Consider the following 46,775-nt stretch of genomic DNA (forward strand, 5'->3'; position numbering starts at 1 on the left):
GCGACCTTCGCCTTGAACTCGGGCGCATGTTGTTTGCGTTTCGACATCTCTGATCTCCTTCTCGTCGAAGATCAGCAGACTGCAAATCGTAGCTTACGTCACTGTCCGAATTTCGGGGGGTAGCTCAAACCTCAGCGTCTATGGCGTTCGAAAGATCTGGCATCAAATGCGCCGGGAAGGCTTTGATGTCGCCCGCTGCACTGTCGCCCGACTGATGAAGGACATTGGGATTGAAGGCGTTATACGCGGCAAGAAACCCAAGACAACGATCCCCGATCAAGCGCGGCCATGTCCATTGGACAAGGTGAACCGCCAGTTCCATGCACCAGCGCCAAACGTGCTGTGGGTTAGCGACTTCACCTATGTCGCGACGTGGCAGGGGTTTGTATATGTGGCCTTCGTCATTGACGTCTTCGCCCGTCGTATCGTTGGCTGGCGTGTCAGTCGCACGGCCACTGCCGGATTTGTCCTCGATGCTTTGGAACAAGCCATTCATCAACGCAGACCAGTTCAGGGCCAACTGGTGCATCACTCAGATCGCGGGTCGCAATATCTGTCGATTAAGTACACCGAACGACTGGCCGAGGCGAAGATTGCCCCGTCTGTCGGCAGCGTTGGGGATTCCTACGACAATGCCCTGGCGGAAACGATCAACGGCCTGTTCAAAGCAGAGGTCATTCACCGGCGTGGCCCATGGCGCAGCTTCGACGCCGTCGAATACGCCACCTTGGAATGGGTCGATTGGTTCAACAACCGCCGACTGCTCGAACCCATTGGGAACATTCCGCCAGCCGAGGCCGAGGCAAACTTCTACGCTGCACTGGAAAGATCAGACATGGCCGCGTAACTAAGACAAATCAGCCTCCGGCAAACCCGGCGCGGTTCATTCTGCGGTCGCTGCAAAGGCAGACACAGCTGCAAGGCTTACAACCAACAAAAAGGATTTCAGTTTCATAGCACTCTCCAGGTTCAATCACTCGATCGCATGATGGGCGCGCGTATCAGCAAGGTTACAGTTTCATGAAAGCTCTGTTACGTATGCGGTCGAGGCTCCAAAAGCCTCAGCCAACTTTGTTGCCTTGGCTCCAGACGCCGCGGAGCAGAGGTGTTTGGTCGATTTTGCGCACACGCAGCACATCACCGCGTAATCCTGTTTCCAAAGCACCACGGTCATGCAACCGCACGGCCTTTGCGGGGTTACTGGTCACTGTGGCAATGGCGCGGGGCAGATCATTCCAGACATATGCAAGGTGGAAGGCGGACAGCAGCAGCGCCGAGGGTACGTAGTCTGATGAGACAATGTCGAGAAGATCGGCTTTCGCGAGCTTCTCCGCGGCGACATTGCCAGAGTGGGATCCGCCACGGATCAGGTTGGGTGCGCCCATCATCACGGCAATGCCGTGGGTGCGGCAGGCGTCTGCGGCCTCAACCGTTGTGGGAAACTCGGCAAAATCCACGCCGTTGCCCGAAGAGGTCGCGACATGATCGGCCGTGGTGTCGTCGTGGCTGGCCAGCACAGCGCCAAGGCGGTTTGCCTCGGCAACGGCGCCTGCCTCGTGCTTGGCCCCAAAGCGTTTTTGCAGACCCAACAAGGTCTCGACATGTTCGCCAAACTCCGCGTCGTTCATCCCGCGTTTCTTAGCGACATAGGTTTTCAATGCGGCCAGATCACGGAACTGGCGTTGCCCCGGGGTGTGATCCATCAGGCTGACGATGCCGACCCTGTCTGATGGTCCGAACGTCGCCAATTCTTCAAGCAGCGTCTCTGAACAGATCTCAGCCCTGAGGTGGAGGAAATGACTGATCTTGAAATACCCTTGTTCACGCGCTGCCAGGAGTTCATCCGCCAGCTTTCGGGCGTAGTCGATGTAGCGTCCCTTGCCGCTATGGATGGACCCCACCCGCATGGCGTCAAACACCGTCGTGACGCCCGTGGAGGCCAGCTCAGCATCGTGAGCGATCAGGGCGGGGAGATGTGGCCAGTCCACCTCCGGGCGCGGTTCTATATGGCGTTCGACATTGTCCGTATGCAGTTCGACAAGACCGGGAATGACAAGATCACCGGTGCAATCCAAGGCACCGGTTGGGACATGATCCCCCTCAGCAATGTCACAAATGACGCCCTGTTCGATTGTTACCGAACCAGTGAGCACCTGATCCGACAACACAAGCTGCGCATTGGCCAGGCACAGATCGCTTGACACGTTCTTGTCACAAGCCTTTGTCAAGGAGGACGTGGGAAAAGGGGAATTCATGTCATACTCTCGATTTGCGATTTACTATGTACCGCCGGTCGGGCCGTTGGCCGATTTCGGCGCGTCTTGGCTCGGGTGGGACGTTGTGCATGGCCGTGAGGCGCGTCAGCCTGATGTGCCCGGTTTGCGTGACATCACGATGACACCACGCAAGTATGGGTTCCATGGGACATTGAAGCCGCCGTTTCGCCTGAAGGGCACGCGGACGATCCAGGATTTGGACAAAGCCACATCGGACATTGCGGCATCGCTTTCCGCTGCGGTCTGCGCTTCTTTGGAGCTGGCAACCTTGGGCCGGTTTCTGGCGTTGACACCGCTGGGCGGTATAGAGGCTGTGCAGCGGGTTGCGCAGGCTTGTGTCAGCGAACTTGACGTATTTCGGGCTCCGGTCGAGGCACCGGAACTGGCGCGCCGTCGCGCGGCCGGGCTGAGCGCGCGGCAAGATGCATTGCTGGTTAAATGGGGCTATCCCTACGTCATGGAAGAATTTCGGTTTCACCTGACCCTGTCGGGGCGTCTGCCCGAGGCAGAGATCCCCGTGTGGGCCGATCAGGTACAACGCTATCTGCCCGACTTGCCCTCGCCCTTTGTTCTTGACCAGATCGCCTTGTGTGGCGAGCGTGAAGACAGACGGTTCGAGATGCTGCATCGCTACACGCTCGCCGGTTGAAGCAGCGCCGCCCCCCGGGCGACGGTCTGTGACAGCGGGCCATCGTTGGCGAGGTGGATCACCTTCAGCCCCTCCGGTAAAGGCGTTTCAGCCTGCGCAAGGCGTTTGGCGATCTCTTCGTCTGTCTCACGGGCCCGCGCGGCCAGACGCTGCGCAAGCGTTTCCGGTTTCGCAGTGATGTTGAGAACCATGAAGCGCGGGAAAATCTCGGCCGCTTGCGTCAGAGCCTTGCGGGAGAAATTGACAAGGCAATCGGTGCCCTTGCCAAGTTGGAATTTTACGGTGATCGGAATGCCGTAACGCAGCCCATGCGCGCGCCAATGAACCGCAAAAGCCCCATTATCAACCAAGGCTTCAAATTGCAGGACTGAAACCGCATCGTAGTCCTCACCGCCCAATTCGGGCGCACGCGTGATGACGCGGCGCACGAGATGCAGATCGGGCAGCGCGCCCTTAATGCCCGCCATCACGCTGTCTTTGCCCACACCCGATGGGCCGACAACCGCGATGAGGCGTCCCCCTGAATTTGAGGCAAGCGTCACGCTGCCAGTCCGTGGGTAAAGCGGCCGACATCAATTTCGCGATCACAGACACGGGTACGGGCCGCCTCATCATGGAAAATACCGATGATGGCCGCTCCGCGCGCTTTGGCGTCTTCGATCAAGGAGAGCACCACCTCGCGGTTCGCAGCGTCGAGGCTCGCGGTGGGTTCGTCAAGCAACATCGCAGGGTAGGTATGGGCAAAACCACGGGCAATGTTCACGCGCTGTTGCTCACCGCCCGAGAAGGTTGTGGGGGACAACGGCCACAGCCTTTCTGGGATGTTCAATTGGGTCAGAAGCGCCTTGGCACGGTCCTGTGCTTCGTCTGCCGGTACTCCCGAAGCGCGCAGAGGCTCTGCAACGACATCGAGCGTTGGAACTCGCGGCACCACACGCAGGAACTGGCTGACATAGCCCAGGACATCACGGCGCAACTTGATGACATCGCGCGGTTCGGCCTGCACGATGTCCAAATCGCCAATGCGAATTTCACCTGCCCGCGTCAGGTAATTGCCGTAGATCATCCGCATCAGCGTGGATTTCCCGGCACCAGACGCTCCGGTGAGCGCCACGCATTCGCCAGGGGCAACCGCGAAGGACACATCGCTGATTACCTCGATCACGGCACTTCCCTGATTGTGCAGGGTAAAGGTCTTCGAAACGTTACGGAGTTCTATCATGGCTCACACCTGCAAAACGGAACTGACAAGAAGCTGGCTATAGGCATGCTGTGGATCGTCCAGAACCTGATCTGTCAGGCCCGCCTCGACCACGCGGCCTGATTTCATCACCATAAGCCGATCCGCCAAAAGGCGAACCACAGCAAGGTCATGGGTTACGATGATCGCCGACAGCTCCATGTCGCGCACGAGACCGCGCAGCAGATCCAGCAGACGCGCCTGGACTGACACATCAAGACCGCCTGTAGGTTCATCCATGAACACCAGCCGCGGGCCCGTGACGAGGTTGCGCGCAATTTGCAGGCGTTGCTGCATGCCGCCGGAAAATGTTGTGGGGCGGTCATCGACGCGGGAGGCATCAATCTCTACGCGCCCGAGCCAGTCCGTGGCCTTGTCACGGATGTCGCCGTAGTGGCGCTCGCCGACAGCCATCAACCGCTCACCTACATTGCCACTGGCGCTGACGCCCATACGCAGCCCGTCGCGGGCGTGTTGGTGGACAAAGGCCCAATCGGTACGACCGAGCATCCGGCGCTCCGGCTCGGACATGGTAATTGTGTCGCGCGGGCCGTCGGTGCGGGTGTCGAACACCACCTGTCCTGCATCGGGGGCCAAATGTCCTGCCATGCAATTGAGCAAGGTGGATTTGCCTGACCCGCTTTCGCCAACGATCCCCATAACCTCACCGGGATAAAGGTCGAAGGAAACATCCGCGCAGCCGATATGTGCGCCATATCGCTTGGTGATGCCCTGAACGGAGAGCAAAGGTGTCATGCTGCGTCCTTTCCGCCATTGTCTTTACCCATGTGGCCCGCCGCCTGACGGGCCTCGCAATAATCGGTGTCAGAGCAGACAAACATCCGCCCGCCTGCGTCATCGATGATCACCTCATCAAGGTAGCTGTCGGTCGCGCCGCACATCCCACATGGGTGATCGGCCTTGGACGCCTCGAACGGGTGATCCTCAAAGTCGAGGCTGACCACTTTCGTGTAAGGCGGTAGGGCATAAATGCGCTGCTCGCGCCCCGCGCCAAAAAGCTGAATTGCCGCCATGTCTCCCAGTTTGGGGTTGTCGAATTTGGGGATCGGCGATGGGTCCATCACATAGCGCCCTTCGACCTTAACCGGGTAAGCGTAAGAGGTCGCGATATGACCGTGGCGGCTGATATCCTCGTAGAGCTTCACATGCATCAGCCCGTATTCTTCAAGGCTGTGCATCTTGCGGGTCTCGCTTTCGCGCGGCTCCAGAAAGCGCAGCGGTTCGGGGATTGGCACCTGATAAACAAGGATCTGGCCCTCGTGCAGCGGCTCTTCTGGGATGCGGTGCCGGGTCTGGATCACAGTCGCGTCGCTTGTCGAAGTGGTCGTCGCAACCCCTGCTGTGCGTTGAAAGAAGCTCCGAATTGAAACCGCATTCGTTGTGTCATCGGCGCCCTGGTCGATCACCTTGAACGTGTCTTCGGGCGTCAAAACGGCAGCCGAGACTTGCACGCCACCCGTGCCCCAACCATAGGGCATCGGCATCTCGCGCGAGGCGAAGGGCACCTGATAGCCGGGAATGGCAAGCCCCTTTAGGATTGCACGGCGGATCATGCGCTTGGTTTGTTCGTCCAGATAGGCGAAGTTATACTCGGTCATTCCGCAGCCTCCTGCACCTGTTGCGCACCCGCTTTGCGACGTAGCTTGCGCACCAGTTCCAATTCAGACTGAAAATCGACGTAATGGGGCAGTTTGATATGTTCGAGGAACCCCGTCGCCTGAATATTGTCGGCGTGATACAGAACGAATTCAGCGTCCTGTGCGGGTGCGCCAACGTTGTCCTCGCCCAATTCTTCCCAGCGTAGCGCGCGATCGACCAAGGCCATGGAGATCGCCTTGCGCTCGGTCTGGCCAAAGACCAGCCCATAACCGCGCGTGAACTGGGGTGGCTCGATCTTGGAGCCCTTGAACTGGTTAACCGTTTCGCATTCGGTTAGCGTGACCTCTCCGATTTCAACGGAAAACCCCAACTCGGGGATGTCCATTTCGACCGGAACCGAGCCAATCCGCAACTCGCCCACAAAGGCATGATTGCGTCCGTAGCCACGCTGCGTCGAATAGGCGAGGCCAAGGGTAAAACCTTCGTCCGCGCGGGTCAGGGCCTGCAGGCGCAGCGCGCGCTCGGCGGGTATTTCCAATGGTTCGCGGGTCAGATCAGGCGGCGGCGTGTCGTCATGGGGGGCCTCTTCGATCAGCCCTTCGCGGTTCAGGAAGTCAGTGACATGGGGGACATCGCCCGGCGCGGCCTCACGAGACGGAGCCTCAAGCGCCTCGCCATCCGCGGCCAGTTTGAAGTCCAGCAAGCGGTGCGTGTAGTCAAAGGTCGGCCCGAGAACCTGCCCTCCCGGCAAGTCCTTGAAGGTGGCCGAGATGCGTCTGTCACAGGCCATCGCGCCGGTGTCGACCGGCTCGGAGGCACCAAAGCGGGGGAGGGTGGTACGATAGGCGCGAATGAGAAAGATCGCCTCGATCAGATCGCCCCGCGCCTGTTTGATTGCAAGTGCCGCAAGGTCTGGATCATAAAGCGAGCCTTCGGCCATGACACGATTGACGGCGAGGCTCAGTTGCTCGCGGATTTGCGCTATGCTGAGTTCCGCGATGTCCGTGTCGCCCCGGCGCTCTTCGGCGATCCAGGCATGGGCATTCTCGATTGCCCGCTCTCCGCCTTTGACCGCTACATACATGTCAGGATGCTCCTTTATGCGCTGCCGCTTCGCTGCTTGAGCCCGAGACATCGGTTGAGCGGGGCAGTGCCGCGATGCGATCACCGCTGGTCAGGATGAAGTCCAGCCCGAGCGGGAACAGAGACCGGTTGGCTTGAAACGCGTCCACGTCTGGCAAGGAAAGCGTTGCTTTGTCCTTGATCCCGGGACCCGTCAGTGTTGCGCCTGAGGCGGCAAGCTCCGAACATTTCACGATGAGCGTTGCTGAGCGGTCTGGATACTCTGATGTTCCGATCGGATAGACCGTGAGCGGCGCGAGCGCATCCCATGCGCCAACCGCAAACATGCAATGCGCGGGGCCAACAAAAGGGGCGCCTGTGTGAAAGGACAGCCACTCCCGCACCGCTTTACAATCCAGATCGCCAGCCAGATATACAGGTGTTTCGGTATCGCAGAGCGTCAGCAGAACGGCGCCCATTGCGGGCGACAGAGGGGCAGGGGGTGCGGCCCCTTCGATGTTCTGAATGGTTCCTGGACGCGCCATGGCCTCCATTACACTGCGAAAAGCGTGAGCAGACCCGATGGCTGGATCGACGAAGCCGCCGGACAGGGTGTTTGCCTGCATCAGTCTTCTCCTCGGACCATGGTAAAGAAATCAACCTTTGTGGCTGCCGCCTTGGCCGCGCGGGCGGCTTTTGCGGTCGCCATCCCGGCTTCCAGGGGCTCAAGAACTGTCTCACGCAGTCTGCTCGCCATTGCGGTTTGCATAAGCGCATCGACGAGAGCGGAGACCTCAGCATCTGCTTTGCGACGCCCCTGAATATAGCTGTGCCCGACTTCACCAGTGTCCAACGTCAGCGCGCAGCGGGTTATCGTCATTTCACCAAGATTGAAGGGCGCACCGGTGGCACCGGCGCGGGCGCGCACCATCGTGCTGCCGATCTCGGGTGCGCGCAGCCACGAAAAAGCGGGGCGCGATATTTCAGCGTCCAGCAGTGCGGCCACACGGCCTTCGGGCGCTTTGGCCAACAGCCCCATCCACGCCTTGCGGGGATTATTTTCGCTCTCAGTGTCTTTCATCTTGACAACTCGTCTCTTTCCTATACAACTATACATATCTTACCAGATTCGATGTTTGGCGACAGAGGAGATTTGTGAAGTTTGCGTGACGGTCCTGACAAAACCCCCATCTGGAAGGCCATCGCCAATGCCTTGCGCAGCGACTTGGCCGAAGGGCGTTATCGCCCCGGTGACAAGCTGCCGACCGAAGCCGCGCTGGCAGAACGCTTTGGCGTTAATCGCCACACGGTGCGCCATGGGATTTCTGCGCTGGTCGACGAAGGGCTGGTCCGTACCCGTCGCGGGGCAGGGGCCTTTGTCGCGGCCACGCCAACCGACTATCCCATCGGAAATCGCGTTCGTTATCATGAAAATTTGATCGCAGCAGGCCGCAGGCCGGAAAAGCGTGTGCTCGCGTTGGACGAGCGCGCGGCGACTTTGGGCGAGGCTCAGGCGCTGCAAATTCAGGCGGGCGATGCGGTCTGTGCCTATCATGGGCTTTCATTGGCGGACGGCCAGCCAATTGCCGTATTTGAAAGCCTGTTTCCGATCCTTAGGCTTCCGGGTATTGCCGCTGCATTGAAGGGCGCAAGTAGCGTCACACAAGCTTTGGGTATTGCGGGCATCGACGACTATACGCGTGCCTCAACCCGCCTGACAGCAGTCCGCGCCACGGCAGCCCACGCGTTGCATTTGCAGGTGAGCGAAGGCGATCCGTTGCTGAGATCCTCAAGTGTCAATCAATGCGAGCGCGGGCAGCCTGTAGAATACGGTCGCACCTGGTTTGCGGGTGATCGCGTGACGCTGACGCTTGAATCGTGAGGCTTGCTGCCCCGTAACTGACGGCAACGCGTTACAAAAGCTTCACTTTGCCCAGCCGGATAATTCATATATTCGTGAATTATGGAAACATTGATACCCAATCGCCTGTCCACGCTCGGCCACCCACAAAGGTTGGCGCTGTTTCGGCTGCTGATGCGGCGCTATCCTGATCGTGTCCCGGCTACGGAATTGGCGCAGGCGCTTGGGCTCAAGCCGAACACGTTGTCGACCTATGTAAATGCGCTGATGCAGGCTGGTTTGATCCGCCAAGAGCGTGTTGGCACGTCACTGCGCTATGCCATCGACATGGGTGCCGCGCGCGAGACCTTAGATTACCTCCTGCACGACTGTTGCAGGGGGAGGCCTGAGATTTGCGCCCCCAATGTCTATTCCGCCCCTGTTGGAGACAGACCAATGACTGATCGAAAATATAACGTATTGTTCATATGCACTGGCAATTCTGCCCGCTCTATCTTTGCGGAGTCTATCCTGCGTGACCTCGCCGGTGATCGTTTTGTTACCTACTCGGCAGGCACCAGGCCGCGCTCGGAGTTGAATCCATTTGCGCTCGAGGTGCTGGAACAGAAGGGGCATGATGTATCGGTCCTTCGTTCCAAGAACATTTCTGAGTTCCAAGGGGCGGATGCCCCTAATTTCGATTTCGTCTTCACCGTCTGCAATCAGGCGGCCAATGAGGAATGCCCCTCCTGGCCCGGTCAGCCGATCAGCGCGCATTGGGGGCTGCCTGATCCGGTGAAGGTTGAGGGTTCTGACTCAGAAAAGAGTCTCGCCTTTCACCAGACCTACGGCGCGCTGAGGAATCGCATGATCGCTTTTTCGGCTTTGCCCCTTGCTTCGTTGGACCGGTTGTCCTTGCAGAAAGCTGTCGACGAGATCGGCCAATCCACCGATGAAGGATCATCGATATGACTGTTTTCGCCCTCAACGGCCTTGGCCGCATCGGGAAGCTTTCCCTGAAACCTTTGTTGGAACGCGGGGCGAAGATCGCCTGGATCAACGATGGGGTGGGGGATCCGGAGATGCACGCGCATCTGTTGGAGTTCGACACGGTCCATGGCCGCAGGAAGGCCGATTTCACCCATGATGCCGACAGCGTTACGATCGACGGCACGCGCCTTCCGTTCATCGGCACCCGCGACATCGCTGACCTGCCGCTGGACGGCGTAGACGTGGTGATCGACTGCACTGGGGTCTTCAAGACGGAGGCGAAGATCGCGCCCTATTTTGAGGCAGGCGTAAAGAAGGTGGTTGTATCTGCCCCGGTCAAGGACGGGGATGCCGCCAATATCGTCTACGGTGTCAACCACGACATCTATCAACAGGACCGGCACCGCATCGTGACCGCGGCCAGTTGCACCACCAATTGTCTGGCACCGGTCGTCAAGGTGATCCACGAAAACTTGCGGATCAAACATGGCTCCATCACGACGATCCATGACGTGACCAACACACAGACCATCGTGGACCGTCCGGCCAAGGATCTGCGCCGCGCGCGGTCGGCGTTGAATTCCCTCATCCCTACGACGACGGGAAGTGCGACCGCGATAACACTGATCTACCCCGAACTGACGGGCCGCCTGAACGGTCACGCGGTCCGTGTACCGCTGCTCAACGCGTCGCTGACCGATTGCGTGTTCGAGGTCGCGCGCGAAACCACAGCCGAAGAGGTCAATGCGCTTTTCAAGGCTGCCGCAGAAGGGCCCTTGCGGGGCATCCTGGGCTACGAGGAACGGCCGCTTGTCTCCGCCGACTACACCAATGACGAAAGATCGAGCATCGTCGATGCGCCCTCCACCATGGTGATCAATGGCACGCAGGTTAAGGTCTACGCGTGGTATGACAACGAGATGGGCTATGCGCACCGGCTGGTGGATGTGGCCTGCATGGTCGGGGACAGTCTGTGACCAAAAGCGCCACGCGCCCGGAAGGTCTGTCGGCCTATATTGCGGTCACGGTCGCCTACTGGGCGTTCATGCTGACCGACGGCGCCTTGCGCATGCTGGTTCTGCTACATTTCCACACGCTGGGGTTTTCTCCGATCCAGTTGGCCTATCTGTTTGTGCTGTATGAAATCGCGGGCGTCGTCACCAATCTTTGTGCAGGATGGATTGCCGCCCGGTTTGGCCTGACATCGACGCTCTATGCGGGGCTGGGGTTACAAGTGCTTGCGCTGCTGGCCCTGGCACAGCTCAATCCGTCCTGGGCGGTGGCTGCGTCGGTCGTCTTTGTCACGCTGGTGCAGGGGGCGAGCGGTGTCGCCAAGGATCTCGCCAAGATGTCGTCAAAGTCTGCGGTCAAGTTATTGGCACCGGCAGAGGATGGTGGACTCTTCCGTTGGGTGGCACTCCTGACCGGCTCAAAGAACGTGGTGAAGGGCGCGGGCTTTCTGCTTGGCACAGCACTGCTGGCCACGCTGGGGTTTGTCTGGGCGGTTCTGGGCATGGCCGCGATCCTTTCTGCAATCTTGTTGGCCGTGTTCATTGCCATGCCGCCGGGGTTGCCGAAGGGGCGCAAGGGCGCGAAATTTTCTGAGGTTTTCTCGAAGTCGGCCAATGTGAATTGGTTGAGCGCGGCACGGGTGTTCCTGTTTGGGGCGCGGGACGTCTGGTTTGTCGTCGGCATCCCGATTTATTTCTACGCCGTGCTGTCGGATGGCACGATTGAAGCCAACCGCGCCGCGTTCTTCCTGATTGGGACATTCATGGCCGGTTGGGTGATCCTTTATGGGTTCATTCAAGCGAACGCGCCCCGCATCCTGGGTGCGAAAACAAGGTCCGAGGCAGAGCTGATCACCGCAGCACGCGGATGGGCCTGGGCTCTTGCGGCGGTCCCTCTGGTCTTGACGGCGGCGTCCCTGTCCAGCGCCGGGCCGCAGAATTGGCTTACCGTGACATTGGTGGTCGGGTTGCTGGCCTTTGGCGTGATCTTTGCCGTGAACTCGTCCTTGCATTCCTACCTGATCCTGTCCTTCAGCAAAGCCGAGCGCGTCACCATGGACGTGGGTTTTTACTACATGGCCAATGCGGCCGGACGATTGGCGGGGACCCTGCTTTCAGGAATGACCTACCAAACCGGTGGGCTGGCCCTCATGCTCGGCACGGCGGCATTTATGGTGGCGCTGTCTGCTGTCGCGGTGGGGTATCTGAAACCTGACTGATGGCCGATGAGGGGCGCGGGGATCGTATGACGCTGGCGCGAGACAGTGGAACACCCCAAGCCGAAACCGGCCAGGGGCGTCCCTGTTTGAATGGCACAGCGGGGTCTATTCGAGACCCAGGCAGTTCGCGTAGTATGTCACGGTGGCAGGCCAGTCCGAGAAGATACCCACAACGCCGACATCCTGCGCGAGCGCATCGATGTATTCGTACATCACGCCATCGCTGTCGGTGACATCCGAAATCGACTGGTAATACCAGCCGCCGCCCGCGACGAGCGGACCGGAGCGTTCGATGGTCCAGGTGATGATGTCCAGCCCCGCAGCCTTGGCCTGCTTGGCAAGTTCGGATGGAACGATCTCGCCATCCGACAGCGTGACAAGCATCCACGTCGGCCGGGCGATGTAGTTCACGCCCATGGATTTGAGGTCTTCCATCGTGTTGGGCCATGTCGATGGATCCATTGGCGAATAGCCATCGATCTCGTCTTCATCCATCAGATAGACCGCCAGCGCGCCGAATTCCGGTTCCTCCTCGATCCAGTAGCGCACATCGTCCAGATTGAACGACTGCAACCAGACGTCAGTGGCCGGGATGCCCATTGTCTTGTATTCGTCATAGTCCTGCTGGCTGAAGCCATTGAACGGCATGTCGACCGACGGTGCTTTCAACTCCGGTGTGAATTTCGCGCCGAGCGACTTGAAGAGTTCGATGGACTCGGCATGTGTCATGAAGGTTGCAGGCTCAGCCGAATAGAGGTCGGTGCGCCAGCCAGCCGTGCCACCGAGATAGGCCTTAGCCGTTGTGGCAGACTCATCCGCCGCGTCCATCTTGGGTGTGAGCGTCCGGTAGTCTGCCAGCGTGATCTCGGACGTCCGGCACTCAGCGGAGGCCTTGGCATCGCCGCTGGCCGGGGTAAACGGCGTGATGCAGGTCGAGGCCAGCGATGTCGCGAGTATATCGGTGGTCGTATGCAGGTCGTTCTGAGCGTGGCGGCACACCAGTTCGAGATCTTTTGTAAAGGTGACGTCGCATTCCAGAATGCCCGCGCCCATCCGGGCTGCGGCCCGGTTGGATTCAACCGTATGTTCGGGGAACTGCATCGGTGCACCGCGGTGACCAATCGAGAAGAGCGACTGCGAAGCCTCTTGTCCTGCGCCTCGTCAGTGCCGTGCTGGTCGAGATCGACGACAAATGGGTCGCTGAAACCAAGGCCTACATCAAGTGGGAATGCCAGGATGCATGATCATGGCGTCAGTGAATTTCCAGACCGCAGGTTGCTCAATCGAAAGACTTTTATGACCTTGCTATGAATCGGGACAGTCATTCGTACTTTTTAAGGAAGGCTTCGGTGCCCAGCTTGCGAAAATCTTCGAGCGCCAGATGCAAACGCTCATGCGACCAATCCCACCACGCCAGCGCGATCAGGCGATTCGCAATCTCTCGTGGCTGGCGCCGGCGCAGTGGCTTGGCGGGTGTGCCGGCCACGATCATGTAGGGCTCCACGTCTTTGGTCACCACGGCCCCCGTTGCCACAACGGCACCGTGCCCCAGTGTCACCTCTGGCTTGATCATCGCCCCCGCGCCGATCCATGTGTCATGGCCGATGTCTGCGATACGGGATTTGCGATGTGCGAAGAAAGCTTCGTCTCGGGCGGTACCGTCCCAGTAGTCGGCGGAACGATACAGGAAGTGGTGACATGCAGCAGTGTGCAACGGGTGATCAGTTGCACCGATCCGGACAAAGGCTGCGATATTGGAAAATTTGCCAATCTGTGCGTTGGCGATATCGGCATATCTGTCGCAATAGCTGTAATCCCCAAATGAGGAATGCGCGACACGACTACCTTTGCCGATCTCGACATAAGCCCCGAAGGTGCTTTCGGTGATCTCACACTCGGGGTGGACAAAGGGGGTATCGGCGGATAGGCGCGGCATGTTCAAAATGCACGTTCTTTGCCGGTAAAGCGAAAGAACCTTCCGGTGTCTTGGATCGTCAGGCGCTCCGCGATGGCCAAGATGCCCTTCGCGACCGCACCCGGGTCTTCTTCGGCCTCGGCCCCGCCCATGTCCGTTCGCACCCAGCCGGGGTCGACCAGGGCCACCGGGATACCTTCGGGTTCCAATGCCGTCGCCAAGCCTTGCATGACCTTGCTCACCGCGGCCTTGGAGGCGCGATATGCGATCCTGTCTGCCTTGCGGTAGCCCATCAATGCCATCTGGGACGAAATTGTGAGGATCCTTGGCGCAGCACCTTCGCGCAGCCGGGGCAGGACGGCTTGGGCAACGGCCAAAGGGGCAATCGAGTTTACCGCCAAGCTGTGAGCGAAGCCTGCAAAATCCATATACAGCGGTAACTGACGCTGGGGCGTGATCACGCCCGCATTGTTCACGAGCATACCCAGAGGCCCAATTTCAGAAAGCTGTGCGGCTATGGTGTCTGGATCATCCAGGATCAGGGCGATTGTCTGGTCACGCCCGTCCCGGGTTGTTCCGATCGGTTCATGACCTGCGGACTTGGCAGCCCTAAGCAGCGCCGCTCCGATCCCGCGGTTGCTGCCGGTAACCAGGATCCGCGCCATCAGTCCTTGCGTCCGATCAGCTTGCCGCGCAGCCAGCCCGAGAACCAGTCCATGAACATCACCATGGCGATGATCAGAACAATATAATAGGCGACTTCTTCCCAGTCTTTCTGGGTCTGGATCGCTTGGGTCAGCATCAGGCCGATGCCGCCGCCTGTGATCGCACCGATGATGGTCGCGGATCGGGTATTGGATTCAAGGAAGTACAGGATTTGCGCCAGCAGAACCGGCACCACCTGCGGGATCACCCCAAAACGGTAGCGTTGCAGCGGTTTTGCTCCGGTGGACGACACGCCCTCGATCTGCCTTTGATCGACGTTTTCCAGCGCTTCGGAGAAAATCTTGCCGAATGTGCCCGTGTCGGTGATCAGGATCGCCAAGGCGCCCGTCAACGGGCCGGGGCCAAAAGCGCGGGCCAGAACAACCGTCCAGATGAGCGCATCCACCCCGCGGACAAAGTCGAACAGGCGGCGGGTCGCCGCGCGCAACAGCATAAGTGGCGAGAAACGTTTGGCCGCCAGAAAGGCGAGCGGCAACGCAATGATCGCAGCCCCCATCGTGCCTAGGAAGGCCATCAGGATCGTCTCGCCAATGGCCCAGGCAACATCCTTGTGGCGCCACATCGCGTTGTTCCACCAATCCGAGATCGCGCCCGAGATGTTCAACCGGCCGGGATCCAGACGCTCGCCGAACAACAACGCTCCAAGGCCCTGCCCGTGGTAGGGGCTGTCCAATGTGAACCAGAACAGTTCCCATCCGGGAAAATAGTTGAACACCTCGGTGCGCGCGCCGGTCAGCGTGATGCGCCCTTCGGGTGTGGTGATGCCGATGCGGCGACCCGAGGCGGAAATCCAGTCGGGCAGATCATCTGGCAAGTTCGCTGTCAGGCTGCGCCCCTCGGCCTGCACTTCGATCAACTGGAAGCCCGGAATTTCAATCTCGGTCCGGTTGTCTGAAAGGTAGCGCACGATGTGATCGCCTCCCAGATCAATGGTGATGGTCTCTTCCCCGCTGATCCAATCGGGCCGCATGCCATCGGGATAGGCACCCTTGCGTTCGCCCTCCACGGCATAGGTGATCTCGCCCGAACGGTTGTCGCGGGTGACATGGACCTTATGGGACCAACTGTCAGAGGCGAGTGTGACCGCGTTGTCCAGACTTGCGCGTCCCGCGAGGCCAGGCAGATCAAAGGCAAAGAAAATATAGACGAAATAGACAGCAATCACGGCGGGAACGGCAAAGCCGATCATGCGCTTGCGTTGAAAGAGCTTCTCAGCCTCAAACTTGGTCGCGTCCAGATCAACGGCTGTCATTGGCTTTGCCCCTCGGCCAAACGATTGCGGTAGCGGCTTGAGACTTGATCGAAGAACACGATCGTGCCGAACAGCAGGATGAAGATCGCGGCGGCCTCATCAAAGCGGCCCGGCCCCCAGGCCATTGAATTGCGCAGCTCGTAGCCAAGGCCCCCCGCACCGACGAAGCCAAGGATTGCCGAGGCGCGGATGTTGATCTCGAACCGCAGCAAGGTGTAGCTCACGTAATTCGGCGCGACCTGTGGCAGGACGCCCAATAGCATCCGCTGCGACCAGGTGGCGCCTGTGGAAGCCAGACCTTCGACAGGTTTGAGGTCCGCGTTTTCCGCCACTTCGGAGAACATTTTGCCAAGCGCGCCTGCCGTATGGATGGCGATGGCGATCATTGCAGGCACCGGGCCGCCACCAAGAACGAAGATCAGCACCAGCGCGATGACGATTTCCGGCACCGCGCGCATGATGTCCGAGATACGGCGGAAAAGCGGGATCAAGCGCGGCCAAAGGGCCAAGCCTCGTGTGCCGAGCAGAGACAGGAACAATCCGCCAATCGCACCGATCAAGGTGGACACGGCAGCAATGTTGACGGTTTCCACCAATGCCGGGAAATATTTGGCGATCAGGCCGGGCAGATCAGCGCGCTTTTCCCAGGCCTCGGATAGAACATCCGCCGGGTAGTCGCCAATCTGGTGCAGCCCGTCCCAGAACCCGCCCGCATTGCGGTCCTCTGCGACGTTGAAGCCCGACACCATCAGAACGACGAAAATCAGCAACGTCAGCCCGCCATAAAGCCTGCGGCGCTGCACCTGCGCCATATAGGCGGACTGTATGCTGACCACGCTTTGCGGCGCATCGCTGAGTGATATGTCTGCCATTCGGCCCCCCGGACAAAGAAATACCGGCAGCTCCGAGGGGCTGCCGGATACGTCATGAAAATTGCTTAGCCGCCGATCTTGGCTTTGCGGGCCTCGACGATGGAAATGTAGGTGTCGTGGGTTACCGGCTGGAAGCCGAGGGTGTCACCCGACGCCACACCGTAGGCGCAGTCCGGATCCGCTTCGTAAAGACCGTCCACCAGGGCGGTCATTTTCGCGCGGACATCAGCGGGCAGGGCCTTGCGCAGAACGATGGGGCCTTCGGGGATGATTTTGGATTTCCAGATTTGAACCATGTCGTTCATATCGACCAGACCAGCGTCAACAGCTTTGCGCAGCGCGCCGGAGTTGTAGCCGTCTTCCCAGTTGCCCTGAGCGTCAGCCCATGTCACGCCGCCGTCGATATCACCGTTATTGACTGCAACGATCGTCTGTTCGTGGCCGCCGGTGAATTTGACCTCACCGAAATATTCTCCGCTCTCCATGGTGACACCGTCTTTGTACTGCGGGATCTCGATGGATGGGATCAGGTAGCCGGATGTGGAGTTCGGGTCGCCAAAGCCAAAAACCTTGCCTTCCATGTCGTCAAGCGAGGTGATGCCGCTGTCCTTACGGGCGAAGCCGATTGAGTGATAGCCGACGGAGCCGTCCACATTCACCTTGATCAGAACAGGCTCAACCGCGTCGGGGTCTTGCAGGAAGGTTGCTGCGTAAGCCGACGCGCCCAGCCATGCCATATCGATGTTGCCGCCCAGCAGGCCCTGGATCACGCCATTATAGTCGGCAGGGGCGAAAAGCTTGGTTTCAACGCCAAGCGCTTCGGTCGTGTAGCCGGCAAGGCACTGGTAGGAGTTCATACGGTCCTGAGCGTTCTCGCCGCCCAGGATGCCGATGCGGAATTCGGTGATCTCTTGGGCAAATGCGCCGCTGCTGAGGGCTGTGGTGGCGATAAGCGCCACTGCGAGGGTCTTTTTCATCATGATCTCCGTTTGGTTTGATGAAGGTGGCCCGCGCAAATCACGCGGGTTCAAACTGGCTCAGACGTAGGCTTCCGCTTCGCGCACCTCGGGCATGTCCAGTGTTTCGATTTCGGTGGAGGTGGCAGCTTCGGAAAAATCTGCATTCGCCCCGTAAATATCGCGCGCAACCCCAGTGGTCAGCTGTTCGGGTGTTCCGTCAAAAACGATCCGCCCGTCGCGCATCCCGATCACCCGGTCGCAATAGCGACGCGCGGTGTCGAGCGTATGAAGATTGGCAATCACCATGCGCCCGTCTTCTTCGTGGATGGTCCGAAGGGACTGCATGACAACTTGCGCGTTCATCGGGTCGAGCGAGGCGATTGGTTCGTCCGCAAGAATGATCTTGGGGTTCTGCATCAACGCGCGGGCAATGGCGACGCGCTGTTGCTGACCGCCTGAAAGCGCTTCGGCGCGCTTGGGCACTTGTTCGGCAATCCCCAGCCGATCGAGGATCTCGATTGCCTTGTGAATGTCAGCCTGCGGATAAAGGTTGAACATCGTCGCAAAGGTCGGCCGCTTGTTCAGTGTTCCATGCAGCACGTTCGACACCACGTCCATGCGCGGCACCAGGTTGAACTGCTGAAAGATCATCGCACAACGCGATTGCCAGTTCCGCTTGGCAGCCCCGCGCAGCGCCGTGATTTCTTCGCCCTCAAAGGTAATGGTGCCCGTCGTGGCGTCACTCAGGCGATTGAGCATGCGCAACAGCGTGGATTTGCCCGCGCCTGAACGCCCGATGATCCCGATCATTGTCGGTTTGTCGATGACGATATTGGCCGCGTCCACGGCCGTTTTGTCTCCGAAGCGCTTTGTCAGCGTGTCTATCTGCAGCATGTTGCCCCCAATGTTAAGGGAGCGGGTAGAGACCCAAGGCTACAGCTTCGTGACGGTTTTGATTCAGTTTCTTTACAGCTGCGGATTTCAGAAATACCGGACAGATGGGTATTGTCAGATTAACTGGACTCGTTCGTTCTTCCCCGGTCCTGAGCTTTGAGACACTGGCATAATTTCCTTGCTTACTTGGTTGTCGCCAAGTAACGCCCAAACAAGCCAGCCCAAATCCGCACCGAAAACCCTACCACAGGGTTTTCTCTGACAAGGCCGTCAGCCGGCCTCAAGCGAAGTTGCTCTGACACCGCCCTCTGCCCGATTGTTGAGCCACCGGCCGGTTTCCTGCCGATTGACCGCCCCGATTTCCTTCAGTGCGGCCCCGTAGGAGCGTAGTTTGTCGGTCACGATCTTCTCGGGCCGCCCGTAGCGCCGCATCGCTTTCTTCAAGAATTTAAGGGCCGCACGCTTGTCTCGTGTCTTCGTCACGTAGCTTTCGATCACCTCACCCTCGTGATCGACTGCCCGCCAACGGTAATGTCGCTCGCCGTTGATCTTCACGAAAACCTCGTCCAAATGCCATTGCCATTGTGGCCATGCCCGCATCCGTTCAACGCTCTTCTTGCGGATTTCGGAGGCGAATTTCGGACCAAAGCGTTGCCACCAGAACCGCACGGACTCGTGGCTGACATCGATGCCGCGTTCGTGGAGCAAGTACTCCACGTTCCGCAGCGAGAGCGGAAACCGGATGTACAGCATCTCCGCCAGGCGGATGATTTCAGGGCTCGTTCTGAAACCTCGTTCTGAAACAACGAAATGGGCTGCACTTTGTCATGGCGACAAGCTACGCCCTCAATTCAACCGGCTCAAGCCGGTTTACTTGACACCGCCCTTGCATCCGCCGGAAGCCGGACATGGCGCGTTCTCGTCGTCGGAAGGGCAGGTGGGAATTCTCGGCGCGATTGTTCAGCCAGCGCCCGGTCTGCTGCCGATCGGCATTTCCGATCTCCTTCATGGCGGCGCCGTAGGAGCGCAGCCTGTCGGTGACAATCTGCTCTGGCCGACCGTAGCGTTTCATCAATTTTCTGAGGAATTTCAACGCTGCCCTGCGATCGCGGCGCTTGGTGACCAAGGCCTCGAGCACCTCACCCTCGTGGTCGACGTCCCGCCAGGTAATGCGTCTCGCCGTTGATCTTCACGAAGACCTCGTCGAGATGCCATTGCCAGTTCGAGTGGGCGCGCATCCGCTGGACCTTGGTCTTGGGGATCTCGGAGGCGAACAGGGGGCCGAACCGCATCCACCAAAACCGAACGGATTTATGGCTGACGTCGATACCGTGCTCGTGCCGCAGGTCCTCGAAGTTGCGCAACGAGAGCGGGAAACGAACGTACATCATGACCGCCAGGCGGATGACCTCGGGGCTGGTTCGGAAATAACGAAAAGGGTTGGGTTTGCTCATTCCGGCAGGGTAGGGTGCCGCCGTTGCAGGCGCAGGCCGCATCGTCTTGACACCTCCTGCGGGCGGGGTAGGGGGTGGATCAGTCAGGCTCAAGCTGAGTTCTTCTGACAAGACCCGTCAGGGCAATGTGTTCACATGGGTCAATTATCAGTGAAAATTTAGCAGCCTACCGGGTCACTTCTCAGCAGAAACCCACAGACCTGTGACCCTCCCGGCCCCGCCGCGACGGGGCCGGGAGGGTCAATACTCTTAGCTTCCAGTCCAGCGCGGGGCGCGCTTTTCGGCGAAGGCGGTCGCGCCCTCCTTGGCGTCGTCCGAGGCAAAGACCGGGTCGGTGTACTCGGCCTGCCGGGCGAAGCCCTCGGCCACCGGCCAGTCCTGCTGAAGCGTCACGACCTCCTTGACTGCCGCGACCGCCAGCGGCCCGTTTGCGGCGATCTGACCCGCCAGGCCGCGCGCCGCGTCGAGGGCGCCGCCCTCCGGCGCGACCCGATTGATCAGACCCAGGCGCAGGGCCTCTTCCGGCTCCAGGAACCGGCCAGTCATCATCAGCTCCATCGCGATGCGCTGCGGCATCTGACGCGGCAGGCGCAGCAGGCCACCGGCCCGCGCCACCAGCCCGCGCTTGACCTCGGGCAGGCCGAAGCGGGCGGTCCCGGCGGCGACGATCATGTCGCAGGCCAGGGCCAGCTCGAACCCGCCGCCCAAGGCATAGCCCTCGACCGCCGCGATGATCGGAGTCTTCGGCGGGGCTTCGGTCAGGCCGGCGAAACCCCGGCCCGGGATCTTCGGCAGTTCACCGCGCAGGAATCCCTTGAGGTCCATCCCGGCACAGAAATGGCCGCCCGCGCCGGTCAGGATTGCAACGCGGATCTCCGGATCCGCGTCGATCCGGTCGATCGCCTCAACCATCGCCTCGGACAGGGCCAGCGTCGCCGCGTTGCGCGCCTCCGGCAGGTTGATGGTGAGGACAGCGACATGGTCGGCGACCTCGACAATCAGCTCTGACATGGTCTCTCCCGCGCCTATCTCGGCTGCATCCGGATCGCGCCGTCGAGCCGGATCGTCTCGCCGTTCAGCATCTGGTTCTCGATGATATGCGCGGCGAGCGCGGCGAACTCGGGGGGCTGGCCCAGTCGGGCGGGATGCGGCGCCGAGGCGCCGAGCGAATCGCGGACCTCCTGCGGCAAACGCGCCAGGATCGGCGTGTCGAAGATGCCGGGCGCGATGGTGCAGACGCGGATCAGCCGCTTGGCCAAGTCACGCGCCGCGACGATGGTCATGCCGACGATGCCCGCCTTAGCGGAGGCATAGGGAATCTGGCCGATCTGACCTTCCCAGGCTGCGACTGAGGCGGTCAGGATGAACACCCCGCGTTCGTCCGCGATCGGCTCGTTGCGGTTGAACCGCTCTGCCGCCAGGCGCAGCACGTTGAACGACCCCACGAGGTTCAGCCGGATCAGCCCCTCGTAGTGATCCAGCGACCCGGCGTTGCCCTCGTGGTCGAGGATCCGCAGCGCCCCGCCCCGCCCTGCGCAGTGCACGCAGGCCCGCAGGTCGGCCATCTCCTCGGCCGCATTGAAGACGGCCTTCATTTGCTCGGTTTCGGTCACGTCGGCGGGAACGAAACGTGCGCGGTCTCCCAGGGACTTGGCCTGTTCATCACCGGCCGAGCTGGGCAGGTCCGCGATCACGACATGCGCACCCTGTGCAATCAGTTTCTGTGCGGTGGCAAAGCCCAGTCCTGAGGCGCCGCCGGTCACGACGGCGGATTTTCCATTTATATCCATTTTTTCTTTTCAATTCATTACTTCGAGAATGGTGGCATTGGCCATGCCACCGGCCTCGCACATCGTCTGCAGGCCGTAGCACGTCCCGGTCTGGCGCATGGCGTGGATCATCGTCGTCATGATCCGCGCGCCGGATGCACCCAGCGGATGACCCAGGGCGATCGCCCCGCCGCGCGGGTTCAACCGCTCGGGGTCGGCGGCCAGGGCGCGCTGCCAAGCCAAGGGAACCGGGGCGAAAGCCTCGTTAACCTCGTAATGCCCGATTTCATCAAGGGACAGACCTGATTTCTCCAGCACCCGCCGTGTCGAGGGGATTGGCGCGGTCAGCATCAACGTTGGATCGTCTCCGACCACATCGAAGCCCGCAAAGCGTGCAATCGGCTTCAGGTTCAGGGCCCTGGCGGTGTCTTCGCTCATCAGGAGCAACGCCGACGCCCCGTCGGTGATCTGCGAGGAGTTGCCGGCGGTGATTTTCCACTCGATACCCTCGAACCGGTCTTCGAGCGCCGTATCGGCAAACGGGGTCTTGAGCTCCGCAAGACCCTCGGGCGAGGACTTGGCCCGGATGGTTTCGTCCGCATCCACGATGCCGTCGGGTGTCACGATCGGCAGGATCTCGTCCTTGAAGCCGCCTGCCGCCTGCGCCTGCGCCGCGCGGTGGTGCGACGTGGCCGAATAGATATCCAGCTCCTCCCGGGTGAGGCTCCACTTCCGGGCGACCAATTCGGCGGCCACGCCCTGGCTGACCAGTCCCGGCGCATAGCGGGCGTTGGCACCGTCTCCGAAGGGATCCATGCCGATCCGGGCGCTGCCCATGGGCACGCGGCTCATGCTCTCGACCCCGCCCGCGATGACGATGTCATAGGCCCCGGCCGCGATGCCATGCGCCGCGAAGTGCACCGCCTGCTGGCCGGAGCCACACTTGCGGTCGATGGTGGTCGAGGGGACCGAGGCGGGAAAGCCTGCCGACAGAAGCGCCCAGCGTCCGGGCGTTGCCGACTGCTCGCCGACCTGGCTGACGCAGCCGACCAGAACATCGTCCACGCGGGCCGGGTCGATGCCGTTGCGCTCGACCAAGGCCTTCAGCACCTGGCCCAGAAGGTCCGAGGGGTGCACAGCGCTCAGGCTGCCCCCCTGCTTGCCGCGCCCCATCGGGGTGCGCAGGGCGTCGACGATAACGGGGTTTCTCATGGCGTTCTCCATTTCTGGCTTGGCCCGGACCGCGTGGGAGGTCTCCGGCCCCCGGGGCTCTAGGTATCAGACCGGCATCGCCGCAAGGCGCGGCGCGTCGGTCCGGGATGTTGGGTTCCGCTCCTGTACGGCGGCGTATGCGTCATGGACCGCATCGTCTTGACACTTCCGTCCTTTGAGACGGGATGGGACAGGATCGTCTCGCGGAGGTTCTCACTGGTCACGCCGTCAGCCCGTTATGAGCGCCCGCCAACATCGGAACATCCGAACCGACATTGTCACGCGCGGTCTTGACCGCGACCGAACCTGCAGTGTTCGCCATCACGATGATCGCGTCGATCCCCTTGCCGACAGCGGCGAAAATGTCCGTGGTCATGTCGGTCGGCTGCGGCGCGGTCCAGATAATGTCTATGAGTTCCACCTTGTCGGGGTTGTTGACCGCATAGGACTTAATCCCGTCGACCGTATCGACCCAAGCCGGCGCCGCCTCCGAGGCGACGACAACCACGCGCAAGGGCGTGTCTCGGTTCTCGGTCGCGTAGCGCCACTTGACATACATCGCGGCCTCGTGGACCAGCGTCGGGCGCACGTTGAAAAGCCAAGGATCGGGGGTCCAGGTGAAACCGTAGCCGCCCCCGCCCGAGACCATCGGCACCTTGTCCTCGGGCAGGCGCGGTCCCATTGCTGCCGAGTCGGACCCGCCCATGCCGAGTAGCGCCAGCGGTTTCTTTTCGCTCAGCACTCCTGGCTGCAATCTGCGCAGGGTCATAGCGCCCGTCCACGGCGGAATACTCGATCCTGACCCCGATTTCCTTGCCGCGGGTCGTGTTCCACCAGTTGATGACGCCGACCCGGCCACTGTCCCAGTCGGGCATCACGTCGGCATAAGGCCCCGAAAAATCGGCCCAGCCCACGACCGAATAGGTCGTTTCGGCCTGCAATGCACCCGCGCCTGCCTGCAGTGCCCCGATCAGAACTGCAGCAAATCCCACCACCCTTTTGTACATCGTATCCTCGCTGTAGATGATCCTGCGCCTGCGCCTGCCCCGCAACGAGACCGACGCCTATGAGGCGGCGGACAAGTAGTCTCGCCGCCGCCATTAGTTTACCATTTCGGAATTTCGGGAACCGGAACGGCCCCCTCGAGTACCATAAAGGCGCCGGCATTGACCGTCGCACAGTAACCGATCAGGCCGCTGAGCGGGAATGAGGACTCGTTGTTCATCTTCATGTCGCCGGTGAACCCGTGCATGGCGGCTGCGGGAACGGTGTAGTCGAGGATTACCTCGCGCACCTTCTCGCCGTCAAACTCGCCGGCCCCGTACCGACGGATCGTCTCTTCCATGATGGCGACGATGAAAAGGCCCTGGCTGATGCCCAGGATCGTCGCATTGTCCCAAGCGGGCTCAAGCCCGTAGGAAACATGTAGTTCGTCATAGAAGGCTGCCGCCTCGGTCCCTGATACCGGCGGCGCCATTGCCGCACATTCGAAGGTGTTGGTCAGCGTCTCCATCCCGCCGATCGCAGCGCCCGCCGCTGTTAGCCCGTTGTGGGCACCCAACATCAGGGGTACGTCCGACCCTACATTGTCGAGCGCGGTCTTGACCGCAACCGACCCGGCACTGTTCGTCATAACAATGACCGCGTCGATCTGCTTGCTCACCGCCGCGAAGATGTCCGTGGTGAGGTCGGTCGGCTGCGGCGCGGTCCAGATCACGTCAACAAGATCAAGCTTGTCGGGGTTGCCGGCGGCAAAGGCCTTGATCCCGTTCACCGTATCCACCCAGGCCGGCGCCGCCTCGGAGGCGACAACGACGACCTTCAGCGGCCGGGTCATGGCTTCGGATTTGCGTCGCCATTCGACATACATCGCCGCCTCGTGGGCCAGCGTCGGGCGGAGGTTGAACGACCAGGGGTTATCGGCCCAGGTGAAACCGTATCCGCCCGTGGGCGAGATCATCGGCACCTTGTCTTCGGGCAGACGGGTCTTCATCGCGGCATAGTCGGCTCCGCCCATCCCGAAAAGCAGGACGGGCTTGAACTCGCTGAGCACACCGGGCCACAGGCTGGCAACCTGCGCCGGGTCATAGCGCCCGTCCACGCCCTTGTAGGTCAGCTTGACGCCAAGTTCCTTTCCTTTGTTGGCGTTCCACCATTCGATCACGGCGACCCGTCCGCCTTCCCAGCCGGGCATGATATCTGCATAGGGCCCCGAATAGTCTGCCCAGCCGGGCATCACGATCTCGGTCTCGGCCAGCGCCGGTAGCGCCGTCATTCCGCCCATCAGCGCCGCAGAAAGCCCTGCAGCTACCAGAAGTCGCTTCATTCTCATAGTCTTCTCCCTTAGTTGTGATACCCAGTATTCCCGTCGGGCGCGGGCCGCCCCTCAGTAGGGATACGGCCAGATTCGATAAGACGATTTGATCGTGTTCCAACGGTGCATCAGCCCCTTCGGCTCGATCAGCAGCGAGGCCCCAATCAGGATGCCCAGCACCATGTTGTAACTGGCGAAAATCAGCTCACTGCCAAGCGAGGGCACGGCATCGGCGACGATCGGGGCAAGCGAGGTGATCCCCTCCTGGATCGCCCGCACTACGACCACCCCGATCAGCGCGCCAGTGATCGAGCCCATACCCCCTACGATGATCATACCAATCATCCAGATCGAGTTGAAGAGCGTGAACTGGTCCACCGAGATGTAGCGGAGATAATAGCCCCAGAGCGCCCCGGCCACCCCGGCGAAGAACGACCCCAAGAGGAAGGCGTGGACCTTGGTGTGCACCACATCCACGCCCATGATACCGGCGGCCGAGTCCTCGTCGCGCACGGCGATTAACTCGCGACCGTAGCGACCGCGGACGATGCTGAAGGCACCGTACGTCATCAGCACCAGCACGGCGAGGTTGAGAATGTACAGGCGCCCCTCGGTGTTGAACTGGAACCCGAAGAGCGAGGCTGGGGCCAGGGCAAGACCCTTGGCACCCCCGGTCCAGTCTGCGGGCAGATTGATGGCCACAAAGTGGAACACGAACTGCGCGGCCAGCGTCGTCAACGCCAGGTAGAAGCCCTTGATTCGCGCTGCCACCGCCCCAAACAGATAGCCGAAAGCCGCCGCTGCCAGCCCAGCAAGCGGGATGACCACGATGAAGCTCAGACCGCTGAAGTTGGCCAGCATACCGCCGGCATAGGCCCCTACCCCCATGAACGCCGCTTGGCCGAGATTGATCTGCCCGGCATAGCCGAGGTTGATCTGCAGCCCCACCACCGCTACCGCCATGATCATCGAGGTGTTCATGACTGCCAGCATCCGCGGGCTGAAGTAGAGCGGCCCGAGGATCAGCAGCACCAAAAAAGCCAGCAGGACGGTAATTTGCGGCCGGCTGCGCACAAGCGCCATGTCCTGCCGGTAAGAGAGCGGGAATATCCCCGCAGGATTGCGGAACATGGGTCAGATCCTCTCGATGGTTTTCCAGCCGAAGAAGCCGGACGGACGGAAGGTCAGGATGAGCAGCATCAGCAGGAGGGGAAAGACCGACGCAAAGTTGGCGCCGATCAGTGGGTCGATATAGCCGGCAGTCAGCCGCTCGGTCACGCCGATCAGGATGCCTGCAAGCAGCATCCCGGTGATCGCCTCTAGCCCTGCGAGCAGGGCCACCGGGATCGCGATGAAGCCGATCCCCGAGGCTAGGAAGTTGATCGAATTACCGTTCATCGTCACGACCGCACCGACCATCGCCAGCACCATCCCGAGGATCCAGGCGACCTGAGAGGCGCGGCGCACCGAAATGCCGAGGTCCATCGCGGTGCGATGGTCCTCGGCCACCGCGGTCAGGCTGAGCCCGGCTCGGGTGCGGTTGAAGAAGTAGCTGAGTCCGAAGGCGATCAGTACCGTCAGGATCCCGCCAATAAGCAGCGGTCGGATGATCAGGACGCCGTGAAAGATGATCGGCTTCGACGGGAAGATCGCCGGGAACGCGCGCACGTCCGGGCCGAACACCACCAGCATAAAGCCGCGCATGAAGATCAGCAGCGCAATCGACATCATCACCATGGCGAAGACCTGCTCGCCGATCAGGCGCTTGAAGAAGATGCCCTCGATCAGCCAGCCGCCGACCACCGCCAGCGCGAGCGACAGTGGCAACGCCAGATAGAGCGGCAGCGCCCATTCCGTAACCGTCAGCCAGACGAGGAACCCGCCCAGCACCACGAGTTCGCCTTGCGCGATGTTGAAAACCTTGCTCGCGCGATAGATCACGCTGAAGCCAATGGCGACAAGAGCATAGAGCAGGCCCTGCAAGGCCCCGTTGATGGCGAAGGTCATAAACAGTGTCATCTTTCGGCACTCCTCGACGATTTCTTTTCACTGGCAACGGGTCGGTGCTGATGGCTGCCTGGCGTCGCCACGACGTTCATGATCGGTACATCGGCGTGCAGCATGCCGCTGCCTCCGCCTTGGTAGGTGATCTGGATCGAGGTGCTGACCATCTCCGTCCTCTCATTGTAGAGTCCTGTGATGATGTCCTCGTAGCGTTTCTCGATAAACTCGCGCTTGAGCTTGCGCGAGCGTGTGAGTTCGCCGTCGTCAGGGTCGATGTTCTTGGGGAAGTTGGCAAATCGAACTATCCGTGATTTTGGTGGCAACACCACGTTCACTTTGCGGATCCCTTCGCCCACGATCTCGTAAATCTCGGGGCGCTTTGACAGGTCGGTGAAATTGGCGAAGCCGATGTTGCGCCGCTCGGCCCAAGACGAGCACATCTCCTCGTCAATATTGACCAGCGCCGTGACATAGTCGTGCCGCTCATCTCCGATCACCATCACGTCTTTAATGAACGGATTCGAGCGCAGCCGCGTCTCGATGAACTGCGGTGGGTAGCGGTGCCCGTCACTCAGGATGCGCATATCCGAGACCCGTTCGAGGAAGATGATCTCACCGTCGTTGGTCACGCTCACCGCGTCGCCGGTGGCATACCAGCCGTCCTTGAAGTGTTCGGCGGTCGCCTTCTTCTTATTGTGGTAGCCGGCAAAGCCCGCCCCCCCGCGCAGCATCAGCTCGCCGTCATCACCGAGCTTCCACTCCAATGGTGGCCCGAGATCGGGGTCGCCAACAAGGAAGCGGCCCACGGTCTCGACATCGAAGGCGTTGCCCTGATGCAGCGTGACGGGTCCGTATTCGGATGTGCCGTACATGTTGCGCAGCGGCACGCCGAGCGCATGGAACAGCCGGAAAATATCGGGCGCCATCGCGGTGCCTGCAGACATGGCCCATTTCACACCGCTGAGACCGAGGTTCTCGCGGATGTGCCATAGTACGCTGGCCTGCGCCAGCGGGTGCAGGATCCGCGCCCAGAGCGGCACCCGGCGCCCGTCAAGCCGAGCGGTCGCGCGAGCCATGCCGACCGCCAGCGCCTTGCGGTAAAGCCACTGCCGGATGCGCCCCGCGTCGAGCATCCGCGATTCGAGCCCCGAGGACAGTCCCTCCCACTGGCGCGGACTGAACACGATCACCTCGACCCCGAGTTCACGGGTGTCATGTCGGATGGTCTCGGCCTGTTCGGGGAAGTTGACGACCAGCGGCACAGATATGCCCAGCACCACGCCCGCGATCTGCTCAAGCGCCCAGGCCAGCGGGATCTGGCTCAAATACTGCGCGCCCGGCTGGATTTGAAATCCGGTGTTCAGGCGCGCGGCATTGTCGAAGATGTAGCGGTGAGTCAGAATCACACCCTTGGGCGCGCCGGTCGTGCCCGAGGTGTAGCACAGTGTCGCCGTATCATCGAGCCGTCCGGACTCGATGCGCAAGTCGATTACCTGCCGGTTGCTCTTGCACCATTCGCGTCCCTTGTTCTGCACGTCGCGATAGGTATACAGGACATTGTCTTCATAGGACCAAAGGCCGCGCTCGTCCCAGTAGATCACGGCGCGGACATCGGGGCAGTCAGGCAGAATCGCCAGCGCCTTGTCCACCTGCTCCTGATCCTGCGCGAGAAGGTATTTCGCTTCGGAATCAAGCAGGATGTACTTGAGTTCTGCCGGGGTCGAGTCGGGATAGATCGAGACCGCGCGCCCCGCCGCGGCCTGCGCCGCGATCTGGCCCCAGTAGTGTTCGGGCTCATTCTCGCCGATCATCGCCACGGTCTCGCCGGGCTCAAGCCCCATAGCCACAAGGCCAGAGGCGAGCGCGATCACCTCGTCGGCAACCGCCGACCATGAGAATTCGACCCAGATGCCCAGCCGCTTGTGGCGTTGGGCCACCGTCTCTGGAGTGCGTCGGGCACGGTCGAGCAGCAGTTGCGGGATGGTCTGGGGTTTCACCGGCCTCATCATGCTGCCCCGCCCGCCGTGTAGGAACCCCCAAGATAAGCGTTGATCACATCCTGGTTGGTCTGGATCTCGGCGGGCGTGCCGCTGGCCAGCACCTGCCCGAAGTTGAGCACATAGATCCGGTCGGCCAGATCCATGACCACCGACATGTCGTGTTCGACCATCACGATCGGAATCTTCCATAACTCACGGATGTCCACAAGGAACCGCGCCAGATCCTCCTTCTCCTCGCCGTTCATGCCCGCCATTGGCTCGTCCACGAGCAGGATCTTCGGCTCGAGCGCGAGCGCCCGCCCAAGGTCCACCCGTTTCCGCAGCCCGTAACCCAGCGTTTCCACCGGCTGGTGGCGGACAAGGCCGAGGTCGAGGAAATCGGCAATCTCCTCGGCCTTGGCCCGCAGCGCCACCTCCTCACGGCTGCCGAAGAGATGATACAGGAACGATTTCGCCAGCGTACCGCGGGCGTTGAACCCGCAGCCGAGCATGATGTTCTCGATCACCGAGAGCGTGGACAGAACGTGGATGCCCTGGAAGGTCCGGGCCATGCCGGCCTTGGCGATGCGGTGCGGCGCCATGCCAAGGATTGAGTTGCCGAAAAGCGTGATGTCGCCGTCCTGCGGGTGGTAGAAGCCCGCGAGGCTGTTCAGGAGCGAGGTCTTCCCCGCGCCGTTCGGCCCGATGACCGCTACCAGCTCGTCCTGGTCGACATGTAGCAAAACGTCCGAAAGCGCCCGAACGCCGCCGAAGCGCAGGCTGACCCCCTTCACGTCGAGGATCGGGGCCCTGGGATGCACTTGGGGCAATGTAGCTGAAGCCTCTTGTCTGTACATGATATGCCCTTCCGTTCCCGTCAGATTGTGAAATCAGCATGGCCGTTGTTGACCACAACGACGTCGCGCTCGACCGCGCGAACGCGGGACGCGGCCGAGCCAACAGTGGTGCCCCAAGCCTCGGTGCGCAGGGTCTCGCCCGGATACCCCAGCACCACTGCCAGCGTCGGCAGCGCCTTCAAGCCATCCTCATAGACGTAACCAAGCTGGTCGTGGTCCATGGGATCTTGGCCAAGACCCAGACCCTGCGCATAGAGCATCATATCCTTGACCGTGTATTCCTGTTCGACCTCCGTGATCTGCCAATTCTTCAGCGTTTCGTAGTGGATGGTCATTGGATCCTCTCCCTGATTTTTTATTTTGACGGGCGCCCTCTCCTGTGGCGCCCAGCCAGTCAGTTCATGACTGCTTGATGACGTTGCGGCCGATGATGTGCTTCATCACCTCGATCGCGCCGCCTGCGAGCCGCGTCTGCCTTGCGTCCGCGAAGGCGCGTGCGATCGGCATCTCAAGCATATAGCCCCACCCACCGAATAGTTGCAGGCATCTGTCGAGAACGCGCCCCTGCATCTCGACGCTGCTGAGCTTGGCCACCGCAGCATCCATCGCGTCGAACTCTCCCTTCAGATGAAGCTCGATACAGCGGTCGATGAAAACTCGGTTCACCATGACCTCGGCATGCAGCTCGGCCAGAGTAAACTGCGTTGCCTGAAAGTCGCCGATGGTCTTGCCGAAGGCATTACGCTCTCGCACGTAGTCGATCGTCCATTGCAGCGCAGTCTCGGCAACCGCCACGGCGCGGACGCATTGGATCAGCCGCTCTTGAGCCAACTCGGTCATCAGGTGGACGAAACCTTTGTTCTCGACGCCGATGAGGTTGGTGATGGGCACGCGCACATTGTCGAAGAAGACCTCAGACGTATCCATCGCCTTGCTGCCGATCTTCTCGAGCAGGCGGCCAAGCGAAAGGCCTGCCCGCGTCTTCTCGATCATGATCAGGCTGATACCCTTGCCGCCTGCGGCGGGGTCGGTCTTGCAGGCGACGATCATCACATCGGCGCCTTGGGCATTTGTGATGAAGACCTTCTGTCCGTTGATCACAAACTCATCGCCCTCGCGCCGGGCGGTAGTGCGGATCGACTGAAGGTCACTGCCCCCCGAGGGCTCGGTCATAGCGATACAGGCCAGCGCCTCGCCCGTTGCCATCGGCGGCAGCCAGCGGCAGCGCAGCTCCTCGTTCGCGTATTTGAGGATGTAGGGTGCCACTATGTCGGAGTGCAGCGAGAAGGCGGGGCCGGATGCGCCGGCCCGCGCCATCTCCTCGATCACTACCGCGCTGTGGAGGAAATCACCGCCCATGCCACCGTATTCCTCGGGGATCGCGCAGCAGAGGATTCCGGCTGCGCCGGCCTTGCGCCATGCCTCGCGCGACACCACGCCCTCCTTCTCCCAGCGGGAGTGATGGGGCGCGATCTCGGCCTCGATGAATCGGCGAACGGAGTTGCGGAACAGTTCGTGCTCTTCAGAGAAAATGGTTCTAGGGATCATCTCGACGGGACCATGATGTAAGATCAGAAGGAGTGAGTCGCGGACTGCGGCGCGCCCTTATTCAAAGGCAGCGCGCGATAAGCCCGCCATCGGTCGGGATTTCGGCGGCGGTGATGTAGGAGGCATCGTCCGAGGCAAGGAACAGCGCAAGGTTTGCCGTATCCCAGCCTGTGCCCATCCGGCGCAGCGGGATCGTGTCCGTATAGCCGGAGTATATCTTGTCAACGTTGCTGCCTGCCGCCTCTATCCCGCCGCGGGCGAGCGGCGTGTCCATCATCCCCACGAGGATCGTATTGGCGCGGACGCCCTTTGGTCCGAATTCCACCGCGATCGAGCGGGTGAGCGCATTCACCGCCGCCTTGGAGGCATCGTAGGCGGTATAGGAAAAACCAAGATAACGCACGGAGGCTATGGTCGAGACGTTGATGATCGAGCCGCCGCCCTGTGCGACCATGTGCGGGAGCACCTTTTGGCAGCTTAGCATCAGCCCGCGCGCGTTGACCGCAAAGGACTTCTCCCAAGCTTCTTCGGTAACCTTCACCGCGTTGCCGAGACCGACGATGCCCACGTTGTTTTGCAGCACGTCGATCCGACCGTAGGTGTCAATGGTCTTCTCGATCACCGCCTCTACATCGGCTACCCTCGAGATGTCGGCCACTGCCTCGATACACTCGCCGCCCTCCTCGCGGATGACCCGCGTGGTCTCGGCCGCTGCGGTCGCGTCCCGGTCCACCGCCACCACCTTGGCGCCTTCACGCGCGAAGAGCACAGATGCCGCCTTGCCATTGCCCCAGCCTGGACCGATCGACCCTGCGCCCATTACCAGCGCGATCTTTCCTTCAAGTCGCCTTGCCATATTCGCTCCTCCCCTGATTTCATCTTGCGCGCCAGCGCCACAAGGGCGCTGGCGCTTCGACTTACCATCGTTACTTCCGAAATTGCCGGAAGTCGGGCTTACGCTTCCCCATGAAGGCGCTCGCGCCTTCAGTCATCTCCTCGCCTCCGGCAAGGCGCAAAAGAGTCTGCTGGGCATGGGCCATCGCCGGCGACAGCATGTCCCACCAGACGTTCGAGGTGACCTTCGACAGTTCGAGGTAGGCCGGACTCTTGTCGAGCAGTTCCTCGCACCAGCGGATCACCTCGGCCCGCAAGTCCGAGGCCGGCACCACCTTGTTGATCCAGCCCATCTCGAGGGCTTCTTGGGCGGTGTACTGGCGGCACATGTAGCAGACCTCGCGGGCCTTCTTCTCGCCGATGGTCATCGCCAGCAGATTGGTCGCGCCATAGACCGGCGATGAGCCGATCCGCGGCCCGGTCTGGCCAAAGCGCGCCTCCTCCGAGGCGATGGCTAGGTCCGAGCAGACCACTAACTCGTTGCCGCCGCCGACCGCAAAGCCGTTGACCATGGCGATCACCGGTTGCGGGATGTGGCGCATCAGGTTAAGCGTGCGCCCGGCCGAGGCGAACAGGTGGCGCGCCTTAGTGACGCTGAAATTCGCCAGGTCGGCCAGGTAGCCGCCCGCCGAAAAGGCCTTACCCGTCCCGGTCAGCACCACCACGCCCACGGTCGGGTCGAAGCCGAAGGCCTCGAAGGCGTCGCCCATCTCGCGGATCGTCGCGTGGTCGAAGGAATTGTAGCGCTCGGGATGATTGATCGTGATCCAGCCGATCGCGTCGGTCTTCTCTACGATGATGTGTTTGTAGTCAGTCATATCTGCCTCGGATTGGAGAAAGGAACAGCGAAGCCCGGCCTTTGGCGAGTAGCCTACGGTGCTGGGCTCGCCACTTAATGCGCTACTCTCGCCACTTAATGCGCTACTTCGGGGTTGCGCAACTCAAGCGAACTCACCCCGCGCACGACATAGGCCTCGCGCCAAGAGGGCACCGAGTCGATCATCTGCACCCCGCTGTAGCGCTTAAGGAACTCGAGGATCGCGATACGGCCCTCAAGCCTCGCCAATGGCGCCCCGAGGCAGAGATGGACGCCGTAGCCGAAATGCAGCGAACCCTTGGGCTTGCGCGTCACGTCCAGCTTGTCGGGGTCGGCGAAGACCGCAGGATCGCGGTTGGTGGCCAAGATCATACAGAACAGCCGGTCGCCCTTCCTGATCTGCTGGCCGCCAATCTCGTCATCGACCATCGACACTCGAACTAGGCAAGCCGCGGGGTTGTCGAAGCGCAAAAGCTCTTCGATGGCGTTTTCGATATATTCCGGATGCTCCAGAAGCACCTTAAGCTGGTCGGGATTGCGCAAGAGATTATAGATGCCCGTACCGATCAGATCGGTTGTGGTTTCGTGGCCCGCGAAGATCAGGATCGTGCAGGTCTGCAGGAGCTGCTCGTCGGTGAGCGGCTCGGCCTGAGCTTCACTGAAGTCGATCAATCGCGAAATAACGTCGGTGCCACGGTTCTCCTTGCGCTCCTCGATCACGGTAGCAAAATACTCGCGCATCTCCCGGATCGCTTTGGTCGAACGTTCCGCCCGTTTGGGATCGAGCCGCGCGCCACCGATGAAAGCTGCCAGTTCGTCGGACCAGTGCTTGATCATCCCAGCGTGTTCCGACGGCAGGCCGAACATCGCTACAATCACATGCGTCGGCAGCGGAACCGCGTAGTCGTCAAGCAGGTTGAAGCGTTCGCGTCCTTCGAGATCGTCCAGAAGCGCTTCGATCTTGGCTTGAACGAAACCCTCCATCCCGGCAATCGCGGGCAGGAAGGCTTGGTTCAGCACCATCCGGACCTTGGTGTGGGGCGGCTTATCTAGGAACACCACCCATTCGGTGACAGATTCCCCCACCTCGGCGAGTTCGTTAAGGCCCTGCCGACGCATGTGGTCGAGGAACGGCCGGATGCGCGAGTTTGAGAAATCGTTTGCGCGGCCCAAGATATTCTTCACATCCGCGTGACGAGTCACAACCCAGCCCTTCACCTGATCGTCCCAATAGACCGGCTTTTCCTCCCTCAGGCGCTTCAACACAGGGTAGGGGTTCGCAAGATACCCCGGGTCTAACAGATCAATGCGCGCGTTCATTTTTCCTCCCACGAGAATTGCATTCTTCTATACGAATTTAGGTGTTGCCCTAACTGCAACGTTTCGTCAAGATGTTTATGATCACAGACTGGCCACCATCTCGCCCCGGAGCAGAGAGGCGGCCGGCAGGCCGAGCCGGCCATTCGTGTTGATGTTGAACGCAAATGCCGACTGACCTAGTCCGTCGGAGGAAGGAGCAAAATGGTGTGGAAGTTGGTAGAAGGCGCCGCCGCCGTTCTCGAGAACGACATGAAGGAGTTCGAGATTGATGGCGTCGGGATTCTGATCGCCCGCAATGCGTCGGGCTTTTATGCCTATCCGGCGCTCTGCCCGCACATGGAGGCCCAGCTTGCCTTCGGTACCTGCGACGGCAAACTCATCACCTGCATGCAGCACCTCTGGCAGTGGGAGATGGAAACCGGAGAACCCGTGGGTATGGCCGAGGAAGCGCTCAAGACCTACCCGACAAAGGAAGAGAACGGTCAAATCTACATCTGGTTCGAGCAGGAACATAAGTACGCCTACATGGAAGATTGATTTCACAAAGGAGGCGAGCGAGCGATCGTGCCCCGACCACGAGGCCGATCGCCTGGCTGGAGGACAAGCAGATGCTGACAAGCGTGGTCAATCGGCGGGCGGTGGCCGTCAATGTAAAGGGGCGGAGCGGAACCGCCACATTCACGACCGTGCCCGGCGAGAACTTGCTTGAGGCAGCGCTGCGCCAAGGTGCGGACGTGCCTTACGGCTGTGCTTCGGGCACTTGTGGATTGTGCAAGGCCCGGGTGACCTCGGGACGTGTCGAATTGCTCTGGCCAGAGGCGCCGGGTTACGGAAAAAAGCCAAGGGCGGATGATGCGCTGCTCTGTCAGAGTGCCGCCGAAGCACCGGGCGACCATGGAACGCTGGATCTGACGCTCGGCGGAGCCAGTGGCGCGCTCGCCCCGCCCGGAGCCCGGGCTGGTCGCTTCGGCGCACGCATCTTGCGGATTGATCTGATCGGCGACGGGTTGATCGAAATCGAATTGGGGCTCGACCGGCCGATCCGCTACGCGGCGGGGCAGTTCGGGCTGTTCTACTTCCCCGGCATCGCTGGCGGCCGCGCCTTCAGCTTCGCTACGCCTTCTCCGGATACGGAAAGCGAGCGCGTGCTGCTCGTGGTCAAGCGCAAGCCTGACGGTCCGGCGACCGAGTTTCTGTTCACCCGCAGTGCGCCGGGCAGCCGACTGGAGATGTTCGGACCATTGGGCCACGCGACCTTCGACCCAGGATGCGGGCAGGACCTGATCTGCGTGGTCGGTGGCTCGGGCATCTCGTTCGGCCTTTCGGTCATGGGCGGGGCGACATTGGCGGATCATTTCAACACCCATCGCGGGCTGCTGGTGGTTGGCCTCCGCCGGCCCTCCGATCTTGCGAGTTTGGCTCCGTTCGGCGCGATGGCCGAGACCGCAGGACCGGGCCTGCGGATCATCATCGCCCTGTCCGACGAGGATTCGGCTCCGCCCGAAGGCTGGATCGTACCTGGGGTCGAGGTGATGCGGGGTTTCGCCCATGACGCGATGCACACGGCGATGGCGGGCCATTGCGCGGATCTCATGGCCTATGTCGCGGGCCCGCCGCCGATGATCCAAGCGGTGCAGAGGGTTCTGCTGCTCGAAGCGAAGTTGCCCGCCGGAAACATCCTCTGCGACACTTTCTATTAACCCGCCGACGATTGACACCCCTGCGGAAGGCCTTAGAATGCCTGCGCAATTTCCAGAGCGATAGAATAGACCATGTATAAGTCCAATGTCCGTGACGCTGGCTCCGGTGACCTGCCGACCTCCCGGCAGGTGGACGATGCTACGGTTCAAGTGCTGGTGGGCAAGCCCGTCGGCGCGGTCGTAAGTGCGGTGCGCATCCTACGACTTCTGTCAAAGGCCAAGGGCGCAATGCGCGGCAGCCAGATCGCCAATGATCTGGGGCTGAACACCAGCACCTGCTTCAACATTCTCCAGACGCTCGCAGCTGAAAAACTGGTTCGCTACGACTCCAGCACCAAGCACTACCGGCTGGGGTACGGGCTTTTGGACCTTGTCTCGAGCAACGCGATCTTGGGGCACAACATCTCTGACATCAGCGTCGCAATGCAGGAGATATCTGACGCCCACGATGTTACTATGTCGCTGTGGCGGCGGGTATCCGATACGCGGATGCTCCTCATCATGATCACGTCGAGCCCACGCCAGACGCGTGTGCATATGACACTGGGCCAGCGCCTACCGCTGCTGGTTGGCTCGACCGGTCGGGCCATGGCGAGCTCACTCAATCTCAGTCAGGACGAACTCCGAAAATACTTCAACGAGATCCGCTGGATTCGCCCCCTGAGCTTTGAGAAATACCATCAGGAGGTTCTTGTCGGGCGCGAGCGAGGCTGGACGCTCGACACCGGCGATTTCGTAAACGGCCTGCACTCCATCTCGACGCCGATCACCGACAAGCGCGGCGCGCCGCTTCTTATCCTCACGGCGACCCTCTTCTCAGGCCAATACTCCGACAAGCGCGGCGAACGAATCGGTCGAGCCCTAATCAAGATGGCGCAGCGTGTCCAGCCGCTGGCACAGGGGCTGAAATAGTGGTGGCGCGACTTAAGGACGCGCACTGTGCGCAATAGCACTTAAATCGAACATAGGATGAAAGACCGGAGAGACAATGACAGAACGAAGCCTTCGCGGCAAAGTCGCGGTGGTCGGTATCGGAGAGACCGACTACTATAAACATGGCAAATCGCCATACCCCGAATTCAAGATGGCGCTCATGGCCATCTTAGCGGCGGCCGAGGATGCCGGGATCAATCCGAAAGAGATTGACAGCTTTGCCTCTTTCGCGGACGAGCGCAGTGACCCCTCGCGTCTGGCGGCTGCGCTTGGCACACCTGAATTGCGCTTCTCGAATCTGCAATGGGGCGGTGGCGGTGGCGGTGGTGCGGGTGCGATCGGCAATGGCGCCGCTGCGATCATTGCCGGGCTTGCCGATGTCGTGGTGGTCTATCGCTCACTCGCGCAGGGCCAGTTCCGTCGATTCGGCCAAGCCGCCAACGGGAGCACCATTTCGGGTGACATGGCGCTGAGCGCGCCCTACGGGGTGATCTCGCCTGCGCAGCGGTTTGCCATGAAGGTCATGCGCTACATGCATAACCATGGGGTCGGTCGCGATGCGCTCAAGGCGATTGCGCAGGCCTCTTATCACCATGCCCAGTCGAATCCGCGCGCAGTCATGCGTGGGGTGGAGCTTACAGACGAGCGCTACGAGACCTCGCGCTGGATCGCCGAGCCCTTCAAGCTCTACGATTGCTGCATGGAGAACGACGGCGCCGCGGCTCTGATTCTGATGTCAGAAGAACGTGCCCGCGACATGAAGCAAAAGCCCGTCTATCTACTCTCGCAAGCGCAGGGGTCGGAGCACCGCACAGCAGCACGCAGCCACAATATGCCGAACTACGCCTCGGCCAACTTCGGCCCGGTGGCCAAGCATCTGTGGAACATGGCAAAGCTTGGGCCCCAGGACATGGACGTGGTGCAGTCTTACGAGAACTTCACCGGCGGGGTGCTGATGGCGCTGGCCGAGCACGGCTTCTTCAAGCCCGAGGAGGCCAATGATTTCCTCACGCTCGACAACCTGATCGTGGGCAAGGGCAAGATGCCGCTCAACACCAGCGGCGGGAACCTCGCGCATTGCTATATGCACGGGCTAGAACTGCAGATCGAGGCCGTGCGCCAGCTTCGCGGTACCGCCGATTCGCAGGTGGAGGGGGCCAAGACCGCCGCCGTCATTGCCGGGCCGATGGTCAGCCCGGTCACAAGTCTTGTCTTCGGTTCGGAGGAAACGCTGTGAGCTATTATCTTCCCAAGGATATGCCTACCCCCGTCGTCGAGAACGACCATCTCGACCTGCCTTACTGGGAAGGCACGCTGAAAGGCGAATTGCGGGTGCAGCGCTGCAAGCAGTGCGGCACTTGGCAATGGGGGCCGGAGTGGCTTTGCCATAAATGCCTGTCCTTCGACTTGGAATGGGTGGCAATCGCGCCCAAGGGGCGGATCTTTTCCTGGACGCGGATCTGGCACCCCGTCCATCCCGCGCTCAAGGACCACGGGCCCTATATCGCTCTGCTCGTGGAACTGCCGCAGGCGGGCAATGTCCGGATGTTGGGCAACCTTGTCGGTGATCCAAAGCAAGAGATCCACATCGGCGCCGAGGTTGAGGCGGTGTTCGAGCAGCACCCCGACGGCACGCCCCCCTACGCGCTGGTCCACTGGAAGGTGAAGTAGTACCCTCCGGCCCTTGCCAAGGATTCGCGCTGCCCGGTTTCCCGGACAGCGCTTTTCTTGTTCTCGGGGGCACCGACCCCGTCAGTGCAATCAATGCCCGTTCGGCATGAGCGGACCCCGGTCTGGGCGAAACGCGGCAACAAAAAACGAAACCCGCCTGACGCTTCCATCTGCGTCAGGCGGGCTCTCCCAAGAAAATGACCCGGTCGTTCAGGCCAGCCAGCGCTTGCGGCGGCGGTAATGCTTGATATCTCGGAAGCTCTTCTTCTCGCCGCCGGAATCGAGCCCGAGGTAGAATTCGCGCACATCCTCGTTCTTGGCCATTTCCTCCGCGGTGCCGTCCAGCACGATGCGCCCGGTCTCCATGACATAGCAGTGGTCGGCGATGCTTAGCGCCGCGCCGGCGTTCTGCTCGACGATCAGAAGCGTCAGCCCGTCAGCCTTCAGCCCGGCGAGGTTTTCGTAGATCTCCTCGACCATCATGGGAGCGAGGCCAAGCGAGGGTTCGTCGATCATCACAAGCTTGGGGTTGGCCATCAGCGCTCGCCCAATCACCAGCATCTGCTGCTCGCCGCCCGAAAGATAGCCGGCCTGACGTGAGCGGAGCTGCTTCACCTGCGGGAAGCGTTGATAGATCATCTCGAGATTGTGGCGCAACTCTTGCCCTGAGGACAGGATGTGACCGCCCACGATCAGGTTTTGCTCGACCGTCATGTGCGGCAGCACGCGCCGGCCCTCTGCCACCAGCGCCAAGCCATCGCGCAAAAGCACATCGGAGGGCAGGTGGTTGACGAGTTTGGTGCCGAAATGGACTGTCCCGCCGGTGATCTTGCCGTCTTCGGTGCCGATCGAGCCGGAAATTGCCTTGAGCGTGGTGCTCTTGCCCGCGCCGTTGGCGCCAAGTAGAGCGACGCAGCTCCGCTCCGCCACATCGACGTTGATACCCTTTACCGCAAGGATGATATCACTGTACATCACCTCGAAATTCTTTATAATGAGCATCTTGCCTCCCTCGTTTGCGCCCCTCCGAAGCGCGCTCTGTGTCTGGAGTCGGGACCAACTTTTGCGCGCCTTGCAATGCTACCGGCAAATCCTTGTCTCGGAAAGAAGAAACTTTTGTGGTTGCCGTGAATCTGGTATAATCTCTATGTTTACTTGGTTGTCGCCAAGTAACACCCAAACAAGCCAGACCAAATCCGCACCGAAATCCCTACCGCAGGATTTTTCTCTGACAAGTCCGTGCCGCTCCGACTGCGAAACAAGATGAGAGGAGAAATATTCTCCGTCACGGGTCAGATCCTTTTCCCAGTGCTGTCAGACATCGGACCAACGTCCACGGTGTGGAGTTCACCGCCACCACTACGCGCCATTCGGCCAGCGTACCTCGCGGCCACGCCTCCTGCATGTTCGGTCTCTGTTTCGGTCGATAGCGATGGAAACAGGGCGCGCAGTTTTGGCGGGCTTTCGAGACAGGCCATTGGAAACGCAAGGAAAATTCAGATCGAACTGAAATCAGCGCAGTTCGCCCGACCAGAGACGACGGGCCATTCAGAGACGGAAATCGCCGTGTTCTTGCGCCTCAGCGGTTCGCACCCATCCGGCAAACCCCTTTGAAAACAGGAGAAAATCCGCCTCGGGCGGGCCGTCTGAACGGGTTCGAAAGGGTGATGGTGGCGGACCGAATGGGATTCGAAACGGCAAGACGGCGGTATTACCGCCGTCTCTCGCTTGACAGGCACGCCTCTCCTTTTTTGGTATCTTGCTCGCCATCGCTCGATGATTGATCAGACATCTGATTCAACCAGGCGCCAGAAGCCATGCTTTCGCGGGTGTTTCTCTTTGAGGGCTTCAACGAACTGCGTGTGGGTCGGGAAGTGGCCGTAGTCGTCAATCGCTGCATCGCATGACTGGCACTCGGCGAGGTGGCGAGCCGCGTGACGATATCGTTTCGATTTTGCCCCATTGAGGCTGTCCTCAATCATTGCACGGCGCATCAATGTCGCCGCGAGCGGGTGTTCCGCCTCAAGCATGTCGGCGGCGGTCGTGAGCGTGTGATAGGAATTTCCATCCAACTCGTCCGCCCGAGCCATCACGACGCGGGCGGCGCGTTCGTGAGCCGGCCAGTCAACGAGGAAACTGATTGCGACGCCGAGGTGAGTATAGGTTCCTGCGAAGTCCAGGGCCGTCTCTTCGGCTTCGATGTCGTCGAAGTCCGGCAGCAGTTTCAGGTATTTCCGAAGGCTGGATGCGCTGAGGGTTTGCTCGAAGCGGCGCCACAAGTGGGTCTTGAGGTCCTCCGCCTTGCCCTGTTTTTCGAGGCATTCTTCATAGATATCGTCGAGTTCAGAATGGAACACCCTGAAGGTTTTTTCGCTTTCGGCAGCGCGAGCGTTGGTGATGATGTCAAAGGCCTCTTCAACCCGTCCCGCATCCAGCAATCTGCGCGCGACGTCGGGTGCGATGGTGCCATAAGTGAGCTGTTCGGCAGAGTACCGCGCCATATACGCGTCGACATCGCCTTGTGCGTCAGCGATATCCGCCAGGATGACAGATTTCGTAATTTGCTTGTTGCGTTGAACGCTTTCCTCAGCCGAGGACGAGAGGCCATAGCTTCGATATTCCTTCAATTCCTGTTCGGTTGGCGGCGCTTCTGCCCAAGCGATCGTGATCTTCTTGAGATGTTCCAGGCCTTCCTCGTCGAGCGCGTCTGCGGTCGCTGGAATGATCCCGTCGAACTCACCGTACCCGGCGTCAGCGACGGCCTCGAGAATGCGCTCCGCAAGGGCGGTACTATTTACGGAGATTGCGGGCGAGACCTTCGCGATCAGGTCAACGGCGTCGCGCATCGTATCGCCGACCGCGCCGTTGCTGTCATCCGTGCGCTCATGGATCGAAGGGACCAGTTGCAGGAATGACCAAAGCAGTTCGAAGGCTTCATTGGCATCGTGCGGAGCAATTGAGGTCTCGATCATGGCCAGCAAACCATCGAGATCCTTGACGAGCGCCCTTTGTTTGCGCCAGTCGACGAAGCCGGTTGACCGGCGCAGCGAGGCAAACCGTTTGCGCAGATCGGCAGCCACGTCCTTTGGGCCTTGTGCGGCACTGAGTTCCATCCTCGCACGGCGCTGCAGGGCAGCGTTCCCCTGCACCAGATCCATCACCAGTGCCGCGAGCTTTTTTGCCCCGAGTTTTTCGAGGTTGGCTTTGTTGAGGGCCTTTTTCGACATGATTTAACTTCGGGTTGGATTCGAGGCAGTCCCTGGGACGATGCCCGACAAGACTCCTGACCGCAATCAGGTATGTCGTCGATGGTGGGTCGTGAGCTTCTGGCCCATTCCGGGTCGCTATTTCGCGATGGTCCGCTATTCAAACTGGACTTGCCTGCCCGTTCGAGCGTTGCTGTGCCTGCGCCCGACGCATGGTTCGGGCTCTTCCCGGTAGCGGGGCCGGCATCGGGCCGGCCTGCCTGACCGGGAGATCAACATGACCAATTCCAGGACCAGCACCAAGCCGAATATGCCCAGGAACAAGACCACGGGCGCGGCGCGCAAACAGCCGGCCTCCGGGGCAAGGAAGGACACGCCGCGCAAAACCAAGGCCGCGCTCATGCGCCAACTTCTCGCCCGCCCCGGCGGGGCCAGCCTTGACGATCTCTGCGCGGCCACCGGCTGGCAGGCGCACACGGTGCGGGCCGCGCTCAGCCGCCTGCGCAAGGCGGGCCATGAGGTTGCGCGTCACAAGGGCGATGCGGGCCTGTCAGTCTATCGCATCTGCGCCCCGGCGGAGGCTGGCCAATGATCTCGGTGATCGAGATCGAGACGATGGACCGCGCGGGGCTCACCGCGCTCTGGCAGGGTCATTTTGGCGCCCCGCCGCCGAGGAGCCTCAGCCAGCCGGTCCTGCGGCGCGCACTTGCGTTCGAGATGCAGGCCCGGTCAATGGGCGGGCTGCCCAAGGGGTTCGCGGCGAAGCTACAGCGCGCGGCGGGCGAGGATGCGCCGAAGCGCAGCCCGGGGAGCTGTCAGACAGATTCTAACTGGTCTCGCCAAGGGCAGGTTGGCTGCCTTTCATGCCGCGCCGAGTTGGCGCCACTCGGCGAGAGCGACGGCGCGGTTTCGCTTGAAAATGTCCCGGCTGGAGAGGCTGCGTTCCTGGTTGAAATGGTTGAAGATAGAAGCGTGGACGGATGCGAATTTCTGCAGACTTCGCATCCGCCGAAATCGCTGCATCGCCCGCTCACGCCTTCGGAACGGCAAGTGAGAATTCTCTGCCCTGTTGTTCAGCCAGCGGCCGGTTTCTTGCCGATTGGCCGTCCCGATTTCCTTCAGCGCGGCCCCGTAGGAGCGTAGTTTGTCGGTGACGATCTTCTCCGGATTTCCGTAACGCCGCATCGCTTTCTTCAAGAAATTAAGGGCCGCACGCTTGTCTCGTGTCTTCGTCACGTAGCTTTCGAGCACCTCCCCCTCGTGATCGACTGCCCGCCAAAGGTAATGTCGCTCGCCGTTGATCTTCACGAAAACCTCGTCCAGGTGCCAGCGCCATTGTGGCCATGCCCGCATCCGTTCAACGCGCTTCTTGCGGATTTCGGAGGCGAATTTCGGACCAAAGCGTTGCCACCAGAACCGCACGGACTCGTGGCTGACATCGATACCGCGTTCGTGCAGCAAGTCCTCCACGTTCCGCAACGACAGCGGAAATCGGATGTACAGCATCACCGCCAGGCGGATGATTTCAGGGCTCGTTCTGAAACAACGGAATGGGCTGCGCTTTGTCATGGCGACAAGCTACGTCGCAACCTGGACCCGCTCAAGCCAGTTTACTTGACACTACCCGAAATATAGTTCTCACATAAACAATAGCCAGAGACTATATTCGATTACTAACACTCAGAACAGAGAATACTGGCGGCTGTCTTTGACGTGCTTCTTCCACGTCTTGGACTTGGCTTCCTCGTCCAGCCATGCCGTGACCTGCTCGATCAGGGTGCCTTCTCCTGCTTCGACCGTTCCCACAGGATGATAGTGGGAACGGTAGCCTGTCTCGGTGATCGGAAGCGGTGCGCGCTCGGGGTTGATGGTGCGCACCTCCAGATGGGCGATAGCTCCGCCATATGCTTCTGGCACATAGGTCAACTCGATCTCGATGCCTTCCCATGTGAATCTGTGTGTCTCCGTGCTCATATCAGTGGCTCCAGAATACGTGGACTTGCTCGAAGCCTGTCTGGATAATGAACACGTCACAGATTTCCATGTCCCGCGCCATGCGTTCGTAGTCGATATAGAAGCGCAGGTTTTTAGGGACTTGGCTCGACTCCTCGGTCAGTTCCTCGGCGAAGTCAGCTAGGGAACGATACTCGCCTGCATAGGCGTCCTCGATGGCCTTCCGCGCCTCGCCCAGATCGCCGAAATGCCCCACCAGCTTGCCGCCGATCTCGCCGTGCTCTCCTATGAACGCCGCCAACTCGGCGACCTCATCGATACCCATGTACTCGGACACGTCCGCACCTTCGAAGCCTTCATGATCATGGATTGCCCACTCTTCGGCCTCTTCGATGGGTGAGGCCGCCAGCATCGCACGGATGTCTGCATAGATGTCGTAGGCGTCCTGTTCCGCGTCGATCCAGCACCCGTGCAGAATGCCGTTATTGTATGCTGCCAGACAGGCAACATAGATTTGAATATCTCCTTGTGATTGTTTCATTTTCTTCTCCTTCCGTAAGGGTTGGGGTTGCTCCTGCAACCCCTGCCTCGTGGCGAACAGTGGGTGTGCAAGCGGAAGGAAAAATCGGCGAAAGATTCTGTCGTTGTTGGGGGAGACCTTAAGGGGGAGCCGACAACGATCATAATCTGTTCGATCTGTTTTGCCTGAAGCGCGCCGAGGGCGAAGCCCTAAGATTTAGGTAGTATGGGTTGGACGTCGTTCATGGCTGCTGATAGTATCCATTCATGAAAAAAATTATTGATGTCATACAATTAAGTGCCTCTGATCTTGTTGGTCACTTGAATTGCAATCATCTCACAGAACTCGATCTCAACGTCGCTTCCGGCACACTTCAGAAGCCCCAAGTTTGGGACCCCTTGCTGGAGATACTGCGTGAGCGTGGACATCGCCACGAACAGGAATTCGTGCAGCATCTCTCAGATCAAGGACTGTCCAGCATAACAATCGACGGCGTGGACATCACGGATGACGCCGTCGCCCAAACTAATGATGCGATGGCACAAGGCGCGGACGTGATCATCCAGGCGGCGCTCCGCTACAATCGCTGGTCAGGTCGTGCCGACATCCTTCGACGTGTTGAAAGACCTAGTGATCTCGGGACGTGGTCTTATGAGATCATCGACACCAAGCTCGCACGCGAGACCAAGGCGGGGTCCGTTCTTCAGCTGTGCCTTTATGCCGATCTTCTCAATCAGGCGCAGGGAATTGCCCCTGAGTTTATCTATGTCGTCGCGCCATGGTCGAACTTTGAACCGCAGCAATTTCGATATGCTGACTATGCAGCCTATTTTCGGAAGGCGAAATCGGCCATCGAAAAGGCTACGTTGGAGGATGCGCCTCCTGCACATTATCCTGAACCAAAAGAACACTGCGATATTTGTCGGTGGCGCGAACGCTGCGAAGCGAAGCGCCGCGAAGATGATCATCTGTGTCTTGTGGCCAATATCAGCAAAAACCAGACAACCGAGCTTCAAGAGAATGGAATTACCAGTGCCTCTGCACTCGCTTCAATGCCCGCGCCCCTGCCATGGAAACCCCAGCGTGGGTCAGCACAATCATTTGAGAAAATCCGTGAGCAAGCGCGTATCCAGATCGAGTCACGAAATGCAGGTGAGCTGAAATTTGAACTTCTGCCAGTCATCTCTGAAACAGGCCTCTGCGTCCTCCCCGAGCCGTCCGAAGGCGACATCTTCTTTGACATTGAGAGTGATGCATTCGTCGGGGAACAGGGCATCGAGTATTTGTTCGGCTACACATACCGCGACGCGGACGGGAACTGGAACTATACAGCTGACTGGGCCTTTGACCGAGATGAGGAGAAGGCAATATTCGAACGTTTCATCGATTTCGTAGTGGAACGACGCAAAACCTATCCCGATCTCCATATCTACCACTTTGCACCGTACGAAACTGCTGCGCTCAAGCGTTTGATGGGGCGCTATGCCAGTCGTGAGAACGAAATCGACAATTTCTTGCGCATAGAACTCTTTGTCGATTTGCTTGCTGTTGTTCGCAATGCCCTGCGTGCAGGCGTGGAAAGCTACTCCATCAAGAAGCTGGAACCCATTTACGGCTTTGAACGACAAACTGAGCTGTCTGCCGCCAACCTTGCTCTCAAAAGTTTGCAAGCCGGATTGGAACTCGGCGACATCGACTCCATCAGCGATGACGATAAAGCCACCGTACAAGGCTATAATCGCGATGACTGCGCTTCCACCGCCGCACTGCAAAACTGGTTAGAGGCGCAACGGCAAGGCCTGATCGACCAGAGCATAGAGGTGCCGCGCCCGCCTCTGAAAGACGATCAGGAGCAAGAAGAACTCAGCGAGCGCCAGCTTGCCATCCTCGACCTCATCGAGCGCCTGACAGACGATGTTCCTGTCGATATTGAGGAGCGAGCACCGGAACAGCAGGCGCGATGGCTGCTAGCTGTCCGTCGTCATATAAAATGGGACATCAGAGCGGTTTGCGGATTGGAGGCTCTGGCACGTTTGTGTGATTGATTATGCCGCCTGTTTTTGATGTTGCAAGCGGCGCTGTCGGATTGTCAGTTTCTT

The 46,775-nt window shown here is 60.4% G+C and carries 45 protein-coding genes and 5 pseudogenes; 14 read left to right on the forward strand and 36 right to left on the reverse strand.

Annotated features, from left to right (window positions below; all coding sequences use genetic code 11):
- Window positions 1–124 precede the first annotated feature (124 nt).
- Window positions 125–847 (forward strand): annotated as a pseudogene (locus DL899_RS15335) (IS3 family transposase); the annotation flags it as partial.
- A 214-nt stretch (window positions 848–1,061) separates the two neighbouring features.
- Here the strand turns inward: DL899_RS15335 and DL899_RS15340 are convergent.
- Entirely contained in the window at window positions 1,062–2,255 is a 1,194-nt protein-coding gene (locus DL899_RS15340) for an alpha-D-ribose 1-methylphosphonate 5-triphosphate diphosphatase (protein WP_204355325.1), read from the reverse strand.
- On the opposite strand from DL899_RS15340, the gene DL899_RS15345 reads away from it, so the two are divergent.
- Window positions 2,236–2,925 carry a DUF1045 domain-containing protein gene (locus DL899_RS15345; RefSeq protein WP_338049659.1) on the forward strand — a complete coding sequence of 230 codons (690 nt, stop codon included), beginning with the start codon at window positions 2,236–2,238 and terminating at the stop codon, window positions 2,923–2,925. The genes DL899_RS15340 and DL899_RS15345 overlap by 20 nt on opposite strands.
- Here DL899_RS15345 and phnN read toward each other — a convergent pair.
- The 7 genes from phnN to phnG are packed head-to-tail and all read right to left on the reverse strand — an operon-like array spanning window position 2,907 to window position 7,928.
- Complete coding sequence (phnN, locus tag DL899_RS15350) at window positions 2,907–3,467, reverse strand: phosphonate metabolism protein/1,5-bisphosphokinase (PRPP-forming) PhnN (protein WP_111735247.1); 561 nt, start codon at window positions 3,465–3,467, stop codon at window positions 2,907–2,909. The two genes, DL899_RS15345 and phnN, sit on opposite strands and share 19 nt — an antisense overlap.
- Window positions 3,464–4,147, reverse strand: coding sequence for a phosphonate C-P lyase system protein PhnL (gene phnL / locus DL899_RS15355; RefSeq protein ID WP_111735248.1), 684 nt, complete (start codon window positions 4,145–4,147; stop codon window positions 3,464–3,466). Before phnL ends, phnN begins: the two co-directional genes overlap by 4 nt.
- A 3-nt stretch (window positions 4,148–4,150) precedes the next feature.
- On the reverse strand, window positions 4,151–4,921 hold the full coding sequence (gene phnK, locus DL899_RS15360) for a phosphonate C-P lyase system protein PhnK (protein ID WP_111735249.1): 771 nt from the start codon (window positions 4,919–4,921) through the stop codon (window positions 4,151–4,153).
- Window positions 4,918–5,784 carry an alpha-D-ribose 1-methylphosphonate 5-phosphate C-P-lyase PhnJ gene (locus tag DL899_RS15365; RefSeq protein ID WP_111735250.1) on the reverse strand — a complete coding sequence of 289 codons (867 nt, stop codon included), beginning with the start codon at window positions 5,782–5,784 and terminating at the stop codon, window positions 4,918–4,920. Before DL899_RS15365 ends, phnK begins: the two co-directional genes overlap by 4 nt.
- Window positions 5,781–6,869: a carbon-phosphorus lyase complex subunit gene (locus DL899_RS15370; protein WP_111735251.1), complete on the reverse strand. Its 1,089-nt coding sequence runs from the start codon at window positions 6,867–6,869 to the stop codon at window positions 5,781–5,783. Before DL899_RS15370 ends, DL899_RS15365 begins: the two co-directional genes overlap by 4 nt.
- Window position 6,870: 1 nt before the next feature.
- Complete coding sequence (gene phnH / locus DL899_RS15375) at window positions 6,871–7,473, reverse strand: phosphonate C-P lyase system protein PhnH (protein WP_111735252.1); 603 nt, start codon at window positions 7,471–7,473, stop codon at window positions 6,871–6,873.
- The gene (phnG, locus tag DL899_RS15380) at window positions 7,473–7,928 is read right to left on the reverse strand and encodes a phosphonate C-P lyase system protein PhnG (RefSeq protein ID WP_111735253.1); all 456 of its coding nucleotides are present in this window, start codon (window positions 7,926–7,928) and stop codon (window positions 7,473–7,475) included. The genes phnH and phnG overlap by 1 nt, the downstream gene beginning before the upstream one ends.
- 81 nt (window positions 7,929–8,009) lie before the next feature.
- Here phnG and phnF point away from each other — a divergent pair, with 81 nt between their 5' ends.
- From phnF to arsJ, 4 genes are all read left to right on the forward strand, one after another.
- Window positions 8,010–8,729 carry a phosphonate metabolism transcriptional regulator PhnF gene (phnF, locus tag DL899_RS15385; RefSeq protein WP_111735254.1) on the forward strand — a complete coding sequence of 240 codons (720 nt, stop codon included), beginning with the start codon at window positions 8,010–8,012 and terminating at the stop codon, window positions 8,727–8,729.
- Window positions 8,730–8,810: 81 nt separating this feature from the next.
- On the forward strand, window positions 8,811–9,659 hold the full coding sequence (locus tag DL899_RS15390; protein WP_111735255.1) for an arsenate reductase/protein-tyrosine-phosphatase family protein: 849 nt from the start codon (window positions 8,811–8,813) through the stop codon (window positions 9,657–9,659).
- Window positions 9,656–10,654, forward strand: coding sequence for an ArsJ-associated glyceraldehyde-3-phosphate dehydrogenase (locus DL899_RS15395; protein WP_111735256.1), 999 nt, complete (start codon window positions 9,656–9,658; stop codon window positions 10,652–10,654). Before DL899_RS15390 ends, DL899_RS15395 begins: the two co-directional genes overlap by 4 nt.
- Window positions 10,651–11,907: an organoarsenical effux MFS transporter ArsJ gene (gene arsJ / locus DL899_RS15400; RefSeq protein WP_111735257.1), complete on the forward strand. Its 1,257-nt coding sequence runs from the start codon at window positions 10,651–10,653 to the stop codon at window positions 11,905–11,907. Before DL899_RS15395 ends, arsJ begins: the two co-directional genes overlap by 4 nt.
- A gap of 105 nt (window positions 11,908–12,012) precedes the next feature.
- Here arsJ and DL899_RS15405 read toward each other — a convergent pair.
- From DL899_RS15405 to DL899_RS15515, 23 genes and pseudogenes are all read right to left on the reverse strand, one after another.
- Window positions 12,013–13,059 (reverse strand): annotated as a pseudogene (locus tag DL899_RS15405) (glycerophosphodiester phosphodiesterase family protein); the annotation flags it as partial.
- 169 nt (window positions 13,060–13,228) lie between these two features.
- The gene (locus tag DL899_RS15410; RefSeq protein WP_111735259.1) at window positions 13,229–13,843 is read right to left on the reverse strand and encodes an LbetaH domain-containing protein; all 615 of its coding nucleotides are present in this window, start codon (window positions 13,841–13,843) and stop codon (window positions 13,229–13,231) included.
- A gap of 2 nt (window positions 13,844–13,845) precedes the next feature.
- Entirely contained in the window at window positions 13,846–14,487 is a 642-nt protein-coding gene (locus DL899_RS15415) for an SDR family NAD(P)-dependent oxidoreductase (protein WP_111735260.1), read from the reverse strand.
- Entirely contained in the window at window positions 14,487–15,800 is a 1,314-nt protein-coding gene (gene phnE, locus DL899_RS15420) for a phosphonate ABC transporter, permease protein PhnE (protein WP_111735261.1), read from the reverse strand. The genes DL899_RS15415 and phnE (DL899_RS15420) overlap by 1 nt, the downstream gene beginning before the upstream one ends.
- Window positions 15,797–16,672 (reverse strand): phosphonate ABC transporter, permease protein PhnE, encoded by an 876-nt coding sequence (gene phnE, locus DL899_RS15425; protein WP_111735262.1) that lies wholly within the window; start codon window positions 16,670–16,672, stop codon window positions 15,797–15,799. The genes phnE (DL899_RS15420) and phnE (DL899_RS15425) overlap by 4 nt, the downstream gene beginning before the upstream one ends.
- A gap of 65 nt (window positions 16,673–16,737) precedes the next feature.
- Complete coding sequence (gene phnD, locus DL899_RS15430; protein WP_111735289.1) at window positions 16,738–17,649, reverse strand: phosphonate ABC transporter substrate-binding protein; 912 nt, start codon at window positions 17,647–17,649, stop codon at window positions 16,738–16,740.
- Window positions 17,650–17,709: 60 nt separating this feature from the next.
- Window positions 17,710–18,525, reverse strand: a complete 816-nt coding sequence (gene phnC, locus DL899_RS15435; protein WP_111735263.1) for a phosphonate ABC transporter ATP-binding protein — start codon at window positions 18,523–18,525, stop codon at window positions 17,710–17,712.
- A 306-nt stretch (window positions 18,526–18,831) separates the two neighbouring features.
- Window positions 18,832–19,296, reverse strand: a pseudogene (locus DL899_RS15440) (IS6 family transposase); the annotation flags it as partial.
- 115 nt (window positions 19,297–19,411) lie between these two features.
- A pseudogene (locus DL899_RS15445) lies at window positions 19,412–19,979 on the reverse strand (IS6 family transposase); the annotation flags it as partial.
- Window positions 19,980–20,228: 249 nt separating this feature from the next.
- Window positions 20,229–20,990 carry a crotonase/enoyl-CoA hydratase family protein gene (locus DL899_RS15450; RefSeq protein WP_111735265.1) on the reverse strand — a complete coding sequence of 254 codons (762 nt, stop codon included), beginning with the start codon at window positions 20,988–20,990 and terminating at the stop codon, window positions 20,229–20,231.
- Between the two features lie 14 nt (window positions 20,991–21,004).
- Window positions 21,005–21,769, reverse strand: coding sequence for an SDR family NAD(P)-dependent oxidoreductase (locus tag DL899_RS15455; RefSeq protein WP_111735266.1), 765 nt, complete (start codon window positions 21,767–21,769; stop codon window positions 21,005–21,007).
- Window positions 21,770–21,778: 9 nt separating this feature from the next.
- Window positions 21,779–22,960 carry a thiolase family protein gene (locus DL899_RS15460; RefSeq protein ID WP_111735267.1) on the reverse strand — a complete coding sequence of 394 codons (1,182 nt, stop codon included), beginning with the start codon at window positions 22,958–22,960 and terminating at the stop codon, window positions 21,779–21,781.
- Window positions 22,961–23,180: 220 nt separating this feature from the next.
- Complete coding sequence (locus DL899_RS15465) at window positions 23,181–23,729, reverse strand: type 1 periplasmic-binding domain-containing protein (RefSeq protein WP_111735268.1); 549 nt, start codon at window positions 23,727–23,729, stop codon at window positions 23,181–23,183.
- A 336-nt stretch (window positions 23,730–24,065) separates the two neighbouring features.
- Window positions 24,066–25,286, reverse strand: coding sequence for an ABC transporter substrate-binding protein (locus DL899_RS15470; RefSeq protein ID WP_162685605.1), 1,221 nt, complete (start codon window positions 25,284–25,286; stop codon window positions 24,066–24,068).
- A 60-nt stretch (window positions 25,287–25,346) separates the two neighbouring features.
- Window positions 25,347–26,405 (reverse strand): branched-chain amino acid ABC transporter permease, encoded by a 1,059-nt coding sequence (locus DL899_RS15475; RefSeq protein ID WP_111735270.1) that lies wholly within the window; start codon window positions 26,403–26,405, stop codon window positions 25,347–25,349.
- A gap of 3 nt (window positions 26,406–26,408) precedes the next feature.
- Window positions 26,409–27,281 (reverse strand): branched-chain amino acid ABC transporter permease, encoded by an 873-nt coding sequence (locus tag DL899_RS15480; RefSeq protein WP_239494723.1) that lies wholly within the window; start codon window positions 27,279–27,281, stop codon window positions 26,409–26,411.
- Window positions 27,282–27,289: 8 nt separating this feature from the next.
- Complete coding sequence (locus DL899_RS15485) at window positions 27,290–29,275, reverse strand: AMP-dependent synthetase/ligase (protein ID WP_239494724.1); 1,986 nt, start codon at window positions 29,273–29,275, stop codon at window positions 27,290–27,292.
- An 8-nt stretch (window positions 29,276–29,283) separates the two neighbouring features.
- A complete protein-coding gene (locus tag DL899_RS15490) occupies window positions 29,284–30,114 on the reverse strand; it encodes an ABC transporter ATP-binding protein (RefSeq protein WP_111735273.1) in 831 nt (276 codons plus the stop codon).
- Between the two features lie 20 nt (window positions 30,115–30,134).
- Window positions 30,135–30,449, reverse strand: coding sequence for a hotdog family protein (locus DL899_RS15495; RefSeq protein WP_111735274.1), 315 nt, complete (start codon window positions 30,447–30,449; stop codon window positions 30,135–30,137).
- Window positions 30,450–30,513: 64 nt separating this feature from the next.
- A complete protein-coding gene (locus DL899_RS15500) occupies window positions 30,514–31,662 on the reverse strand; it encodes an acyl-CoA dehydrogenase family protein (protein WP_111735275.1) in 1,149 nt (382 codons plus the stop codon).
- A gap of 61 nt (window positions 31,663–31,723) precedes the next feature.
- Complete coding sequence (locus DL899_RS15505) at window positions 31,724–32,518, reverse strand: SDR family NAD(P)-dependent oxidoreductase (RefSeq protein WP_111735276.1); 795 nt, start codon at window positions 32,516–32,518, stop codon at window positions 31,724–31,726.
- 70 nt (window positions 32,519–32,588) lie between these two features.
- Window positions 32,589–33,374, reverse strand: a complete 786-nt coding sequence (locus DL899_RS15510) for an enoyl-CoA hydratase-related protein (RefSeq protein ID WP_204355326.1) — start codon at window positions 33,372–33,374, stop codon at window positions 32,589–32,591.
- A gap of 95 nt (window positions 33,375–33,469) precedes the next feature.
- Window positions 33,470–34,693, reverse strand: a complete 1,224-nt coding sequence (locus DL899_RS15515) for a cytochrome P450 (protein WP_111735277.1) — start codon at window positions 34,691–34,693, stop codon at window positions 33,470–33,472.
- A 201-nt stretch (window positions 34,694–34,894) separates the two neighbouring features.
- On the opposite strand from DL899_RS15515, the gene DL899_RS15520 reads away from it, so the two are divergent.
- From DL899_RS15520 to DL899_RS15540, 5 genes are all read left to right on the forward strand, one after another.
- Window positions 34,895–35,230: a Rieske 2Fe-2S domain-containing protein gene (locus tag DL899_RS15520; protein ID WP_111735278.1), complete on the forward strand. Its 336-nt coding sequence runs from the start codon at window positions 34,895–34,897 to the stop codon at window positions 35,228–35,230.
- Between the two features lie 71 nt (window positions 35,231–35,301).
- Window positions 35,302–36,393, forward strand: a complete 1,092-nt coding sequence (locus DL899_RS15525; protein ID WP_111735279.1) for a 2Fe-2S iron-sulfur cluster binding domain-containing protein — start codon at window positions 35,302–35,304, stop codon at window positions 36,391–36,393.
- Between the two features lie 72 nt (window positions 36,394–36,465).
- Complete coding sequence (locus DL899_RS15530; RefSeq protein ID WP_111735280.1) at window positions 36,466–37,305, forward strand: IclR family transcriptional regulator; 840 nt, start codon at window positions 36,466–36,468, stop codon at window positions 37,303–37,305.
- 76 nt (window positions 37,306–37,381) lie between these two features.
- Window positions 37,382–38,563, forward strand: coding sequence for a thiolase C-terminal domain-containing protein (locus tag DL899_RS15535; RefSeq protein ID WP_111735281.1), 1,182 nt, complete (start codon window positions 37,382–37,384; stop codon window positions 38,561–38,563).
- On the forward strand, window positions 38,560–38,997 hold the full coding sequence (locus DL899_RS15540) for a Zn-ribbon domain-containing OB-fold protein (protein WP_204355327.1): 438 nt from the start codon (window positions 38,560–38,562) through the stop codon (window positions 38,995–38,997). Before DL899_RS15535 ends, DL899_RS15540 begins: the two co-directional genes overlap by 4 nt.
- 210 nt (window positions 38,998–39,207) lie before the next feature.
- On the opposite strand, the gene DL899_RS15545 is transcribed toward DL899_RS15540, so the two are convergent.
- Entirely contained in the window at window positions 39,208–39,999 is a 792-nt protein-coding gene (locus DL899_RS15545; protein WP_111735282.1) for an ABC transporter ATP-binding protein, read from the reverse strand.
- Window positions 40,000–40,781: 782 nt separating this feature from the next.
- Window positions 40,782–42,224 carry a DUF6880 family protein gene (locus DL899_RS15550; protein ID WP_111735283.1) on the reverse strand — a complete coding sequence of 481 codons (1,443 nt, stop codon included), beginning with the start codon at window positions 42,222–42,224 and terminating at the stop codon, window positions 40,782–40,784.
- A 256-nt stretch (window positions 42,225–42,480) separates the two neighbouring features.
- On the opposite strand from DL899_RS15550, the gene DL899_RS15555 reads away from it, so the two are divergent.
- Together DL899_RS15555 and DL899_RS20110 are read left to right on the forward strand one after the other, a co-directional pair.
- Entirely contained in the window at window positions 42,481–42,795 is a 315-nt protein-coding gene (locus DL899_RS15555) for a DUF3489 domain-containing protein (RefSeq protein ID WP_111735284.1), read from the forward strand.
- Window positions 42,792–42,992 (forward strand): annotated as a pseudogene (locus DL899_RS20110) (DUF2924 domain-containing protein); the annotation flags it as partial. The gene DL899_RS15555 and the pseudogene DL899_RS20110, both read left to right, overlap by 4 nt.
- Before the next feature lie 72 nt (window positions 42,993–43,064).
- Here DL899_RS20110 and DL899_RS15565 read toward each other — a convergent pair.
- From DL899_RS15565 to DL899_RS15575, 3 genes are all read right to left on the reverse strand, one after another.
- Window positions 43,065–43,772: an IS6 family transposase gene (locus DL899_RS15565; protein ID WP_111735285.1), complete on the reverse strand. Its 708-nt coding sequence runs from the start codon at window positions 43,770–43,772 to the stop codon at window positions 43,065–43,067.
- Window positions 43,773–43,883: 111 nt separating this feature from the next.
- Window positions 43,884–44,177 carry a hypothetical protein gene (locus DL899_RS15570; protein ID WP_111735286.1) on the reverse strand — a complete coding sequence of 98 codons (294 nt, stop codon included), beginning with the start codon at window positions 44,175–44,177 and terminating at the stop codon, window positions 43,884–43,886.
- Between the two features lies 1 nt (window position 44,178).
- A complete protein-coding gene (locus DL899_RS15575) occupies window positions 44,179–44,697 on the reverse strand; it encodes an antirestriction protein ArdA (RefSeq protein WP_111735292.1) in 519 nt (172 codons plus the stop codon).
- Window positions 44,698–44,942: 245 nt separating this feature from the next.
- On the opposite strand from DL899_RS15575, the gene DL899_RS15580 reads away from it, so the two are divergent.
- On the forward strand, window positions 44,943–46,721 hold the full coding sequence (locus tag DL899_RS15580) for a TM0106 family RecB-like putative nuclease (protein ID WP_111735287.1): 1,779 nt from the start codon (window positions 44,943–44,945) through the stop codon (window positions 46,719–46,721).
- The last annotated feature ends 54 nt before the right edge of the window (window positions 46,722–46,775 follow it).

The organism is Roseovarius amoyensis (assembly GCF_003260265.1).
Taxonomy (GTDB): Bacteria; Pseudomonadota; Alphaproteobacteria; order Rhodobacterales; family Rhodobacteraceae; genus Roseovarius; species Roseovarius amoyensis.

Bases quoted from the DNA above. Each gene is read 5' to 3' on its own strand.
- DL899_RS15570 (WP_111735286.1), bottom strand. From the start codon at position 44,177: ATGAGCACGGAGACACACAGATTCACATGGGAAGGCATCGAGATCGAG.
- phnL (WP_111735248.1), bottom strand. From the start codon at position 4,147: ATGATAGAACTCCGTAACGTTTCGAAGACCTTTACCCTGCACAATCAG.
- DL899_RS15340 (WP_204355325.1), bottom strand. From the start codon at position 2,255: ATGAATTCCCCTTTTCCCACGTCCTCCTTGACAAAGGCTTGTGACAAG.
- DL899_RS15550 (WP_111735283.1), bottom strand. From the start codon at position 42,224: ATGTCGAAAAAGGCCCTCAACAAAGCCAACCTCGAAAAACTCGGGGCA.
- DL899_RS15460 (WP_111735267.1), bottom strand. From the start codon at position 22,960: ATGAGAAACCCCGTTATCGTCGACGCCCTGCGCACCCCGATGGGGCGC.
- DL899_RS15495 (WP_111735274.1), bottom strand. From the start codon at position 30,449: ATGACCATCCACTACGAAACGCTGAAGAATTGGCAGATCACGGAGGTC.
- DL899_RS15450 (WP_111735265.1), bottom strand. From the start codon at position 20,990: ATGTCAGAGCTGATTGTCGAGGTCGCCGACCATGTCGCTGTCCTCACC.
- DL899_RS15470 (WP_162685605.1), bottom strand. From the start codon at position 25,286: ATGAAGCGACTTCTGGTAGCTGCAGGGCTTTCTGCGGCGCTGATGGGC.
- phnG (WP_111735253.1), bottom strand. From the start codon at position 7,928: ATGAAAGACACTGAGAGCGAAAATAATCCCCGCAAGGCGTGGATGGGG.
- phnK (WP_111735249.1), bottom strand. From the start codon at position 4,921: ATGACACCTTTGCTCTCCGTTCAGGGCATCACCAAGCGATATGGCGCA.
- DL899_RS15415 (WP_111735260.1), bottom strand. From the start codon at position 14,487: ATGGCGCGGATCCTGGTTACCGGCAGCAACCGCGGGATCGGAGCGGCG.
- DL899_RS15480 (WP_239494723.1), bottom strand. From the start codon at position 27,281: ATGACCTTCGCCATCAACGGGGCCTTGCAGGGCCTGCTCTATGCTCTT.
- DL899_RS15565 (WP_111735285.1), bottom strand. From the start codon at position 43,772: ATGACAAAGCGCAGCCCATTCCGTTGTTTCAGAACGAGCCCTGAAATC.
- phnE (WP_111735261.1), bottom strand. From the start codon at position 15,800: ATGACAGCCGTTGATCTGGACGCGACCAAGTTTGAGGCTGAGAAGCTC.
- DL899_RS15525 (WP_111735279.1), top strand. From the start codon at position 35,302: ATGCTGACAAGCGTGGTCAATCGGCGGGCGGTGGCCGTCAATGTAAAG.
- phnC (WP_111735263.1), bottom strand. From the start codon at position 18,525: ATGCTGCAGATAGACACGCTGACAAAGCGCTTCGGAGACAAAACGGCC.
- DL899_RS15575 (WP_111735292.1), bottom strand. From the start codon at position 44,697: ATGAAACAATCACAAGGAGATATTCAAATCTATGTTGCCTGTCTGGCA.
- phnD (WP_111735289.1), bottom strand. From the start codon at position 17,649: ATGAAAAAGACCCTCGCAGTGGCGCTTATCGCCACCACAGCCCTCAGC.
- DL899_RS15390 (WP_111735255.1), top strand. From the start codon at position 8,811: ATGGAAACATTGATACCCAATCGCCTGTCCACGCTCGGCCACCCACAA.
- DL899_RS15490 (WP_111735273.1), bottom strand. From the start codon at position 30,114: ATGTACAGACAAGAGGCTTCAGCTACATTGCCCCAAGTGCATCCCAGG.
- phnE (WP_111735262.1), bottom strand. From the start codon at position 16,672: ATGGCAGACATATCACTCAGCGATGCGCCGCAAAGCGTGGTCAGCATA.
- DL899_RS15510 (WP_204355326.1), bottom strand. From the start codon at position 33,374: ATGACTGACTACAAACACATCATCGTAGAGAAGACCGACGCGATCGGC.
- DL899_RS15395 (WP_111735256.1), top strand. From the start codon at position 9,656: ATGACTGTTTTCGCCCTCAACGGCCTTGGCCGCATCGGGAAGCTTTCC.
- DL899_RS15465 (WP_111735268.1), bottom strand. From the start codon at position 23,729: ATGACCCTGCGCAGATTGCAGCCAGGAGTGCTGAGCGAAAAGAAACCG.
- DL899_RS15365 (WP_111735250.1), bottom strand. From the start codon at position 5,784: ATGACCGAGTATAACTTCGCCTATCTGGACGAACAAACCAAGCGCATG.
- DL899_RS15545 (WP_111735282.1), bottom strand. From the start codon at position 39,999: ATGCTCATTATAAAGAATTTCGAGGTGATGTACAGTGATATCATCCTT.
- DL899_RS15520 (WP_111735278.1), top strand. From the start codon at position 34,895: ATGGTGTGGAAGTTGGTAGAAGGCGCCGCCGCCGTTCTCGAGAACGAC.
- DL899_RS15505 (WP_111735276.1), bottom strand. From the start codon at position 32,518: ATGGCAAGGCGACTTGAAGGAAAGATCGCGCTGGTAATGGGCGCAGGG.
- DL899_RS15580 (WP_111735287.1), top strand. From the start codon at position 44,943: ATGAAAAAAATTATTGATGTCATACAATTAAGTGCCTCTGATCTTGTT.
- DL899_RS15410 (WP_111735259.1), bottom strand. From the start codon at position 13,843: ATGCCGCGCCTATCCGCCGATACCCCCTTTGTCCACCCCGAGTGTGAG.
- DL899_RS15535 (WP_111735281.1), top strand. From the start codon at position 37,382: ATGACAGAACGAAGCCTTCGCGGCAAAGTCGCGGTGGTCGGTATCGGA.
- phnH (WP_111735252.1), bottom strand. From the start codon at position 7,473: ATGCAGGCAAACACCCTGTCCGGCGGCTTCGTCGATCCAGCCATCGGG.
- DL899_RS15500 (WP_111735275.1), bottom strand. From the start codon at position 31,662: ATGATCCCTAGAACCATTTTCTCTGAAGAGCACGAACTGTTCCGCAAC.
- DL899_RS15555 (WP_111735284.1), top strand. From the start codon at position 42,481: ATGACCAATTCCAGGACCAGCACCAAGCCGAATATGCCCAGGAACAAG.
- DL899_RS15370 (WP_111735251.1), bottom strand. From the start codon at position 6,869: ATGTATGTAGCGGTCAAAGGCGGAGAGCGGGCAATCGAGAATGCCCAT.
- DL899_RS15455 (WP_111735266.1), bottom strand. From the start codon at position 21,769: ATGGATATAAATGGAAAATCCGCCGTCGTGACCGGCGGCGCCTCAGGA.
- DL899_RS15530 (WP_111735280.1), top strand. From the start codon at position 36,466: ATGTATAAGTCCAATGTCCGTGACGCTGGCTCCGGTGACCTGCCGACC.
- DL899_RS15475 (WP_111735270.1), bottom strand. From the start codon at position 26,405: ATGTTCCGCAATCCTGCGGGGATATTCCCGCTCTCTTACCGGCAGGAC.
- DL899_RS15515 (WP_111735277.1), bottom strand. From the start codon at position 34,693: ATGAACGCGCGCATTGATCTGTTAGACCCGGGGTATCTTGCGAACCCC.